Raw genomic sequence first — 56,475 nt, forward strand, 5'->3', positions numbered from 1 at the left:
CGCGGACGGCGGGACGGTGGGCGTCGGGCCGCCCCCGTGGGAGCGGGCCGTCGGTGAACTGCGGCGGATCCGGAGCCGGTTGCGGGCCGAGTGGTGGTCGCTGGGCGCCGGACTGGTGGTGGCGGTACTGGGAGCTTCGGTGGTTCCGGTCGTCGCGGGGGCGGTCGGCGTGCCGTTGCTGCGGCGGATGCGGCTGGCCGGGGAGGCCCGGCGGGCCCGGGAGTCGTGCGGGGACGCGGTGATCGCGCTGTGCTCGGCGCTCGCCGGGGAGGTGCGCGCGGGGCGGCAGCCGGGGGAGGCGTTGCTGCGGGCCGCGCTCGACTCCGGCGGGCTCGGGGAGGCGCAGGCCGCGGTGCTGGCGGCGGCGCGGTTCGGCGGGGACGTGCCGGGTGCGCTCACCTCGGCGGCCCGACAGCCGGGCGCGGACGGCCTGTTGGGGCTCGCCGCGTGCTGGCGGGTGGCCGTGGACCAGGGCGCCGGACTCGCCGCGGGACTCGACCGGCTCGAAGGGGCGTTGCGCGCGGACCGAAACCAACGGGCCGACCTGCGCGCCCAGTTGGCCGGAGCACGGGCCACCGCCGTGATGCTCGCCGGACTGCCGGTGCTCGGGCTGCTGCTCGGCGCGGCGATGGGCGCCGATCCGCTGCGGGTGCTGCTGCACAGCGGGGCGGGGCTGGGGTGCCTGGTGGTCGGGGGGTTGCTGGAGGGCCTGGGGGCGTGGTGGGCGCTGCGGATCGTGGGCGGGGTGGAGGCGGCGTGAGCGAGGCCGCTGGCTGTCGATGTCGATGCCGGTGTCGGAGAAGGGAGATCGGGTGAGTACGGAAGTTGTCCACAGGCTGGGGGTGGCCCCGGGGGCGGTGCTGGTCGTGGGGTGGTTGGTGCGGTGGCTGGACGCGCTGCGGCGGGAGCGGAGGGCTCGGCGACGGCTGGCCGGGCTGCTGCCCAGGGAAGCTCGCGAGATTCGGGCGGGTCGGGAGGTTAGTGAAGTGCCGCTCGCCGGGCGGCGGTTCGAGGCTCGGGACGTCGCGCGGCAGTGGTTGCCCGTGGTGGGTGTTGTGGGTGCCGGGTGGGCGTTGGTCGGTGGGGTCGCCGGAGTCGTGGTGGGCGGGGCCGTCGCATTCGGGCTGTGGTGGTGGCGCCGTAGGCAGATGGCCGGTGACACCGGCGCCGAGCGCGACGCGGCCGCCGCCGCACGCCAACTCCCGCTCGCCGCCGATCTGCTGGGCGCCTGCATCGCCGCCGGGGCCTCACCGGTGATCGCCGCCCAGGCCGTGGGAGAGGCCCTCGCGGGACCCCTCGGAGAACGGCTGGCGCGCGCGGCGGCGGAGGTACGGCTCGGCGGTGAACCGGCCGACGCCTGGCGGAGATTGGCCGCACTTCCGGGTGCCGGCCCATTGGCCAGGCTGCTCGAACGGGCCGACGAGTCGGGGCTCCCCGCCGCCGGACCGGTCGCACGGCTTGCGGCGGAGGCCCGCGCCGACTGGACCCGCACCGCGACGGCACGGGCCCGGCGGGCGGCCGTCCTGATCACCGCACCGGTGGGGCTGTGCTTCCTGCCCGCGTTCATCGCGGTCGGCGTGCTGCCCGTGGTGATCGGGCTCGCGGGCGGGGCGACGGGAGGAGGCGGCGGCTGATCCAAGAACCGAGCAATCAGGCAATCGAGTAACCGAACCAACAGGAACCTCACGGGGGTTGAGATGGACAAGGCAGTGCAGGGAGTACGGGCAGCGGCGGTACGGGTGGCCCGAGCGGTACGGGCACGGGCGCGACTCGGCGGCGCGCGCCGGGACGCCGGTATGGCCACGGCTGAATACGCGATGGGGCTGGTCGCGGCGGTGGCGTTCGCCGTGGTGCTCTACAAGGTGGTGACCAGCGGAGCGGTCAGCACGGAGCTCCAGGACATCGTGAAGCGGGCCCTCGATGCGAAGGTCTGAACGCCGGGGCGGTGACGGGGGGTTCGTGACGGCCGAGGCGGCCGTGGTCCTGCCCGTGCTGGTGATGTTCGCCATGGCACTGGTGTGGGGGCTGCTGGTGGTGGCCGCGCAGATCCGGTGTGTGGACGCGGCACGCTCCGGCGCCCGTGCGGCGGCTCGGCAGGATCCGGCCGACGCTGTGGTCCGGGTGGCCCGGGACACGGCACCGCGTGACGCGAGGATCACGGTCTCCCGGGAGGGCGACCATGTCCATGTAGTCGTGGTCGCGAAGCCACCGATGCTCGGCGGGCTGCCCTTCGAGGTACGTGAGGAGGCCGTGGCGGTGGCGGAGGCGACGGTGGGAGAGGGGAGGCCGGGGCCGTGAAGTGTCGTGTCCCCGTGCCGGGGCGCCTGAGACTCCGCTGTTCGGGCCGGGACTCGGACCGTGGGTCGGCCACCGTGTGGAGCCTCGGTGCGATGGCCGTGATGTGCGTCGTGTTCGGCATCGTGCTCGCTCTGGGGCAGGCCGTCGTGGCCCGGCACCGCGCGGCCGGCGGTGCGGATCTCGCCGCCCTCGCGGCGGCCGACCACTGGGCGGAGGGCGGCGCGGGGGCCTGCGCCCGGGCGGAGCGGGTGGCCCGGGCCCAGGGGACGCGGCTCGTGCGGTGCGCGGTCGCGGGGGAGACGTCGGACGTGACGGCGGCGGCGGGACTGGGACCGTTCGCGGCGGAGGTCAGGGCACGGGCGGGACCTGCGGGGCCGGTGCCGTCACCGGCGACCGCACCGTCTCCTGCGGTTCCGGCGCCTCCCGCAACAGCTCCGTGAGCAACCGCACCGCTCCCCGCTTGTGCAACGGCTCGTTGCCGTTGCCGCACTTGGGGGACTGGATGCAGGACGGGCAGCCGGCGTCGCACTCGCAGGAGGCGATGGCCTGGCGGGTGGCGGTGAGCCAGGCGCGGGCGGTGTGGAAGGCGCGCTCGGCGAAGCCCGCGCCGCCGGGATGGCCGTCGTAGACGAAGACCGTCGGCAGCAGTGTGTCGGGGTGCAGGGGGACCGAGACCCCGCCGATGTCCCAGCGGTCGCAGGTGGCGAAGAGGGGAAGCATGCCGATCGAGGCGTGTTCGGCGGCGTGCAGGGCGCCGCCGAGGATCTCGGGGTTGATGCGGGCGGCGTCGAGCTGGTCCTCGGTGACCGTCCACCACACCGCGCGGGTGCGGAGCGTACGAGGAGGGAGATCGAGTTTCGACTCGCCGAGGACTTCACCGGTGATGACACGTCTGCGGAGGAAGGAGACGACCTGGTTGGTGACTTCGACCGAGCCGTAGCACAACCGGCCCTGGCCCCAGGGGAGTTCGATGTCCGTCTCCAGGACGGAGATGGCTGTCGTGTCACGGGCGACCGTCGAGTACGGGGGGTTGGCCTCCTCGACGAGGGCCACCGAGTCCTCCAGGTCCAGGGAGCGCACCAGGTAGGTGCGGCCCTGGTGGAGGTGGACCGCGCCCTCGTGGACGGTCGTGTGGGCGGCGGCCTCGTCGACCGTGCCCAGGAGGCGGCCCGTGCCGTTCTCGACGACCTGGACCGGGCTTCCGCCCCCGCCGCGGATGTCGGTGAGGTCGGCGGCCCGTTCGCGGCGCGTCCAGTGCCAGGCCTTCGCCCGGCGGCGGAGCAGTTTCGCGGCCTCCAGCTGCGGCAGCAGGTCCGCCGTCGCCGGGCCGAAGAGGTCCAAGTCGTCCTCGGTGAGCGGTAGTTCGGCCGCCGCCGCGCACAGGTGCGGGGCCAGGACGTACGGGTTGTCCGGGTCCAGGACCGTGGACTCCACCGGCTGGTCGAACAGGGCCTCCGGGTGGTGGACGAGGAAGGTGTCCAGGGGGTCGTCGCGGGCCACCAGGACGGCCAGGGCGCCCTGGCCGGAGCGTCCGGCGCGGCCCGCCTGCTGCCACAGGGAGGCGCGGGTGCCGGGGTAGCCGGCGATGAGGACGGCGTCCAACCCGGAGACGTCGATGCCGAGTTCGAGGGCGGTGGTGGCGGCGAGTCCGAGCAACTCGCCGGAGTGGAGAGCGCGTTCGAGGGCGCGTCGCTCCTCGGGGAGGTAGCCGCCCCGGTAGGCGGCGACCCGCCGGGCCAGTGAGCGGTCGACCTCGGCGAGGCGCTCCTGGGCGATCAGGGCGATCAGCTCGGCGCCGCGCCGGGACCGTACGAAGGCCACCGAGCGCACGCCCTGGACGGTGAGGTCGGTCAGCAGGTCGGCCGTCTCGGCGGTGGCCGTGCGGCGGACCGGGGCGCCCTTCTCGCCGTGCAGTTCGGTGAGCGGGGGTTCCCAGAGGGCGAACACCAACTCGCCGCGGGGCGAGGCGTCGTCGGCGACCTCGACCACCGGGAGGCCGGTGAGGCGGCGGGCGGCGACCGAGGGTTCGGCGGCGGTCGCGGAGGCGAGGAGGAAGACGGGGGAGGAGCCGTAGCGGGCGCAGAGGCGGCGCAGTCGGCGCAGTACCTGGGCGACGTGGGAGCCGAAGACGCCCCGGTAGGTGTGGCACTCGTCGATGACGACGTACTTCAGGGACTTCAGGAAGGAGGACCAGCGCGGGTGCGAGGGCAATATGCCGCGGTGGAGCATGTCGGGGTTGGTCAGGACGTAGTTGGCGTACTGGCGGACCCACTCGCGCTCTTCGAACGGAGTGTCGCCGTCGTACACGGCCGGGCGAACGGCATTGCCCAGAGGTTGTGAAAGTTCCTTCACGGAACGGAGCTGGTCGGCGGCCAGGGCCTTGGTGGGGGCCAGGTAGAGGGCGGTGGTGCCGCGGCCGTTCGGCGCCTCGGAGCCGTCGAGGAGCGCCGAGAGGACTGGTACCAGATAAGCCAGCGACTTGCCCGAGGCGGTGCCTGTGGCAACGATCACTGACTCGCCGTCGAGTGCGTGCTCGGCGGCCTGTGCCTGGTGGGCCCAGGGGTGTTCGATACCGGCTTCCTGGACGGTGGCGATCACCTCCGCACGAATCCGGTCAGGCCAGACGGCATGGCGGCCCTCACGTGGGGGCAAGTGCTCCGTATGAGTGATGCGCGAAGCCCGGCTCGGTCCGGACGCGAGCCGGTCCAGAACCGTGCCCGGCGAGAGCCCGGACACGGGGTTCGCCGAGGGTCGATCGGATCGCTGATTCTTGGCCATCGGCACCGAGTGTGTCACTGGCGTGACGGACAATGGAGCCAAGGCGTCGTGCACGCCCTGCGGTAAGTGATTGAATGCCATCGCGGCTGGCGAACCGTCCTGGGGGCTCTGCCGAGGTGTCCCATGGGATGACCGCTCGATAGCAAGGTGCTGGAGGATCCGTGGACCTGTCCCTGTCGACCCGTACCGTCGGCGATCGTACGGTCGTCGAGGTCGGTGGAGAAATCGACGTATATACCGCGCCCAAGTTGCGCGAACAGCTGGTCGAGCTGGTGAACGACGGGAGTTTCCACCTCGTCGTCGACATGGAGGGCGTCGACTTTCTCGACTCCACCGGGCTCGGTGTGCTGGTCGGCGGCCTGAAGCGGGTGCGCGCCCACGAGGGCTCGCTGCGCCTGGTCTGCAACCAGGAGCGCATTCTGAAGATCTTCCGTATCACCGGCCTCACCAAGGTGTTCCCGATTCACACCTCGGTCGAGGAAGCGGTGGCGGCCACCGACTGACCGACCGTTCAGGGAGCGGCCAGCGACCGCTCCCCGATTCGGCCGTATAGACGACCGGTGGACCGGGCTTTCGGCAGCCCGGCCCTCCGACAGCACGCCCGTAGTCCCGAGGGGGATGCATGGCCACCGTTGAACTCCGCTTCAGCGCGCTGCCCGAGCACGTCAGGACCGCCCGACTGGTGGCGGCAGCGGTGGCGCGCAGGGCCGGAGTGGACGAGGCCGTACTCGACGAGGTGAGACTCGCCGTCGGTGAGGCCTGCACCCGTGCCGTCGGGCTGCACCAGAGCGGCGGCATCACCTCTCCGGTGAAGGTGCTGCTGATCGAGGAGGAGAAGCAGTTCTCCATCGAGGTCGGCGACGAGGCGCCACGCTCGGCTCCCGGCGACAAGGCGCCCGGGTCCCTGGGCGACGATACGGACGCGGAGACCGAGGAGGACGAGATGGGTCTCGCTGTCATCAGCGGGCTCGTCGACGACGTCGAGGTCACCGCGGGAGAGCACGGCGGTTCGATCCGTATGACCTGGCCGACCACACCGCCGGCCGCGCCGCTCTCCTGAGTTCTGAGCCGTTCCGCCTCAATATCATTACCCCGAAGGGCCCTACTGAGTAGGGCCCTTCGGCATGTCCGGCCCCGGGTGGCAGCCGTACAGTGATCACGACAGCGTTTTCGTGAATTCATTCACGATCAATCCACCGACAATTTGATCAAGCGTCAATGCTTTTAAGGCATTACTATGCGAAGGCCAATTCCGTTTGCCGCGCACTGTTTTGATCAGGTTCCGGTACCTACAATCCGTCCACATCTCTTGAGCTCAGCACAGGCGTCAAGGAGGACGAATGGCGGGGCTTTCTACCCCTCAGCAGTTGGACCACCCCACAACCTTCGCAGCCGCAGTCCTGACCCACGACAACCGCATCCTCGTGATGGTGATCGCCGTCGTGGCACTCGCAGCGCTCGTGGTCGCGGGCATCCTGGTCCGCCAGGTACTCGCGGCCGGTGAGGGCACCGACAGCATGAAGAAGATCGCGGCAGCGGTCCAGGAAGGCGCGAACGCCTATCTGGGACGGCAGTTGCGCACGGTCGGCGTATTCGCCGTGATCGTTTTCTTCCTGCTTCTGCTGCTGCCCGCGGACGACTGGAATCAGCGCGCCGGACGATCGATCTTCTTCCTGATCGGTGCGGCGTTCTCGGCGACCACCGGATATACCGGTATGTGGCTCGCCGTGCGCAGTAATGTCCGTGTCGCCGCGGCGGCCCGGGAAGCGACCCCGGCGGAGGGTGAGCCGGAAAAGGATCTCACCGCCGTCTCGCACAAAGCAATGAAGATCGCTTTCCGCACGGGCGGCGTCGTCGGCATGTTCACGGTGGGGCTCGGTCTGCTCGGCGCCTCCTGCGTGGTGCTGGTGTACGCGGCCGACGCGCCGAAGGTGCTGGAGGGATTCGGCCTCGGCGCCGCCCTCATCGCCATGTTCATGCGTGTCGGCGGCGGCATCTTCACCAAGGCGGCCGACGTCGGCGCCGACCTGGTCGGCAAGGTCGAGAAGGGCATTCCGGAGGACGACCCGCGCAACGCCGCAACCATCGCCGACAACGTGGGCGACAACGTCGGCGACTGCGCGGGCATGGCGGCCGACCTCTTCGAGTCGTACGCCGTGACGCTCGTCGCCGCGCTGATCCTCGGCAAGGCGGCCTTCGGCGACTCCGGGCTCGCCTTCCCACTGCTCGTGCCGGCGATCGGTGTGATCACCGCCATGATCGGCATCTTCGCGGTGGCGCCACGCCGGTCCGACCGCAGCGGCATGTCCGCGATCAACCGGGGTTTCTTCATCTCCGCGGTGATCTCGCTCGTGCTGGTGGCGGTCGCGGTCTTCGTCTACCTGCCGTCGAAGTACGCCGACCTCGACGGCGTCACCGACGCGGCGATCAAGGTCAAGGACGGCGATCCGCGGATCCTCGCGCTCGTCGCCGTGGCCATCGGCATCGTGCTCGCCGCGCTGATCCAGCAGCTGACCGGCTACTTCACGGAGACGAACCGCCGTCCCGTGATGGACATCGGCAAGACCTCGCTCACCGGTCCGGCCACCGTCATCCTCGCGGGCATCTCGCTGGGCCTCGAATCGGCCGTCTACACCGCCCTGTTGATCGGTCTCGCGGTCTACGGCGCGTTCCTGCTGGGTGGCGCCTCGATCATGCTGGCGCTGTTCGCGGTGGCGCTGGCCGGCACCGGTCTGCTCACCACGGTCGGTGTGATCGTCGCCATGGACACCTTCGGGCCGGTCTCCGACAACGCGCAGGGCATCGCGGAGATGTCCGGCGACGTCGAGGGCGCGGGCGCGCAGGTGCTCACCAACCTGGACGCGGTGGGCAACACCACCAAGGCCATCACGAAGGGCATCGCCATCGCCACCGCCGTCCTGGCGGCGTCGGCGCTCTTCGGGTCGTACCGGGACGCGATCGTCACCGGCGCCCACGACGTCGGCGAGAAGGTCTCCGGAGCGGGCGCGCCGCTCAACCTCATGATGGACATCTCCCAGCCCAACAACCTGGTGGGGCTCATCGTCGGCGCCGCGGTCGTCTTCCTCTTCTCGGGGCTCGCGATCAACGCGGTCTCGCGGTCCGCGGGGGCCGTGGTCTACGAGGTGCGGCGGCAGTTCCGCGAGCACCCCGGGATCATGGACTACAGCGAGACACCGGAGTACGGGCGCGTCGTCGACATCTGCACCAAGGACGCGCTGCGCGAACTGGCCACGCCAGGGCTGCTCGCCGTGCTGACCCCGATCGCGGTCGGGTTCACGCTCGGGGTCGGCGCGCTCGGCTCGTTCCTCGCGGGCGCGATCGGCACCGGCACGCTGATGGCGGTCTTCCTCGCGAACTCGGGCGGTGCCTGGGACAACGCGAAGAAACTCGTCGAGGACGGCAACCACGGCGGCAAGGGCAGCGAGGCCCATGCCGCCACGGTGATCGGCGACACGGTCGGCGACCCGTTCAAGGACACCGCCGGTCCGGCCATCAACCCGCTGCTGAAGGTGATGAACCTCGTCGCGCTGCTCATCGCGCCCGCGGTCATCAAGTTCAGCTACGGCGCCGACAAGAACATCGGGGTGCGCATCGCGATCGCGGTGCTCGCGTTCCTGGTGATCGTCGTCGCGGTGTACATCTCCAAGCGGCGCGGGATCGCCGTGGGGGACGAGGACGACGCCGGACGGGTGGCGAAGAAGGCGGACCCCGCGGTGGTTTCGTAGGCGGTCCTGCCGGGCCCGGTTCGGGGGGTCTTGCGAGGTCCCGATCAACAGGCGGGCGGGCGGCGCGAGTTGTGGGCGCCGCCCGCCCGTTCTGTGTGTGTTCAGTCCCTCGCCGTGAGCCTTCTCTCGCTTGGTGCAAATGGTCCCAAAAGGATTCCTATCGGTCCTTCGGCTCGTGGGTGCGGCCTGTGCGGCGTGTATGTTCCGGGGCCGAGAGCCATGGAAGGGACCAATCCGGTGAACAAGAAGCTCGCGGCCGCACTGTCCGGCGGTGCGGTACTGGTACTGGCGCTGTCGGGATGCGGCGGCAGCGGCGACGACACGGACGCCAAGCTGGGCTCCTGGGCCAAGCAGGTCTGCCTCGCCGTGCAGCCGCAGGCGAAGAAGATCGAGGCCGCCAACACGGCGATCCAGAAGGAGACCTCGGACAACAGCACCCCGGCGCAGGTCCGGCAGACCGACTCGCAGGCCTTCCAGGACATGTCCGACGCCTACAAGGCGATCGGGGCCGCCGTGAACAGCGCCGGGGCGCCGGACGTCGACAACGGCGCGACGAAGCAGCAGAACGCCGTCAAGGAGCTCAACGACATCTCCGCGTCGTACGCCGCCCTGAAGAAGCAGGTCGACGGGCTCGACGTCAAGGACCAGGCGAAGTTCGCGGACGGCCTCAAGGGCATCGCGACCTCGCTGGACAAGCTCAGCAGCAGCGGCAACGACGCCCTGAAGACCCTCGAAGAGGGCGATGTCGGCAAGGCCATGACCAAGCAGGAGGCCTGCAAGTCGGCGTCCGCCTCGGCCTCGTCCGGGACCGCATGACCTCGCCCGGCGAAAAGCGCCTCCTGTAGGCAGCGATCTTTCAGTGTCTGAAAGATGCCCCGGTACGCGTGCGTGCCGGGGTCTTCGCACGCGCGGGCACGTTGTCGGCCGGAGCGGCCACAATGGGGGGCGTGAGTAACTCCACCCTGCCCACGCTGCCCGCAACCGACCGCCCGGAGGTCGCCGCCCGGCTCCGGGACGCCCTGCTCGGCGCCTCCTTCACCGCCGACGGACTGCTCGACCTGCTCGGCGCCCCCGCGTACGCGGCGCTGGCCCGCAGCGAGACCGTGCCGGCCCTCCGCGCGACCCGGGGCGACACCCCGCTGGAGACCCTGGTCCGCCTGTTCCTGCTCCAGCAGCCCGTCCCGCACGCACGCGTGCGGGACGTCCTTCCCGTCGCCGCGTGCGTGGAGAGCGGCTGGCTGACGTCCGTGGGCGGCGACGAGGTCGCCGCGACCGTGGACGTACGGCCCTACGGCGGGCCCGGCGGCGAGGACTGGTTCATCGTCTCCGACCTGGGCTGCGCCGTCGGCGGGGCCGGCGGCATCGGCAGCCGGGAGGAAGGCGTCGTCCTCGGGGTGGGCGGCGCGTCCACGACCCTCGCCGGCATCACCGTACGGACGCCGGTGGCCGCCGCCCTCGACCTCGGCACCGGTTCCGGCATCCAGGCGCTGCACGCGGCACAGCACGCCACGCGCGTGACGGCCACCGACGTCAACCCGCGCGCCCTGCACATCACCGCGCTCACCCTGGCGCTCTCCGGAGCACCGGCGGCCGACCTCCGTGAGGGCTCCCTCTTCGACCCGGTCCGCGACGACGAGACGTACGACCTGATCGTCTCGAACCCGCCCTTCGTGATCTCGCCGGGCGCCCGACTGACCTACCGCGACGGCGGGATGGGCGGGGACGATCTGTGCCGGTCGCTCGTTCAGCAGGCGGGGGACCGGCTGCGCGAGGGCGGATTCGCGCAGTTCCTCGCCAACTGGCAGCACGTGGAGGGGGAGGACTGGCAGGACCGGCTCAGGTCATGGGTGCCGCGCGGCTGCGACGCGTGGATCGTGCAGCGCGAGGTCCAGGACGTCACGCAGTACGCCGAGTTGTGGCTCAGGGACGCCGGCGACCACCGGGGCGACCCGGCCGCGTACGAGGCGTTCTACGACGCGTGGCTCGACGAGTTCGAGGCGCGCAAGGTCAAGGGCGTCGGCTTCGGCTGGATCACGCTGCGCAGGACGGGTTCTGACGCACCCTCGATCACCGTCGAGGAGTGGCCGCATTCGGTCGAGCAGCCGCTCGGCGACACCGTGCGCGCGCACTTCGACCGCGTCGACCGGCTGCGCGCCCTCGACGACGCGGCCCTGCTCGCCGCCCACTTCAGGCTCGCCGCCGAGGTCATCCAGGAACAGGTCGGGCTGCCCGGCGCCGAGGACCCCGAGCACGTCGTGCTGCGCCAGCACCGCGGCATGCGCCGGGCGACCAAGGTCGACACGGTCGGCGCGGGCTTCGCCGGCGTCTGCGACGGCAGCCTGAGCGCGGGCCGCATCCTGGACGCGATCGCCCAACTCGTGGGCGAGGACCCGGTGCTGCTCCGCGACCGGACGCCGGCGCAGATCCGGCTGCTGGTGGAGCAGGGCTTCCTGGAGCCAGTCGACTGAGCCTGCCGACCGACCGCCCACGACGGCCCGTTCGCCGGTCGTCCCGCCTCGCGTTCCGCCGATTTTCCCGCCTCGCGCCGCGCCCGCGCCCGTCACGCCTGAGGCCTGTCCGCACCACTGGGCCGCCTGTGTCCCCGCCCGGCGGGATCGGTGGGATTGGTACGGAAAGGCCCTCTTGTCAGTGGCGGGTGCGAGGCTACCTTCGGAGACAGGTTCCACGCGTCCTCGGGGGAGGCGCGCCGTCTCGGGGGAGGCGTGATGGCCGGGGATACGCCGGAGCAGGGTGAGGGCAGGATCGTCAACGGGCGCTACCGCCTGCTGCGCACGCTCGGCGCGGGCGGCATGGGCCGCGTATGGCTCGCGTACGACGAGGAGTTGGCCTGCGAGGTCGCCATCAAGGAGATCTCGCTGCCGGACGTCCCAAGGGACGCGAGCGAGCCCGCGCACCGCATCGCGCGGGCACGCAGCGAGGCCCGGCACGCCGCCCGGCTGCGCGGCCACCCGCATGTGGCGACGGTGCACGACGTGGTGATCCACGAGGGCCTGCCCTGGATCGTCATGGAGTACGTCCCCGACGGCGTCGACCTCCAGGCGGTCGTCCGGCGCTCCGGCCCGCTGCCGCCCGCACAGGTCGCCCGCATCGGCCTCGCCGTCCTCGACGCGCTCACCGCCGGGCACCGCATCGGCATCCTGCACCGGGACGTGAAACCGGCCAACATCCTTCTGGCGCCGAACGCTTCGGGCGATCCGTACGCGCGCGTGCTGCTCACCGACTACGGCATCGCGCTCCAGCCCGAGTCCCGCGAACCCCGGCTCACCGCCACCGCCGGCATCCTCGGCACACCCGGCTATCTCGCTCCCGAGCGGGCCCGCGGTGAGCCGCCCACCCCGGCCGCCGACCTGTTCTCCCTGGGCGCCACGCTGTACGCCGCCGTCGAGGGCCGCGGCCCCTTCGACCGCCACGGCGACTACGCGACCCTCACGGCCCTGCTCGGCGAGGAGCCCACGCCCGCCGTCCGCGCGGGCGAACTGGCGCCCGTACTCCAGGGGTTGCTGGTCAAGGACCCGGTGCTGAGGTCGACACCGGAGACGGCGGCACACGGTCTGGAGCGGGTCGCGCTGTCGGCCGGTCCGGTACCGGGGCACACGCCGGTACCGGAGGGTTTCGGCCCGGCACCGGTCGGCTGGTCCACCCCCGAACGGCCGCCGGGCAACGCCGACTTCGGGCCCCCGGGACAGGTCCCCGCCGGACCTCCGGGCCAAGTCCGGGGCGGGCCGCCCGGATACGCCGTGGGCGGCGGTCCCTACGGCCCCGGAACGCCGGGTGGCTCGGGGGCCACCCACCAGAGCCCATCGCCGTACGGTGACCGGTCCGCGGCCGCCCTCGGGGGCTTCACGCCCGCGGGCCGGCCCACTCCGGGCACCCCCAACACCCCGGGCGCCCCGCAGGCTCCCGGCGCACCGCCCACCCCCAACACGCCGAACACCCCGGGCGGCGGCCCCGCGTCGCCGTACGGCCCGCAGGGGCAGGCCGGTTCGGGCGGGTCGTACGGCCAGTGGAACCCGTACGCGAACAGCCCCACGATGTCCTACCAGGGGGCCTATCCCGGTGCCCGGCAGGAGCCCTATCAGGGGGGCGCGGTCCCGCCGCCGTACGCGGGCGGTCAGGGGCCGACGTATCCCGGCGGTCCGGGAGTCGGCGGCGGGCCACCCGGTGGGGGCCGGCGTCGCAAGCCGGTCGCGGTGGTCGTCGCCCTCGTGGCGGCCGTCGCGCTGGTGGTCGCCGGTGGGGTGTGGGCGGTGACCAACCTGACCGGCGGCAAGGACACCGCGGCGACGAAGAAGGCGTCCCCGTCCCCGTCCGTGTCGGCGTCGGCGACCGGTTCCGAGTATCCGTACGGCCAGGAGGTCGGGCTCAAGAAGGCGCTGCAGACCGGCGATTGCGTGCACGCGGTGTGGACCGGGACGGCGTTCCGGTCGCGGCCCAACCTCGGGGTCGTGAGCTGCGCGCACGACGTGCCGGACGGCCAGGTGATGGCGGTCGACACGGCGAGCGACTTCGCCGACGCCCGCGACCACGGGGCCGAGCGGTGCGCGGGCAAGGCGAAGGCGGCGGCCGACTCCCTGGCCGACGCGGACGTCTACGCCCTGACGCCGACACAGGCGGGCTTCGGGGCGGCCGGCGGCGGTACGGCGTGTCTTGTACTCGGCCGTCATGTGCCGATAGGCGGCGAGATAGGGCGCTTCCGTGACACCGGGTCGAACGTGTGGACCACCGAGATGAGCGTCGGCGACTGCTGGCTGTACGTCGACCACAAGACGTACTTCACCGCGACCCTGGCCGACTGCGCCGACGAACACACCGACCAGGTGATCGGTTTTGTGACGGCTCCGAAGACCATGGCGTTCCAGGAGGCGCTGCAGCAGGGGAACAAGCTGTGCGGCAACAAGTTCGAGTCGACTTGGGCGCCCGGAAGCGACCGCTCCGTCTACGGGTATCTGTCCGACGAGAGCAACTGGAAGGCCGGATTCAACTCGGTCGTGTGCACGGTGGGCCAGACGGACCACTCCCGGACGACCGGGGCGATATCGTCCTCGGGCACGGCCGCCTGAGGGCCGTGCGCCGCGAATTCACCGGGGGTTGGCCCGCCCGTCGCCCACGGCTGCCAGCCTCCCGGACCGGGGTATCCGGGTCGGGAGGGGACGCGTATGGAGAGCGGGCCGGCGATCTTCGCGGGGGTGGTGTTCGCCCTGTTCGGAGGCGCGCTGCTGCTGTGGACCGCGGTCAGGGTGCGGCACCGCGAACCCGTCGCCGAGGGTGTGAGCCAGGTCGCATCGGCGACCCTCGCGAGCGTCGTCGCGATCGCCGCGCTCCTCCTCGGAACCTGGTGCTTCCTGCACGTCTGAGCACCGCGGCCGGGCCGGGGCGCGGGTAACCGGGGGATCACCCTCCGGATCGCTCCGAAAAGGCCGGTGGGGACTCCGGGCGGCAGGAATGGCGGTAGTCGGGTTACCGTTCGAGTGGCCGTTGCGGGCTTTTCCCGTTTGACACGGGGGCGGGATGTACCGTCACACTCCGCAGCGTCACCATGACCCGACCCCGGGACCAAGCGGCCCCGCTTGCCCCAGGGGAGGCCCCAGCGTCGACCGGAGAGAAGAGCGAAGTTGTCCCCGACCAGCGAGACCGCACACGGCGGCCGCCGACTCGTCATTGTCGAGTCCCCTGCCAAGGCGAAGACGATCAAGGGCTACCTCGGCCCCGGATATGTCGTCGAGGCGAGCGTCGGGCACATCCGTGACCTCCCCAACGGCGCCGCCGAGGTGCCCGAGAAGTACACCGGCGAGGTGCGCCGCCTCGGCGTGGACGTCGACCACGACTTCGCGCCGATCTATGTGGTCAACGCCGACAAGCGGGCCCAGGTCAAGAAGCTCAAGGACCTGCTCAAGGACTCCGACGAACTCTTCCTCGCCACCGATGAGGACCGCGAGGGCGAGGCCATCGCGTGGCACCTCATGGAGGTCCTGAAGCCCAAGGTCCCGGTCAAGCGCATGGTGTTCCACGAGATCACCAAGGACGCGATCCGCGCCGCCGTGGCCAACCCGCGCGACCTCAACCAGCCGCTGGTCGACGCCCAGGAGACCCGCCGCATCCTCGACCGCCTCTACGGCTACGAGGTCTCGCCGGTCCTGTGGAAGAAGGTCATGCCGCGCCTGTCGGCCGGCCGGGTCCAGTCCGTCGCGACCCGGCTCGTGGTCGAGCGGGAACGCGAGCGCATCGCCTTCCGTTCGGCCGAGTACTGGGACCTGACGGGCACCTTCGCGACCGGCCGGGCCGGTGACGCGAGCGACCCGTCGTCCCTTGTCGCCCGCCTCCAGGCCGTCGACGGCAGGCGGGTCGCGCAGGGCCGTGACTTCGACTCCCTGGGACAGCTCAAGAGCGAGAACACTCTCCACCTCGACGAGGCGAACGCCCGCGCCCTCGCCGCCGCCCTGGAGAACACCGACTTCGCCGTCCGCTCCGTCGAGTCGAAGCCGTACCGACGTTCGCCGTACGCCCCCTTCCGTACGACGACGCTCCAGCAGGAGGCCAGCCGCAAGCTCGGCTTCGGCGCGAAGGCCACCATGCAGGTCGCGCAGAAGTTGTACGAGAACGGCTACATCACCTACATGCGTACGGACTCCACGACCCTGAGCGAGACGGCGATCACCGCCGCCCGCGCCCAGGTGACGCAGCTGTACGGCGCCGACTACCTGCCGGCCCAGCCGCGCGTGTACGCCGGGAAGGTCAAGAACGCCCAGGAGGCGCACGAGGCGATCCGCCCCTCGGGTGATCGTTTCCGCACCCCGGCCGAGACCGGTCTGACCGGCGACCAGTTCAAGCTCTACGAGCTGATCTGGAAGCGGACCGTCGCCTCCCAGATGAAGGACGCGGTCGGCAACTCCGTCACCGTGAAGATCGCGGGCACCTCCTCCGACGGCCGGGACGCCGAGTTCAGCGCCTCCGGCAAGACGATCACCTTCCACGGCTTCCTGAAGGCCTACGTCGAGGGCGCCGACGACCCCAACGCCGAGCTGGACGACCGCGAGCGCCGGCTGCCCCAGGTCGCCGAGGGCGACGCGCTCAGCGCCGAGGAACTCACGGTCGACGGGCACGCCACCAAGCCCCCGGCCCGCTACACCGAGGCCAGCCTCGTCAAGGAGCTCGAAGAGCGAGAGATCGGCCGCCCGTCGACGTACGCGTCGATCATCGGCACCATCCTCGACCGCGGCTACGTCTTCAAGAAGGGCACGGCACTCGTCCCGTCCTTCCTGTCCTTCGCCGTGGTCAACCTTCTGGAGAAGCACTTCGGGCGGCTCGTCGACTACAGCTTCACCGCCAAGATGGAGGACGACCTCGACCGCATCGCCAGCGGCGAGGCACAGGCCGTGCCGTGGCTGCGGCGCTTCTACTTCGGCGAGGGCGAGGCGACGGGCGCCGCCGAGGCCGGCAACGGCGACGGCGACCACCTGGGCGGCCTCAAGGAACTCGTCACCGACCTGGGCGCGATCGACGCCCGTGAGGTGTCGTCCTTCCCGGTCGGCAACGACATCATGCTGCGCGTCGGCCGCTACGGCCCCTACGTGGAGCGCGGCGAGAAGGACTCCGAGAACCACCAGCGCGCCGACGTCCCCGAGGACCTGGCCCCGGACGAGCTGAGCGTTGAGTACGCCGAGGAACTGCTCGCCAAGCCGAGCGGCGACTTCGAGCTGGGCGCCGACCCCGAGTCGGGCCACCAGATCATCGCCCGCGACGGCCGCTACGGCCCGTACGTCACCGAGGTGCTCCCCGAGGGCACCCCGAAGACCGGCAAGAACGCCGTCAAGCCGCGTACGGCCTCGCTGTTCAAGTCGATGACCCCCGACACGGTGACGCTCGCCGAGGCCCTCAAGCTGATGTCGCTGCCGCGCGTCGTCGGCAAGGACGCCGAGGGCGTGGAGATCACCGCGCAGAACGGGCGCTACGGGCCGTACCTGAAGAAGGGCACGGACTCCCGCTCGCTGCAGACCGAGGACCAGCTCTTCACGATCACCCTCGAAGAGGCGCTGGAGATCTACTCCCAGCCCAAGCAGCGCGGCCGGGCCGCCGCCAAGCCGCCGCTGAAGGAACTGGGCGTGGACCCGGTCAGCGAGAAGCCCGTCGTCGTCAAGGACGGCCGCTTCGGGCCGTACGTCACCGACGGCGAGACCAACGCGACCCTCCGGTCCGGCGACAGCGTCGAGGAGATCACCCCGGAGCGCGGCTACGAGCTGCTCGCCGAGAAGCGGGCCAAGTCGCCCGCCAAGAAGACGGCGAAGAAGGCCCCGGCGAAGAAGACGGCGGCCAAGAAGGCGCCCGCGAAGAAGACGACCACCGCCAAGAAGGCCGTCGCCAAGACGACCACGGCCGCCAAGAAGACGACCACGGCGGCGAAGACGGCGACGGCTAAGAAGACGGCCACCTCCAAGGTGACGTCCGAGGACTGACGAGCCGTTGCCCGGGGCTTGGGGCGCGCACGCTTCCTGCACCGCAAGGTCTCGAAACGCACGCCCCGGCATCACTTTGGTGTCGGGGTGTGCGCAGGTCCGGGCGGGCGCGGCTTGTTGTCGGTGGCTGCCGATAGGCTGAAAGCATGACGCCAGCCGAGCAGCCAACGGCCCACCAGCCGGCCCCCGACGACGCCCTTGTCGCGGACTCCCGCGAGCGTGCCGTCCGCGCCCTGCTGCGCCAGCCGCAGCTCAAGCGGTTGTGGAGCGCGCAGTTCGTGACGGGGGTCGGCGACACCCTCGCCCTGCTGGTCCTGGTCGTGCTCGCCCTCCAATCGGCGATCGCCCAGGGCTCGTTCGGCGGCGGCTATCGGGGTGTGGCGTTCGCGGTGGCGGCCGTCTTCGGGGCGCGCATCCTGGCGACACTGCTCTTCGGGGCGGTGCTCCTCGGCCCGCTCACCTCGCTCACCTCCCAGGACGGCCCCCTCGACCGGCGCTGGACCATGGTCGGCGCGGACGGTCTGCGGGCCGCGCTGCTGATCGTCGCCCCGCTGTGGATCGACTGGACTCCGGACAACGCACTGGCCGTGCTCCTGGTGACCGCCTTCGTCGTCGGAGTCGCCGAGCGCTTCTGGACGGTGTGCCGCGAGAGCGCGGCGCCCGCCCTGCTGCCGGCCCCGCCCCTGGAGGGCGCCACCGTCCGGCCGCTGCCCGACCACATGGACGCCCTGCGACGGCTGTCGCTGCGCACGAGCTTCGTGGCGATCCCGATCGCCGCCGCGGTCCTCGTCGTGGCCGCGCTGCTCAACAACCTGCTGGGCACGGGCGTCGCCTGGTTCGCCCAGCACCAGGCGGCACTCGGTTCGTACGTCGCCGCCGGACTGTTCGCCGCGTCCCTCTCGGTGCTGACCGCCCTGGAAGTACCCGGTACCCGCACCCCGCGCGCGCGGTCGCCGCTCGAGGGACTGCGCCGCCCCAGGACGGGCAACGGCATCGACAAGGGCCGTACGGGCGCGATCGCGCTGCTCGTGGTCGCCTGCGCGGCCGTCGCCGGGGCGATCTCCGCCGCCGTCGCCGTGTCCGTGCTCCAGGCCAAGGACCTCCATGGCGGCCCGGTGACCTTCGGGCTGCTTGTGCTCGGGCTGACCGGCGGGGTCGTGGTCGGCATCCGTACGGCGCCCGCCCTGCTGCCCACGCTGTCCCGGCGCCGCCTGCTGACGCTCGCGATCGCCTTCACCGGCATCGCGCTCCTCGCCGCGGGCCTGGTCCCGGACCTCACCACCCTGCTGCTGATCGTCGCCCTGGCCGGCATCGGCGCCGGCGTGGCCGCCAACACCGGGCACACCCTCCTCGACCAGGAGGCGGAGGACTACCGCAGGGCTCGCACGACCGAGCACCTGCACGCGGTCGTACGGGTCTCCGTGGCGCTCGGCGCGCTGATCGCCCCCCTGGTGGCGGCGCTGATCGGCCCGCACCGCCTGGAGAACGGCAAGTTCGTGTTCGCGCACGGCGGTGCCGCGTTCACGCTGATGCTGGTCGGCGCACTGCTGCTGCCCGTCGCCGCCCTGGTGCTGGCCAAGGTCGACGACCGCTCCGGAGTACCGCTGCGGCACGACCTGCGGGACGCGCTGCTCGGCGGCGACGACCCCGACACCGTGCCCGCGAGCACCGGCTTCTTCATCGCCCTGGAAGGCGGCGACGGCGCCGGGAAGTCCACCCAGGCCGAGGCCCTCGCCGAGTGGATAAGGGGCAAGGGCCACGAGGTCGTGCTGACCCGCGAGCCCGGGGCGACCCCGGTCGGCAAGCGGCTGCGGTCGATCCTGCTCGACGTGTCGTCGGCGGGACTGTCCCACCGCGCGGAGGCCCTGCTGTACGCCGCCGACCGCGCGGAGCACGTCGACACCGTCGTACGGCCCGCCCTGGAGCGCGGCGCGGTCGTCATCTCCGACCGCTACATCGACTCGTCCGTCGCCTACCAGGGCGCCGGCCGGGACCTCTCCCCGACGGAGATCGCCCGCATCAACCGCTGGGCCACCGACGGACTCGTCCCGCACATGACCGTCCTGCTGGACGTGGACCCGGAGACCGCCCGCGAGCGGTTCACCGAGGCGCCGGACCGGCTGGAGTCGGAGCCCGCCGAGTTCCACGCGCGCGTACGGTCCGGTTTCCTCACGCTGGCAGCCGCCGACCCCGGCCGCTACCTGGTGGTCGACGCCGGCCAGGAGCCCGAGGCCGTCACCACCGTGATCAGGCACCGCCTCGACACGGTCCTGCCGCTCTCCGAGGCCGAGATCAAGGCCCAGGAGGAAGCGCGCAAGGCCGCCGAGGAGGAGGCCCGCCGCAAGGCCGAGGAAGAGGCCGCCCGCAAGGCCGAGGAGGAGCGCCTGGAGCGCGAGCGCCAGGAGCGGCTCGCCCAGCTGCGCGCCGAGGAGGAGGAGCGCAAGCGGCGCGAGCTGGAGGAGGCCCAGCGCCGCGAGGCCGAGCGCCAGGCCGAAGAGGCACGCCAGCGCGCGGAGGAAGCGCGCAGGCGCGCCGAGGAGGAGAAGGCCCGCCTCCTCGCCGAGGAAGAGGCCCGCGCCGCCGAGGAGGCCCGCCGCAGGGCCGAGGCCGACCGACTGCGCCAGCAGGCCGAGGAGGAGGCCCGGCTGCGCGCCGAGGCCGAGGAGAGGCGCCGCGAGAAGCAGCGCAAGGCCGAGGCCGCACTGCTCGCTGCCGAGGAGGCACGCCGTCTGGCGGCGGAGGCGGCGGCCGCCGCCGAGGTGGCCGTACGGCAGCCGACGGTTCCGGAGGTTCCCGCCGCTCCGGAGGCCAGGTCCGAGGCGTCGACCGTGCAGACGCCGTTGGTGAAGCCGCCGGGCGCCAGCGCGGGTACCGGTGGGCGATCGGCGGACGACACGGCCGTGCTGCGGCCGGTGGACTCCGGTTCCGGTTCCGGTTCCCGGGACGAGACGGCCGTACTGCGGTCGGTGTCCGCGGACACCGAGGCGCGCGACTCCGAGGCGACGGCCGAGCTGCCCCAGCCGCCCGCTCCCGAGGGGGCCGCGGACGAGACGGCGGTCCTGCCGCCGGTGTCCGCGGCGGAGGAGACGGCCGTACTGCCGCCCGTGCCGTCCGGTGCCGCCGACGAGACAGCCGTACTGCCGCCGGTCGGTGCCGCGGACGAGACCGCGGTGCTGCCGCCGGTCCGCGACGACGATCCGTCGGACCGGGTGCCCGAGGGCTTCTTCCGCGACGAGCGTCCGGCCGGTAGGTCCGACCGGACCGAGGACCGCACCCGCGAACTGCCCCAGGTCGACGAGCAGGGCGCACCCCGACGTCGGCCGCGCCCCGACTGGGCCGAGGAGACTCCGCTGGACGACCTCCCCTCACTGGCCGACGAACTGCTCGGCCCGCACGAGGCCGGCGACTTCGACCAGGACGACGACACGGGCCGTGGGCGGGGCCGCGGCCGGGGGCGCAGGGGCTGACGACGGCGGGGCGGCGGCGGCTCCGTGCTGCCGCCCCCGCGGCTCTCGTCGACTGCCCCGGCCTCCGCTGTCAGCGATAGCCCTCGCTGTCAGTCGCGGCCCGCGTTGTCAGTGGCGGCCCGCACAATGGATCGCGTACCCCGAAGCGCGACGAAAGGGCCGGTGACCCATGACCGTGTGGGATGACCTGGTGGGCCAGGAGAAGGTGAGCGAGCAGCTCGACGCCGCCGCCCGGGACGCCGACGCCTTCGTCACCGCGGCGACCAACGGCACGCCCCCGCCGGAGGCGTCGAAGATGACGCATGCCTGGCTGTTCACGGGCCCGCCCGGCGCGGGACGCAACCAGGCGGCGCGGGCCTTCGCCGCCGCACTCCAGTGCGTGAGCCCCGACCGCGCGCTCGGCGGCAGCCCCGGCTGCGGCTTCTGCGACGGCTGTCATACGGCGCTGATCGGCACCCACGCCGACGTCACCACGGTCGCCGCCGTGGGCACCCAGATCCTCGCCGACGACATGCGGGACACGGTCCGCAAGTCCTTCACCTCGCCGGCGACCGGCCGCTGGCAGATCATCCTCGTCGAGGACGCCGAGCGGCTGAACGAGAAGTCGGCCAACGCCGTCCTCAAGGCCGTGGAGGAACCCGCCCCCCGCACGGTCTGGCTCCTCTGCGCCCCCTCGATCGAGGACGTCCTGCCCACGATCCGCTCCCGCTGCCGCCACCTGAACCTGACGACGCCCTCGGTGGACGCCGTCGCCGACATGCTCGTCCGCCGGGAGGGCATCGAACCGGCCGTGGCCGCGGCCGCCGCGCGCGCCACCCAGGGCCATGTCGACCGGGCCCGCCGCCTGGCCACGGACCCGGCCGCTCGCGAGCGCCGGGCCACTGTGCTGAAGCTGCCGCTGCGTGTCGAAGACGTGGGCGGTTGCCTGAAGGCCGCCCAGGAGCTGGTAGACGCCGCCGCGGAGGACGCCAAGCAGCTGGCCGAGGAGGTGGACGGCAAGGAGACCGAGGAGATGAAGGCGGCGATGGGCGGCGGCCAGGGCAGCCGGATGCCCCGGGGCACGGCGGGTGTGATGAAGGACCTGGAGGACAAGCAGAAGCGCCGGCGAACGCGTACACAGCGCGACAGCCTCGACCTCGCGCTGACCGACCTCACCGCGTTCTACCGTGACGTCCTCGCCCTCCAGCTCGGCTCGCGGGTGGCGATCGCCAACATGGACGCCGAGGACGCCCTGGAGCGGCTGGCCCGCGCCGGTTCCCCGGAGTCCACGCTGCGCCGTATCGACGCGATCGGCGCGTGCAGAGAGGCGCTCGACCGGAATGTGGCGCCGCTGCTCGCGGTGGAGGCGATGACCCTGGCGCTCAGAGCGGGCTGATCTTGTGGGCGTGACGTTGACGACGTAACTCGTCCGAGGTGGATTGTGTACACAGGGCGTTCCATTGGTTGCGCAACGTTACGATCGCCTGATGCACATCAGGCGCTCCCTTCGCCAACCCAGCCGGCCCGGTCGGGCCCGCCGAAGCCGTCGGACCGGCGGCGCGCTGCTCGCCGTGGCCGCGCTCCTCGTGTCGGCGTCCGCGTGCTCCTCGGGGAGTTCGACGACGGCGGCGAGTCCGGCCGCGGCCGTGGTGCTGGCCGCGCTGCCGCAGTCGACGCCGTCCACGCTCGCGCGGTACTACGGGCAGAAGCTCAGCTGGCGCACCTGCGGTGTCCCCGGCTTCGAGTGCGCCACGATGAAGGCGCCGCTGGACTACGCCAAGCCCACTGGCGGGGACATCCGGCTCGCGGTCGCCCGCAAGAAGGCCACGGGCAAGGGCAAGCCGCTCGGTTCGCTGATGGTGAACCCCGGAGGGCCGGGCGGTTCGGCTGTCGGCTATCTGCAGCAGTACGCGGGGATCGGCTACCCGGCCACGGTCCGCGCCCGCTACGACATGGTCGCGATGGACCCCCGGGGCGTCGCCCGCAGCGAGCCCGTCGAGTGCCTCGGTGGGCGGGCCATGGACACGTTCACCCAGACCGACACCACCCCCGACGACAAGCGGGAGACCACCCGGCTCGTCGACGAGTACAAGAAGTTCGCGGAGGGCTGCGGCGCCCACTCGCCCGACGTACTGCGCCATGTCTCGACGGTCGAGGCGGCCCGGGACATGGACATCCTGCGGGCGGTACTGGGGGACCGGAAACTGACGTACGTGGGGGCGTCGTACGGGACGTTCCTCGGGGCGACGTACGCGGGACTGTTCCCCGACCGGGTCGGCCGCGTGGTCCTGGACGGTGCGATGGACCCCTCCCTCCCCGCGCGCCGTATGAACCTCGACCAGACTGCGGGCTTCGAGACGGCGTTCCAGTCCTTCGCGAAGGACTGCGTACGGCAGCCGGACTGCCCGCTCGGCGCCAAGGGCACGACACCAGCCAAGGTCGGCATGAACCTCAAGGCCTTTTTCAAGAAGCTCGACGCACACCCCATCCCCACCGGCGACGTGGACGGCCGCAAGCTCGGCGAGGCGCTCGCCACCACCGGCGTGATCGCGGCGATGTACGACGAGGCGGCCTGGCCGCAGCTGCGCGAGGCGCTGACGTCGGCGATGAAGGAGAACGACGGCGCGGGCCTGCTCGTCCTCTCCGACAGCTACTACGAGCGCGACGCCGACGGCCGCTACTCCAACCTGATGTTCGCCAACGCCGCCGTGAACTGCCTCGACCTCCCGGCCGCGTTCTCCACCACCGACCAGGTCGAGCAGGCGCTCCCCGCCTTCGAGAAGGCGTCCCCCGTCTTCGGCGACGGCCTCGCCTGGGCCTCCCTGAACTGCGCGTACTGGCCGGTCAGGGCCACGGGCGAACCCCACCGCATCGAGGCGAAGGGCGCCGCCCCGATCGTGGTCGTCGGCACGACCCGCGACCCGGCGACCCCGTACCGCTGGGCCCAGTCCCTGGCCCGCCAGCTCACCTCGGCCCGCCTCCTCACCTACGTCGGGGACGGCCACACCGCCTACGGCCGCGGCAGCACGTGCATCGACTCCGCGATCGACACGTATCTGCTCCGCGGGACCCCGCCGGCACAGGGAAAGCGCTGCTCGTAGGGGCGGCGCGGCTGCCGGCTGAGGTGCGGCCGGGGGTGCGGTCCGGGGGTGTACGGAGCACCCCAGGAAACTGTGTAGACTTTCCGACGTTGCTGATCGCACCATGGTGCGGACAGCGCGCCGCCTTAGCTCAGATGGCCAGAGCAACGCACTCGTAATGCGTAGGTCTCGGGTTCGAATCCCGAAGGCGGCTCTGTGGAAGCCTCAGGACTCACTCGCCGTGACCTGGGGCTTTTGCTTTTACCGGATGCGCCGGCGGCGCTGAGCGCGGGCTGCGCGGCGGTCCCCAGTCTCAGTTTTAGTCTCAGTTGCGGGTGCGGGGGCAACTTTCGGGGCGGGCAGGAACTTGTCTCCCCTGCGGTGCATGGCGTCCTTCGAGAGGTGCGAGCGGCCCTTGACGTAGCGGCAGGTGTGGCTGATCTGGGTGTGCCGGAGGATCTCCATGATCGTGAGCATGTCGACCCCGAGTTCGTTCAGGATCGTGCCGGCCGTGTGGCGGCTCCCGTCGTAGAGGCGACGGTCTGTGATGCCCGCCTCGTCGAGCAGTTCCTTGAACTCCTCCCAGTCGGCGCGGGGGTCGATGGGGCGGCCGTCGGGTCAGGTGAACATGGCGTGGTGTTCCTGCCAGAGTTCGCCGTTCGCCGTTCGCCGTTCGCCGTCCATAGTTCGTCCTGCTGCGCCTTGTGCGCGATCAGGTAGGGGACGACGGCGGGCGGGATCGGTACGGGGTGCGGCCTAGCGCTCTGGCCTGGTTATTTCCTGGCTGCCGGATCGGGTCCTGGCGATGATCGGTCGTGAGTGCACGCAGTATCCGGTCGGGGTAAGGGCATCGAAGGAGCAGATGCTGCGGTGCGGGAGCGGCGTCCCTCGCGGCCCGCGCACGCCGGGCGTTGGGCGTTGGGCGAACAGGCTGTCCACGCGGCGAAGTTCGAACGCTGTGCCTGTGAGCTTCTGCAATCGCTGTACCGGAGTCTGTTCGCAGTTGAAGATGGGCGCGATTTCGGCCGCGCCGCCGATGTCTGCTTTCCGCGGGGCCCCGAGGATGTGAACGCTCGCAACAACCTCTGGCTGTTCGCAGTTGCACCGCCGTTGTGGCGAGCCGACTGGCGTTCGCCCTCGAACTGCGCGGCCCTGTCATGGGGTGGTGGGCACGCACTGCTCATCGAGTCCGGTTGCCATCGACGCGGCATGTGGGACAGGGCGCTGATCCCCTGCGGGTGCGACATGGCGCCGGCGAACCCGGAAAGCGACCGAGACGAGAAGTCGCGGTTGTTCGTGTGTGTTGGGGGCGGCTTTGCCGACCGAGCCGTCCCAATAGAGCGAGTTGGACAACCGATCGGGTGCAACCACCGCAACGACCGTCCCCGGCCTGCGGATTCCGGTGCTCTGATCCCCTGCACCACCTGGCGGCACCTGGCACCACCTGGCGGGACGCCATCGGGCCCCTTTGCGTACATGGTGCTTGAGGCTCGCCTCGGTCGCGCAAAGCGGCGTCGCGCAACTGGCGTTCCGTATCTGGAGTTCCGTATTTGGCGTCCCGTAACTGGCCCTCGGCGCCTGTTTCCTGCTGTCGGCCGACTCGCCACGGTTGCCGCCGCCTGGACCGCTGCTCGTCCGGCGGTTCGGCACGAGGTCGGGGAGCGCGGACGGTGCTCGACGACGTGGCGTACGCACTCGCCCTGCGGCGGTGGCGTAAAGATCCGCTCATGGTTTCCGGGTGAACAGAGACAGCAACTGACCAGTCCTGATAAGAAATGCGCACACTTCGGTTAAGGGGGATAGCGCCTGCGCTCCTGGTGACACGGATGCACCCGTCGGCCCGAGTGACGCTTCGGCCATCGTCACGACCACAGGTGTGATGGTGCGTCAGTTTTCTAGGAGATTTCTGCATGGCCAAGAAGGCCCACGCCGCGCCGGGACGTCCCGGACCTGCGGCAGTCAGGACCGGCAGACGGGCCAGGGTGATCATGGCGGCGTCCACCGCTGCCGTCGCCCTCACCGTCGTCACCGCGACCGCCAACGGCGCGGTCGCCCAAACGGGAACGCCCGGATCGGGCGCACCCAAGCGAATAGGGACCGCTCCGCACGTCCCGGCGGGTGCGACGGTGACCGGCGCGACCGCGTCGGGAACCACGCTGCACCTCAGTGTGAACCTGGCCCCCCGTGACCCGCAGGCGCTGGCGGACTTCGTCACCGCGGTGTCCACACCGGGGAACGCCCAGTACCACCACTACCTGGCCAAGGGGCAGTTCGCCTCGGTCTTCGGTCCCACGCGGGCCACCATCGCCGGGGTCTCACGGGCGTTGAAGGCGGCCGGTCTCGCTCCCGGCAAGGTCAGCCCGGACGGTCTGTCCATACCGGTCACCGCCACCGCCGCACAGGCATCCCACGCCTTCGCCACCGGCTTCCGGAACGTCCGGCTCAAGGACGGCACCACCGACTACCTCAACACGTCGGCCCCCTCCCTGCCCGCAGATGTAGCGGCGTCGGTGACCGGGGTCGTCGGCCTGAGCAGCGTCAGCACCGTCACCAGTCATCACACTGCGGCGCGTCGCGCGGGCAGGACCAGCTCCGCCTCCGCCTCCGCCACCGTCTCCGGACGCAGCTCGCGCGCGGCGACCGCGTACAGCCCGGCGCTCTGCGCCGACTTCACCGGCTCGGGTCTCGCCGACGGCACCGACTACTACAGCCCGGGCAAGCTGGCCGGGACCTACGGGATGACCAGCTCCGCCACCGTGGGTGCGGGGCAGACCGTGGCCGTGTTCGAGCTGGAGAACGTCGACGCCGGCAGTATCGCCGCGTACCAGTCCTGCGTCGGCACCAGCACCTCGGTCTCCACCGTGTACGTCGATACGACGGCGGGGGCCGGCGCACCGGCCACCGACGGATCGGTCGGCGTGGAGTCCGCGCTCGACATCGACGACCTGATCGGTCTGGTGCCCGGCGCGAGCATCATCGACTACCAGGGCCCGGACGCCGCGTCCGCGACCGACCAGAACGTGCTCGACGTCTACCAGCGGATGGTCACCGACGACCAGGCGCAGGTCATCTCCACCAGTTGGGGTGAGTGCGAGGCGGTCGAGAGCAGCGCGACCGCGAACGCCGAGAACACCGTCTTCGCGGAGGCCGCAGCGCAGGGCCAGAGCGTGGTCGCCGCCTCGGGCGACGACGGCTCCAGCGACTGCTACCGCGCCACCGGCTCCACCGCCAAGGCCGTCGACGACCCCGCGAGCCAGCCCTACGTCACCGGCGTCGGCGGTACGACCATGACCGGTTCGGGCAGCAGCGCGACCCAGACGACGTGGAACAACGACACCGGCGGTACCGGTGGCGGCGTCTCCTCGCGCTGGGCTCCCGTCGTCTACCAGGGCGGTGTCGCCACCACCGCCAAGCGTGCCGTTCCGGACGTCTCCGCCCTGGCGGACCCGCACAACGGCTACCCGATCTACCTCCAGGACAACAGCCAGTCCTCCAGCCCCCTCCCCGCCATCATCGGCGGCACCAGCGGCGCGGCCCCGACCTGGGCCGCCGCGATCGTCCAGGCCAACGCCGGCACCGCCTGCCAGGCGAACGGCCAGGTCGGCTTCCTCAACAACGCCCTCTACAAGGCCGCGCGGAGCAGCTACCCGACGAACTTCTGGGACGTCACCACCGGCAACAACTCCACGTACGCCACCGGCTTCACGTCCGCGGCCGGCTACGACGAGGTCACCGGTCTGGGCTCGCCCAAGGAGGTCGGCCTGACCACCGCGCTGTGCGCGGCCAAGGGCACGGCGGCCACGGGCGCCTCCACCTTCCACCCGCTCAGCAGCCCCAAGCGCCTGCTGGACACCCGCAACGGCACGGGCTGGGGCCTCAGTTCCATCCCGAGCACCAAGCCCCTGGTCGCGGGCGGTACCGCTCCGGTCAAGGTCGAGGGCGTCGGCGGGATCCCGAGCAGCGGCGTCACCGGTGTCGTGCTCAACCTCACGGTCACCGGCACCACCGGCGCCGGTTCGGTGACGGCCTGGGCCGACGGCACCACCAAGCCGTCGATCAGCAACCTCAACTGGACCGGAGCGAGCCAGACCGTCGCGGCCTCGGCGACCGTCAAGGTCGCCGGTGACGGCGTGGTGGACCTCTCCACCAACAGCACCACCCACCTGATCGCCGATGTCCAGGGCTACTACACCAGCGGCACCACCGGCTCGAAGTACACGGCGCTGGCCCCGGCCCGACTGCTGGACACCCGCTCCAAGGTCGGCATCTCCACCACCACCAAGATCTCCAACGCGGTGGTCAGCCTCAAGGTCCGCGGCCACGGCGGCGTACCGACCGGCGCCACCTCCGTAGTGCTCAACCTGACGGCGACCCAGACCGTCGGCGGCGGCTACCTGGAGGCCTACCCCGAAGGCGCCACCCGTCCGACCGCCTCCAACGTCAACTGGTCGGCCACCGGGACCACCATCCCCAACCTCGTGGTCGTGCCGATCGCGAGCGACGGCAACGTCAGCATCTACGTCCACGGCACCAGCCACGTCATCGCCGATGTCTCCGGCTACTTCTCCACCAGCGGCTCGACCTTCGACACGGTCACCCCGCTGCGCCTGCTGGACACCCGTACGACCACCGCCCTGGGCTCGGGCAAGACCCTGGCCCTGCAGATCTCCGGCGCCGACGGCATCCCGGCCGGCGTCAAGGCGGTCGTACTCACCGTCACCGTCACCGGTACCACCGGCAGCGGCTACCTCACCGCCTTCGCCGACGGCGGCAGCCGCCCGACGGCCTCCAACCTGAACTGGGTGAAGGGCAAGACGATCTCCAACCAGGTGATCGCGCCGGTCGGCTCAGACGGCAAGGTGGACTTCTACACCAACAGCACGACCAACGTCATCGCGGACGTCGCCGGCTACATCGGCTGACGGGTTCCGACGCCACACCGGTGATGCCCCGTCGACCATGCCGGTCGGCGGGGCATCGTCGCGTCCTGCCTCACGGGGCGGTACGGGTCTCGGGTTCGAATCCCGAAGGCTCGGCGAGTTGTCGCAGTGCCGTAGAAGCCTGGTGCTCGGGAGGTGTTCCGTCGTCGGGGAGACGCCGGACGAACTGCAACCGGGGGCCGTCCTTGTCCTGCTGTCCGGCGGCAAGGCCCGGCCAGTACGTGAAGGGGCTCATGGCCGAGTCCTGGTCGGGGAAGTCGGTGCCGATCCAGCCGACCTGGCCGTCCCACCGGGTGACGAGATCGGGCTGTTCGCGCAGCCCCGCGGCTGTCGGGCGGGCGGTGTTCCGAGCCGGCCAGGACCAGGACAGGTCGTTCTCCGCGCGCTCGATCTCGGCGTCGTAGTCCCCCGCCCCCGACCCTTGTCCAGCGCCCCGCGGATCGCCGTCAACTCCCGCTCCAGTTAGGCCGCTTCGGGGCGTCGAAGCGGTACTCGGGGAGTTCCGCGCGGGGTTGTCGCGCCGGCGGGCGACGCCAGTCGCGCCACACCACCTGGTCGCCTTCCCTGCGGATGGTCACGTAGAGCGCACCGCAGCAGCCCTCGGTGCAGTACGCCTCGGCGAGTTGCACCTCTCGGGGCTCGGTCGCGGCCCGCAGGCGACCGCTGTCGAGACGGCTTCGGCCGCCCCAGGCGGTCACCGCTGACGACGGCACCGCGGCGGCGGGCCCCGAACTGGTCCGGGAGGACGCGGAGTTGGCTGCTACCGGCTGGGGCGCGGCCATGAACCAGACGTGCGTTCCCGAGGCGAACGCGGAAGTCGGAGTCCGCTGCGAGACCGAGGTGGCGGAAGATGCGGAAGATCTCGCCTCGCGGACCTGGGACGCCACCGCCGAGGGCCGGTCCGCCGTACCGGAGAAGCCCGAAGCCCGCTCCGAAGACGGCGGGGCGCAGGTGTTGTTGGCCACCGACGCGAGTCGGAGACGGTGAAGGCCCGCAGCGCGGGGCGGCCGGGCGGGAGTTCGTCGATTTCCGTGCGGGCATTCCGACGTGCGGCGGCGCCGGTGAAGGACGTGCGGCACGGTGCTCCGGCCGGGACCCGCCCGGTCCGGTGAGCGGAACAGGGGGCGACAACCCCTTTGCGGCGCACCAGGCTCTCCTCCGACGGTCGGACACCGTGCGACGCGCCCTTCGGAAGGGGTAACCACGTGCACCTGATGGAGTTCCTCAAGTACAGGTCCGTGCCCGGTGCTGCCGTGTCCATCGGGCTCACCCGGCGTTGTCCGCTGCACTGCCGGCACTGTTCCACGGAGTCGCTGATGGACAGTGAGGAGCACCCGGCGCGGATGTTCCTGCGGTTCGCCGAGACGTTCACCGCCGAGAGCCACCCCGAGTTCGTCCTGATGTCGGGCGGCGAGGCGCTGCTGCGTCCCGCGCTGGTCCGTGACATCGCCGAACGGGCCCGCGCGGCCGGCGCGTACACCCACGTACTGTCCGGGCTGTTCTTCGCCCGCAAGCCGCGCATACCGCGGTCGGTCAGGGCGGCGATCGACGCCGTCGACCACTTCTCCGCCAGCCTCGACTGCTTCCACGAGGAGGAGGTCCCGCGCGAGGCCGTCTTCCGGGTGCTGCACGAGCTGATCGACGACGGCAAGGACGTCAGTCTGCAGCTCACCGGCCTCGGACCGGACGACCCCTACCTGGCCGACATCACCGGTGCCGTCCGGCGCGAGTTCGACGACCAAGTGCCCATGCTCGTCGTGCCGTTGGCGTCCGTCGGCCGCGCCAGGGAGTGGTTCGCCCGGCACCCCGGCACGGCTCAGCCGGTGACGGCGGAACCGTGCGCGCTGGCGAGCTGGCCGGTGGTCGGCTTCAACGGGCAGGTGACCGGCTGCGGCAACCAGGACGTGATGGACGGCAAGGTGCCGCTGCCCGCCCACCTCTACCTCGGGCACATCGCACGCGACGACTGGGCCACCATCAAGCGACGGACCCTGGAGTCACCGATGATGCGGGCCGTACGGACTTTCGGCCCCCGCTATCTGGCGGACGGCCTCGGCGGCGGCTGCGGCAGCGCGGGCTACTGCGACACCTGCTACACGCTTTCCAAGGCCCCCGACATCAGGCCCGAGGTACGCGAGTTGGTCGGCAGGCCGTCCACCGTCGCCGTAGAGCAGATGGTGACCCGCACGCTGGTCGACGCCGGGCCGTTGTCGTTCGCCCGCAGCTTCGGCGTCCCGGGCTACACGGACCTCGTCGCCCTCGGCCACACGCCGAAGGAGGACCTGGCATGCGCCGGATGACCCACGAGGGCCGGATGACTGATGGCGGCGGCCCGATGACCGACGGCGGCGGCCGGATGACCGACGGCGGCGGCCCGGCCGTCGACGATGGTGGCTTGGCGGTTGACGGCGGCGGTCCGACGGTCGACGCCGTCAGTCATCCGGCCGCCGTCGGCGCCCCGGCGGTCGGCGCCGGACAACCCACCGACAGCCGCCGCCTGAGCCACGACGAGATCAGCCGTATCCGCGTGACCCCGGGCGCCAGTGCCCTGCTGTTCATCACGGACCGGTGCCCGGTCGGTTGCGCGCACTGTTCGGTGGACTCGCGGGCCGACAGCCCCCGGATCACGGACTTCGCCCTGTTCGAGGCGATCGTCGAACGGCTCTGCGCGGACCCCGACCGCACCATGATCGGCATCTCCGGCGGGGAGCCCTTCGTGGAACGCAGGGGACTCACCTTCGCGACCCGGCGGATCGCCGCCGCGGGCAAGGACGTCGTCGTCTACACGAGCGGCATCTGGGCGGCGGCACCCGACCCGCCCCGCTGGATCCACGAGGTCCTCGACCGCTGCGTCTGCGTCTACCTCAGCACCGACGCCTACCACGAGGCGGGCACCGGCCCGGAACGCTTCGTCAACGCGGCCCGCGCCATCGGCGACCACCAACTTCCCATCGTGGTACAGGTGGTGGACAAGGACGGCGGCCCCGACCGGGCCAGGCAGCTCCTCGCCCTGGCCTTCGGCGACTCCTGGCCGCACCACGCCGAGGTGGTCCCCACACCCGGGCTCTCGCACGGCCGCGGCGCACAGCTCTTCCAGCCGGGCACCCGCCACCCCGGCCGGGCCTTCGGCGCCTGCGACTCCGTCATCTCCCCGGTCGTCCGCTACGACGGACGCGTCAGCGTCTGCTGCAACGAGTCCGTCGTGATGGGTGCCGGACCCGCGCTGCTACGGAGGCAGTGCCACTCCGGGGACGAGGTCGGCACCGCCGTGGACGACTTCCAACAGCACCCGTTCTACCGGGCGTTGGCCGACGCTGGGGCCGGCCCGCTCACCCTCCATCCCAAGTTCCGGGATCTCGCCGACCGCGGCTTCTCCGACATCTGCGGACTGTGCTGGGCGATGGCCCGCCGGGTCCGCCCGGACGAGGACGACCCGCTGATCCGCGCGATCCCCCTGCTGGCAAAGGGGACACCGGCATGAGCAGCGGCCGTGAAACGGACCACGTAGCTACGACGACCACGGCGCCGACACTCGCGCCCGAGCCCGCGCCCACCCACAGCGCGCTGCTCCGGGCGAAGATCGAGTTGCTGATGCCCCGGCTGTTCAGGCTGTCCGCGCGGGTCTGGGACTCACCGGCGCTGGGGGAGCTGTACCCGCGCTACCTCTGCGCCCTGCACAGCGCGATCCGCGCCACCGTCCCGCTGATGGAGACCGCGCTGGAGCGGGCGCGCGCCCTTGCGGAGGCCGGTGACCCGGTCGCCGCGGGCACCGCCGAGTACCTCGCCCGGCACATCCGGGAGGAACGCGGACACGACGAGTGGCTGCGCCAGGACCTCGCCGCGATCGGCCGCGACCCGGACGAACCCCTGCGGACGATGCCCACCGCGGGCGCGGCCGACCTGGTGGGCGCCCAGTACTACTGGATCCGCCACTACCACCCGGTCTGTCTGCTCGGCCACATCGCCGTCCTGGAGGGCTATCCGCCCTCGCCCGACTTCGCCGATCTGCTCCAGCGGCGCACCGGCTATCCCGCCGACGGGTTCCGGACTCTCCGTCGGCACGCCGCGCTGGACATCCGGCACCGGGACGAACTGATGCGGGCCATCGACCGGTTGCCGCTCGGCCCCGAACACCAAACGGCCCTGGGCGTGAGCGCGCTGCACACGCTGCGCGCGACCTCGGTGCTCTTCGAGGAGATCCTCGCGACCGCCCCGGGCCCCGTGCCACAACCGGCCTGAGCCGCCGAGTAGTCGAGTAGTCGAGTAGTCGAGTAGTTGAGTCGAGAAGTCGGGGAGTGGGGAGGTGGGGGGATGGTCAGGCAGCGCACGGGTGTCTTCGCCGCGCTGACGCACCGGCAGTACCGGCTGCTCTTCTGCGGACAGGTGCTGTCCGGCTGCGGGGACTGGATCGACTACGTCGCCCTGGTCTCGCTCGTCGCCTACCAGTGGCGGGCGGGCGCCGGCGGCCTGGCCGCCGTGGCGGTCGCGGCCGCCGTGCCGTGGCTGGTGGTGGCCCCGGTTGCCGGGGTCTGGGCGGACCGGCTGCCGCCGAAGGCGGTGATGATCGGGAGCGACCTGACACGTGCCGCCCTGGTGCTGTGCTTCCTGACGGCACCCGGACTGCCGGTGCTGCTCGGGCTGTTGGCGGTCAAGACGGCCGTAGGCACCCTGTTCATGCCGGCCCAGCAGTCGGCGATCAGGGCCGCGGTCCCGGAGCGGTCGCTGCTCGCGGCCACCTCGCTCAACACGTTCGCCAACCAGGCGACCAAGATCGCCGGTCCGGCACTGGGCGGCCTGGTCCTGACCCTGGCCGGCGCGCACGGCGCCTTTGTCGTCGACGCGGCGACCTTCGTCCTCTCGGCGCTGATCCTCACGCGGCTGCGGGCACAACCCGCGGCACAAAAGGGGACGGCGGCCGGCGCAGGGGCCGTAGGCCGGCGGACGGGTGGCGCACGGGCCGTATGGAACACCGGATTCCGCCGGGAGTTGCGCGAGGGACTCTCCTACGTCCGCCGCAGCGGGCCGCTGCGGATGGCCATCGCCTGCCTCTCCGCCACGCTCTTCCTCGTCCTGCTGTTCGACACGCTCTCCCCGCTGCTGCTACCGGAGTTGGGGCTACCACGATCGCTCTACGGTGCCGCGGTCGCGTCGGTGGCGGTCGGCGCGGCGGTGGGCAGCGTGGCCGTCGCCCACCTCGGGCAGCAGCGCGGCCCCTTCACGATCCTGGGAGCCTCGCAGGCGGCGACCGGCGTCCTCGTGGCGCTGGTCGGGGTGGCCGCGACGGTGGGTGTCCGCGTCGCGGCGGTGTCCTGGCTGCCCGTCACCGTGGGGATCGGGCTCTGTTCGGCCGGGATCCTCGTGGTCTTCGGCTACCTCGTCCAGCGGGAGACCCCGCCGGAGCTGATCGGGCGGGTCAGCACGGTCGCCATGGTCGTCCCCACGGCCCTGCAACTCGCCGCACCGGTGGCCGGCGCCGCGCTGGCGACGTGGATCGGCATCGGCTGGGTGCTGACCGGGGCGGGCGGGGGGCTGGCGGTGCTGGGCGGGGTGTGTCTGTGGCGGGGGGTGGAGGGCGACGGCGGTACGGGGGAGGAGCGGACTTCCCCGGCGAGGGTCACCGCCCCATCCACGGCCGCGCCCGCACCCGCGCCCGCGCCCGAGAGCTCCCCCTCATGAGCGGGACCGTGCCACCCGGTACGGCCCTGGAACACGGATCCACGGATCCACAGGTCCACAGGTCCATCAATTCACCGATCCACCGATTCACCGATTCCATCGAGGAGGCAAGTGACATGTCGTTCAACGCCGTTCAGGCACTCAAGGCGAAGGGCCACGACCTCGGGCACGCGACCGAGGCGCAGCTCAGCGCGATCGCGACGCTGTCCGAGGCGGAGGTCGCCGTCCTGAACTCCCTCAAGGACCGGCTGGAGGGCGAGGTCACCGCCCACGTCGAGGAGCCCACCGGGGTCATCGTCTGGTAGCCCGGGCCGACCCGGGGGCTTCCGTTCCCGACCTGGCCGTGTCATCCGACGCGGCCCGGAAATTCAGTTCCGACCAGGAGGTACACAGCTATGTCGTTCAACGCAGTACAGGCGCTGTCGGAGAAGGGCCACGACCTCGGGCACGCGACCGAGGCGCAGCTCGGCGTGATCGCCACCCTGTCCGAGGCGGAGGTCGCCGTCCTGAACTCCGTCAAGGAGCGTCTGGAGGGTGAGGTCACCGCTCACACGGAGGACGTGGTCACGGGCGTTCTCGTCTGGTAGCCGACGCCCCGGCCGAGCCGGGGTGACCGTATTCACCGCCGGCCGTGCCGTCCACAGGACGGTGCGGCCGGTGTCACACGCCGTTGTGCCGCCCGGACGGTTCCCGGTGGACGGCGGCAGGAGGCGCGCACGCCATGACCACCTCGCAGTACCGACGCCCCCGGACCGGCGAACTGTCCTGGCGGGCCACCGACCTCACCGAGGCGGACGACACCCTTCGTACGGCCTGGCCCCGGTCGGTACCGGCCCCGTGGGACCTCGGCGCGGCCACCGGTGCGGGGGTGCGGGTCTGCGTCCTGGACAGCGGGGTCCAGCCGGACCATCCCCTGGTGGGCGAAGTGTCCGCCGCCCACGCGGTGGACGTCGGCCCGGATGGGCGTCCTGGCGTGACGGAGGACGACTCCGGCGACGCGCACGGCCACGGCACCGCCTGCGCCGGCGTCATCCGGTCACTGGCTCCCGAGTGCGAGCTGACGAGCCTGCGGGTGCTGGGCGCGGAGTCCTCCTGCACGGGAGAAACGCTGCTCACCGGGCTGGGCTGGGCGGTCGAGCAGGGCTTCGACATCGTGAACGTCAGCCTGTCCACGACGAAGACAGATCTGCGGGACGCACTCCACGACCTCGCGGACCGGGCGTACTTCGGCGGCACCGTGCTGGTGGCCGCCGCCAGCAACCGCCGGATCGAGAGCTTCCCGTGGCGTTTCTCCTCGGTGCTCTCGGTCGGCAGCCACGACCTGCCCGACCCGCGCCGCATCCTCTACAACCCCAGACCCCCGGTCGAGTTCTTCGCCCGCGGCACGAACGTCCTCGCCCCCTGGACGGGCGGCGGCACCCGGGTATGCGCCGGCAACAGCTTCGCGGCGGCCCACCTGGCCGGAGTCTGCGCGCTGCTCCTGTCCCGCCACCCGGGACTGACCCCGTTTCAGGTCAAGAGCCTGCTGCACCTGATGGCGGCGAACGTGGTTGTCGAGTGAGAGGGGCAGGAGTACGCCGGGCCGCCGGTCACATCTGCTCGGCCTTGGACTTCGCCTTTGCCGCTCTGGTGATCCAGGATTGGCAGCACCATTGGGCGAGTCCGCCCACGGCGAGGGACACGAGGATCGCCCCCCAGTCGATGACGTGCGGCAGACCGGGAAAGAAGGCGAAGAACGCGAGCGCGGCGACGAGGCCCGAGAAGAATGCGGTGATACCCGCTCGGCGGCGCCGTGTTCTCCATGCCTGGTCCGAACCCTGGTCCTTGTTCTGCTCGATCATGAACAACTCACTTCGTGATGTTGTGACACTGGCTCACGCGACGCGTTCCGCCGACGTAGAGGCGGGCGCACGCCTTTCCGTAACGAGGCAGCGTCTGGGCAGAGTTGTTCCGCATCGGGTCGATCCTGCACTCGGTATGTGTCGTGCCGCGGGATGTGTGGTACGTCCGGTTTTCGGTGTCGGCATAGGTGAAGTCGATGCGCCAGTTGCAGAAACCGCTGCTCAGCGCTCCGACGAAGGCGCAGTCGACGCCGGCGTTCTGGTAGCTGATCTTCCGGCCGCTGCCTCGGATGATGTGCGTGAACAAACAGCCCGTCGGAATTTTCATCGTCATGCCGCCCACGCTGTACTCGAAGGTACGCACGGGAGTCGAACCGATCGCGCCGGCTTGAGCACCGGTCGGCACGGCAAGGACGAGAGCTCCCGCGGCCGCCAGGGCCGTGGTGAGGCGTGTGACGTACTGCATGACCAAGGCAGTCCCTTTCTGGTGATCTCCTGATGAGTACCTGGGACAACCGCGACCTGTAGTGGTCAGTTACAGGATTACGGGCTGATTCACCGCCGTGTGTGATCAGCGAACGACCGGCTGACCGGAAGAAGCGTTCATCCTCGCGGAGGGTCCCGTGCGGGCCGTGCTGAGCATGGTTGTTCCGATGAGCGCTGTGGCCGGAAACGGGGTGCGGTATTGCAGTTGAGGGCCTCTGTCCGGAGTCGGTCCATGACGAGGAGCCCTGGCGGCCCGCTGGTGAGTGGAACGGCTACGCGCATGTGCGGGTGTGGCGGGTGGACGTGGGGTACGTGGTCGTGGTGCTCAGTGGGAAGGGTGCCGAGTACCACCCGGAGACATTGCTTCCGCTGCTGCGTGCCGCATACCCGGACGACGCCGTCGAGTTCTTCTTCCACCGGCCGATGGGACTGGATGGCCCTGGGGACTACGCGGAGCTGACCTCTAAGCGGTCAACGCGTCGCGTCCGGGCGGTTGCCCCGGGTGAGTGCACGGGCGCACCAGCCGATGATCGACGCGTTGACCAGTGCTCCGAGGACGACCGCGATGATCAGCACCGCGGCGCCGCCCGGCAGTGCGAGGAGGACGAGGCTGGCCGGGGCGGTGGCCAGGAGGGGGATGACGGCGGCCATGGACCCGTCCGAGTCGTCGGGGATGTTGACGGCGATCGCCCAGACGAGCAGCGCCGCGCAGAGCACGAGGTAGGCGAGGGCGAAGGGGTTGCGGAGGTTCCGGCCCAGTCGGTGCAGAGGGGAACGGGCGGCTTGAGCATCGGTATTGGTCATGGGTGGGGCTCCTGGGGAGAAGAAGGGACGTACGTCAGAGGTGGTCCGCGCCCGGCGGGTTCGGGCGGGTGATGCCGAGGTCGTAGGCGAGGATCGTGGCCTGGACGCGGTCGCGCAGGCCGAGTTTGCGCAGCAGGGCGTTCACATGGGACTTGACCGTGCCGACCGTGATGCCCAACTCCCCGGCGATCTCCGCGTTGTTGAGGCCGGAGGCGAGCAGCCCGAGGACGTTGCGCTGGCTGTCGGTGAGACTTTCGAGTTCACGCGGACCGGAACCAGAGGAACCAGAGGAACCAGAGCAACCGGAGGAGCCAGAAGCCGAGTTGGCGTGGAATCCTGTGGCCGCTCCCGACGCGTAGTGGCCGATCAGACGACGGGTCGCCGACGGCGCGAGCACGCTCTCGCCGCTCGCCACCACCCTGATGCCGTCCAGGAGTTCGGACGCGTGGACGTCCTTGAGGAGGAAGCCGGAGGCCCCCGCGCGCAGGGCGTCGAAGACGTACGCGTCCAGGTCGAAGGTGGTCAGGACGAGGACACGGGGCGCGTTCTCCTTTCCGGTGATGATCCGGGTCGCGGCGATACCGTCGAGTTCGGGCATCCGTACGTCCATCACGACCACGTCCGGGGCCAGTTCGGCGGCGAGCACCACCGCCGTCGCGCCGTCCGCGGCCTCTCCTACGACCGTCATGTCCTCCTCGGCGTCGATCACCGCGGCGAAGCCCGCCCGGACGATGCCCTGGTCGTCGACGACCAGCACCCTGAGGCTCATCGTTGTCTCTCCTCGTCGTCCGGCACCGCGGTGAACGGCAGCCGGAGGTGGACCGTGCCCCGCGGCCGGCCGGTCGTCAGGGTGCCGCCGAGCGGCGCGATCCGCGCCGCCAACCGGTCCCGTACGGCGGAGTCCGCGGCGCGTGGCACACCGGTGGCCGTGATCGTCAACGTACCGTCGACCGCGTCGAGTTCGAGTACGGCGGGTTCGGCGTCGCCGGTCGCGAGGAGGGTCTCGGCGACGTGGTAGGCGGCGAGGTCTACCTCGGTGGGGAGGCGTTCCGGGACGCGGTCGGTGAGGCGTATCTCCACGTCGCGGCCGGTGGCCCGGCACTGGTGGGCGAGCAGGTCGAGGGCCTGGAGGGTGGGCTGCGGGGTCAGTTCGGCGGCCGTGTCGCCGTCGCGGACCGCGTCCAGGAGGGCGCGCATCGCGGTGAGTGCCTCGCGGGCGCGGGTCGCCGTCGCGTCGAGCCGGCCCGCCTGTGCCTCCGCGATCATGTCGGCGGTGCGGGCCAGCACGGTGGATTCGAGGCCGGCGGCGATTCGGCGGCGCTCCGCCCAGGCGTCCCGTACGGCTTCCTCCGTCCAGGTGGCGAGGCGCTGGGTCTGCGTGTCCTGGGCTGCCTTGTTGCGTCTGCCGAGCAGGGATCCCATGTAGTAGGCCGCACCAACTACCAAGGCGGAACCGGCAGTTGCAGCCAGAACCAGCGCCCAGCCAGGAATGGTTGTGCCGCGGTGCAGCACTGCGATCGTCAACGCTGTTGCCTGTGCGGCTGTTGCTGCAACGGGAAAGAAAAAGAAGGGGACTTGAGGTATTCGGTATGTGCGCGTCGGTGGGGGCTGGTCGCGCCCCGCGGCGGAGCCGCTGATCGATACGGCCCCGCGCCCCTTAAGAGCCGCCAGCGCGGCGCACGTTGCCAGCATGCTCAGTGTTGGTGGCAGCAGTACCGGGCCCGTGTAGTTGCCCACGTCCATCGCCACCGGCCACAGCAACGCCAAGCCCAGCAAAGCACCTTGCGCGAGGACTCGCGCCCTGCGCAGCCACAGCAGGGCCACCGCCTGGGCCGCCGCCAGCAGGGCGAACAGCACACCCGCCGAGACATGATCACCGGTCGGCGCCGACTCCGCCCGGATGATCAGGATCGGCAGGAGAGGCTGAAGGCACAGGCCCAACGCGGCGACCACCTGGGCCACGCGGTAGCTCGGCGGGAGCGACTCCTCGACCGGCCCGGCCGTACGGCCGGGCAGGGTCGCCCGTACCTCCCAGCCGCCCTCCGCCGTGGGGCCGGTGGTCAGGGTGCCGCCCGCCTCGCGGGCCCGGGAGCGGAGGAAGCCCTGGCCGCGGCCGCCGCCGAGGCCCGCGCCGTGGGCCGGGGTGCCGGCCGGTGGGGCCGCGCTGGTGATCACGACGTCGGTGCGGGTGTCGCCGTAGCGGCAGAGCACCGTGGTGCGCGCGCCCGGCGCGTGGCGGGCCACGTTGGTCAGGGCCTCGCGCACGACGCCGTAGGCCGCGTCCGCGACGGCGCCGTCCGGAAGGGGGTCGATCTCGGCGTCCACCGGCTGGTCGAGGCGGCGGAAGCCGGCGATCAGGGCCCGCAACCGCTCCTCGGGGGAGGGGAGTTCCTCGCGCGAGGGGGCCGGGGCGCGTACCGCGCCGAGTGCGCGGGTGACCTCACGGCCGGTCTCGGTCGCGAACTCCAGTGCCTCGGCGGTGAGTTCGGGGCGGCGTTCGCGCAGGCCGAGCGCGGCGCCGGCGGTGACGACCACGGCGGTGAGGTGGTGGGCGCTGACGTCGTGCAACTCCCGTTCCATACGGCGGCGTTCGGCCGCCGGGAGCCGGTGGCGTTCGGTCTCGGCGCGGTTCAGGAGGAGTTCGGCCGTCTGGCGGGCGTGACGGGTGCGCCGTACGAACATGCCCGCGCCGCACGCGGTGGTGTAGAGGAGGGCGGTCAGGACCAGGTCGAGGCCGTTGTTGTCGCTGAGGCCGTTCAGGTTGATGTTCTGCAGCAGCTGCCAGAGGACGAGCGCGACCACGCACAGGACCGTGGTGAAGGTGTCGCGCTCGGCCGCCACCGAGAACAGGGCGAGTGCCACGCCCACGGTGCCGAAGAGCGCCATCGCCCCGGTGGGCAGCGGTCCCGCGCCCACCGCGCAGGCCGCCGCGACCACGATCAGGGTGGTCACCGGACGGCTGCGGCGCAGCGCGAGCGCGGCCGTCACCGGTCCGGCGACCAGGGCGGCCACGAGCAGGTCGGCCGCGGTCGGCACGGTGCCGCGCAGTAGCGGAGCCCCTGGCCACACCAGGGCCTGGGCGCAGATCAGCAGGACCGGGAGCAGCCGGTCGTCGGTTCGTTTCATGGCACTCAAAGGCTATGGGCGCAGGTGAGGGGACCGGCTCAGGCTGAAGGGGGATTACGGCCGCACGCTTCTCTATCTCTGGTTCAAGGCGGCGACCGTCCTCCAGCCGGAGGACCGCGCCCCGCCCCGCTCCTAGGCTCGATCACATCGAGGGAAGCGGTCGACCACCGCCTCCCACACCACCCGCACCACACCCAGGGGGATCTCCCATGTCCATGTCCAAGCGCGCTCTCATCTCCTCGCTCGTCGGTGTCGCGGCGGTCGGCGGAGTCGTCGCCGCCGGTCTCGCCGCGTCGGCCGCCTCCACGCCCACCGAGCCGGCCCTCACGAACGGCTCCGCCCACTACACGGCCCCGACCGCGACCGCCGCCGGCTCCTTCACCTACACCGTGGACGTCACCGACGACTCGGGCATCCGCGGCCTCAAGGTCATCGCGTGGCCCGCGAGTTCGAAGCTGAACCCGACCAAGGCGGACCTCCGGTACGTCGACTCCGCCACGTGCAAGAGCACTTCGGCCGACACCTCGCGCTGCACCTACACCATCAAGGTCACCAAGAAGGAGGTGGACGAGACGGCCAAGGGCACCTGGAACGTCTCGACGCTGGCCACGGCCAAGGACGGCGGCACGGCGTTCGTGTCCGAGGCCGCCACCTTCGAGGTCGCGGGCTGACACCCACCCGTACGGGCCGACGCTCACGTATACAGGTACGGCGCTCCGCCTCGGTCGAGGCGGGGCGCCCTTGGCGTAGCCGAAACAGCCGGTGTCATGGTGCGAACGGAGATCAAGGCATGAGCAACTCACCTACGGCGGCCGGAGGTTACTCCGCCACTCCGCTCGCCAAGAAGATCGGCGTCAAGGCGGGGCATCAGGTCCGGCTGCGGCACGCGCCCGCCGAGTGGGACATGCCCGGGCTGCCCGACGACTGCGAGGTCTCCGACGGCGGGACGCGCGGCGCGGACGTCACCGTCGCCTTCTACCGGGAGTGGAAGGAACTGGACGCGGAGGGGATGGAACTCGTCCTCGGTCTCGACGACACCGCCATGCTGTGGATCGCCTGGCCGCGCAGGGCCGCGGGGCACGTCAGCGACATCACCGAGAACGGCCTCCGTGACCTCTTCCTCCCGCTCGGGGTGGTGGATGTGAAGGTGGCCGCGCTGGGGGAGGACTGGTCGGGGCTGAAGTTCGTGCGGCGGAGGGAAAACCGGCAAAGCCACAACAAAGGTCCCGCAAAATGAACTTGAGTCGTAGCCACCCGCCGATGTAGGGCAACATCTTGGTGAACGGCGAGTGTTGCGCGGTCAGGGCGCGGGCATCGCCGGATGGCCGGATGGAGTGAGGGACGTGGTGGAGCCGAGGATCGCCGTCGCCGTGGTGACCATGGGGAACCGGCCCGCCGAGGTGGACGCGCTTCTCGAATCCGTGGCCAAGCAGGACCTTCCGCCGGCCCGCATCGTGATCGTCGGAAACGGCTGCCGGCTCCCGGAGTTCGCCGACCGGCTCTCCCTGCCCGGCGAGGTCACCACCATCGACGTCGACGAGAACCTCGGCTGCCCCGGCGGCCGCAACGTCGGCCTGGCCCGGCTGCGCGAGTTCGGGGACGTGGACGTCGTAGTGGAACTCGACGACGACGGACTGCTCGTCGACGCGGACGTGCTGCGCCGGGTGCGCGACCTGTACGCGGCCGAACCGCGCCTCGGCATCGTCGGGTTCCGGATCGCCGACGAGCACGGCGAGACCCAGCGGCGGCATGTGCCGCGGGTCGGCGCGGGGGACCCGATGCGGGGCGGATACGTCACCGGGTTCCTCGGCGGCGGCCACGCGCTCAGCATGGCGATGCTCGCCGAGACGGGGGACTGGCCGGCCGAGTTCTTCTTCGCGCACGAGGAGACCGACCTCGCCTGGCGGGCCGCCGACGCCGGCTGGCACATCCGCTACGTTCCCGAACTCCTCCTCCAGCACCCCAAGACCTCGCCCGCCCGGCACGCCATCTACCACCGCGTCACCGCTCGCAACCGGGTCTGGCTGGTCCGGCGCCGGCTGCCGCTCGCGCTGATCCCGGTGCACCTGGGCGTGTGGACGCTGCTCACCCTCGTGCGGACGCGGTCGGTCGGCGGACTGCGGGCGTGGTTCGGCGGGTTCGTGGAGGGGGTGCGCGAACCGGCGGGGGAGCGGCGGGCCATGCGCTGGCGGACGGTGTGGCGGCTGACGCGGCTGGGCCGCCCGCCGGTCATCTGACCGACCCGTAGTACCTCGGACGTAAGGGACGAGGGAGTACCTCGGACGTAAGGGACGAGGGAGTACCTCGGACGTAAGGGACGAGGGCCCCGGCCGTTCACCTCCGACGGCCGGGGTCCTCTCGCGTCCCCGGACCCGGCCACGACGGCGACACTCCCCCGAGTTGCGCGTCGTACGCGCGCACCGTCGGGCCAGATCCGATGAAGTGATCACATCAGGTCGCGCCAACGAATCGCTAACATGTGGCCAACGGTGCGCCCGATGCTCCGGGGACGGATGGCCTGAAGTCGCCGCGCGGCAACGGGAGAGGGCGGGTACGGTAGCGGATCCCGGCCCTCGACGGCCGGGACAGGCTGGCGGGAAACCGCCGGACACAGGGCGGAAATCCGCCAGGGACGGCGGAGAACTCCGCCGCGGAGCACGGCCGACGGGGCCGTGCGGAAGGGCGACGGGTCGGTGTGATGCGGTGCGGGCTGCGGTTCGGACTGCTGGGCACGACTGTCCTCTACGGCCCCGACGGCGAACTGGTGCGGCCCATCGGCGGCACCAAGGTGCGCGTCCTGCTCGCCGCGCTGCTCCTCGAACCGGGCCGGGTCGTCTCCGTCGACGCGCTCAAGGACGCCCTGTGGGGCGGCTCGCCGCCGGCCTCCGCGCACGCCTCCCTGCACAACCACGTGACCCGGCTGCGCCGCCTCCTCGACGACCCCGAACGGCTGCGCGCGATCCCGCCGGGCTACCAACTCCGCGTCGACGAAGGCGAGTTGGACGTCCACGTCTTCGAATCCCAGGTCACCGCGGCCCGCGCCGCACACGCCGGCCGGGACTGGCCCCGGACCGTCCGCGCCTGCACGGCGGCCCTCGCACTGTGGCGCGGCACCCCGCTCAGCGGCCTGCCCGCCGAACTCGGCGGCTACGCCTTCGCCCAACGCCTCACCGAGGCCCGCCTGCTCGCCCTCGAATGGCGCTACGACGCCGAGCTCGCCCTCGGCGGTCCCCGACTCGGCGCGCTGGTACCGGAGTTGGCCGCACTGGTCGCCGACCATCCGCTCCGCGAGGGCTATCACCGCCAGCTGATGCTCGCCCTCCACCGCACCGGCCGCCAGCCCGAGGCCCTCGCCGTCCACCGCGACCTGCGCAACCGCCTGATCGAGGAGCTCGGCATCGAGCCGGGGGCGGGGGTGCGGGAGGCGCACGTGGAGGTGCTGCGGGCAGCGGCGCTCCGGGAAGGGGACCAGGGTCCGGTCGAGGCCGGTGCGGGCGTCGGCGCGGACCGGCCGGCGGGCGTACCCGCCGCGGCCGGTTCGCCCGCCGCCCACTCGCCCCCGCCGCCCCACCCCGCCCAACTCCCGCCCCCGCTGGCCCACTTCACCGGCCGCGCCGACACCCTCGACGCCCTGCGCGACACCCTCGCGCGCCCCTCCGGGGAGCCCGGTTCGCACCCCCTGGTCGTGATCAGCGGCATGGCCGGCGTGGGCAAGAGCGCCCTCGCCCTGCACACCGCCCATGAGCTGCGGGAACACTTTCCCGACGGGCAGTTGTACGTGAACCTGCACGGCGCCACCCCGGGCATGGCCCCCCTCACCGCCGGCCAGGCCCTCCACGCACTGCTCCGCGACCTCGGCGCCGAACCCCGGCACATCCCCGAACACCCGGACGCGGCAGCCGCGTTGCTCCGTTCCCTGCTGGCCCCCACCCGCACGCTCATGGTGCTGGACGACGCAGGGAACGCCGCCCAGGTACGGCCGCTGCTGCCGGGCGGCACCGGCTGCGCGGTGCTCGTCACCAGCCGTTCGCCGCTCACCGCCCTCGACGGCGCCCGCCGCTTCCCGCTCGCGCCGCTGTCCGGCGAGGACAGTGCGGCACTGCTGCGCGCGGTGTCCGGCCGGGACGGTCTCGACGCGGCCCACCCGCTCGTCGAACTCACCGGCCGCCTCCCGCTCGCCCTGCGTGTGGTCGCGGCCCGTCTGGCCGCGCGCCGCGCGCTCACCCCGGGCGTCCTCGCCGGTCAACTGGCCGCCACGGAAAGCCGGTTGCACCACCTGGAGTACGACGACCTCAGCGTCCGCCGTTCCCTGGCGGTGGCCCACGACGCGCTCGCCGCCTCCGACCGCGAGACCGACCGCGACGCGGCCCTCGCCCTGAGCCACATCGGCGCCCTCGACCTCCCGGCCTACGGCGCCCCCCTGCTCGCCCGCCTCGCCGCCACCACCGAACGCCGCACCGAGGCCGCCCTCGACCGCCTGGTCGACGTGGCCCTCCTGGAGGAAACGGCATACGGCCGCTACACCCCCCACGACCTGGTCAGGGACTTCGCCCGCGAACTGGCTGCGGCGGGGCCGCGCGGCGACACCGCGACGGCCGGGCCCGACGGTGGCGTCCCGGGGGCCGGGTCGCGTGCTGACGTTGCGGCGGGTGAGCTGCGGGGTGACGTCGCGGCGGCCGATTCGCGCGGCGATGTCGCCGCGCTCGGGCCGCGCGGAGATATCGCGGCGGCCAGGCCGTCGGGTGGGGTGGCGGGGGCCGGATCGCGTGGCGATATTCCCGTAGCCGGGCAGGCCGGTGGCGTTGCGGGAGTCGAGCCGTACGGTGATGGCAGGCTGGCCGGGGCGCGTGCTGACGTTGCGGTGGGCGGGCCGGGCAGCGGTGTCGTAGCGGTTGGTTCGCGCGGCGACACCGTGGGGGCCGAGCGGCCCGGTGACCTCGTCGATGTCGCCCTCGCCTGGTACGCCGCCGTTGCCGAGCGCACGCTCACCGCGATCGTCGAACCGGGGCTCGATCAGGACGACCGGTGTCGGCCGACCGCCGCCCAGCTGCCCGGGCATGCGGCGGAGGTGGCGGCTGTCGCTGCCTTCCGTGACTCCCAGGAGGCGTTCGCCTGGGGGGACTTGGAGTTGGAGAACGTGGTGGCGCTCGTCAACCGGTACGGCGACAGCCCCGACCACCGCAGAACCGCCCAGGTCTCGACCCTCGTGCGGCTGCTCTTCCCGTATGTGCTGCGCGGCGGCCGGGTCGCCGAAATGGAGGTGCTCGGGCGGGCCGCCCTGGGCGCGGCGCGGCGGCTCGGGGACGCGGCGGCGGAGGCGTACGCGCTGGGCGATCTCGCCGGGCTGCACTTTCTGACCGGCCGGCAGAGCGAAGCGCTGGGCCTCAACGACCAGGCACTGGCGATCTGGTGGCGGCTCGACGCGACCTCCTGGATCCGCCGCTGCCTCAACAACCGCGGTCTCCTCCTCGAAGGGCTGGGCCGGCACGCCGAGTCCGGGGTCGCGCTGCGCCAGAGCCTCGCGTATTCACGGCAGTTGGACGACCCGTACGGCGAGGCCGTGACCTACAGCCATCTCGGCAACCTGTACGAGCACACCGACCCGCGCGCCGCCATCGAGCAGCACCGGCGTTCGCTGGCCATCGGCGTCGGGATCGGCGCGGTGATCGTGCAGCACTCCGCGCACTGCAACATCGGCTACGCCCACCTCGCCCTCGGCGAACCGGCCGCCGCCCTACCGCACTTCGAGGAGAGCCTGCGCATCCTCGGTGACCTCGGCGACTGGCACGGCGAGTCGCAGACCCGGCTGGGACTGGTCCGCGCGCTGCGCCTGCTCGGCCGGACGGAGCGTGCCGGCGCCGAGTGCGGAGAACTCCTGCGCCGCGCCGACGCCCGCGCCGACCGCTACATGGGCGGCCTCGCCCGCCACCAACTCGGCCTGCTGCTACGGGAACAGGGGCGGGCGGAGGAGGCGTACGCGCAGTGGCGCACCGCCCTCGCCGCGCTCGACGGGACGGACGAGAAGGCCGTCGTGGAGGAGCTGGGTGAGCTGTTGTCGCAGGGTGACGCGCGTTGACGGCCGGGGCCCCCGCCCCTATTTCGCGTCGGCGTAGCACTCGACGACCGCGACGGTGAACGGGAAGCGGACGGGTGTCTCGCCGAACGTCAGCCGGCCGGCGAGGTCGGCCGCCTCCTGTATCGCGGCGGCCACGGTCTCGGCCTCCTCCTTCGGACAGTGCACGATCACCTCGTCGTGCTGGAAGAAGACCAGCTCGGCCGCGAGCTCCGCGCAGGACCGGCGGAGCGCGGCGAGCATCAGCAGGGCCCAGTCGGCCGCGCTGCCCTGGACGACGAAGTTGCGGGCGAAGCGGCCCCGGGCACGGGAGTTGGTGGAGGCGTAGCCCGGCACCCAGCCCTGGTCGGTGGGCGCGGTGACGGGGTCGTCCTGCGGAATCCCCGCCTCCTCCGCCGCGTCCTCGCCACCGGCCACCGGCGGGCAGGTCCGCCCCAGCCAGGTCCGCACCAGCCGCCCCTCCTCACCGGCCCGCGCGGCGTCGTCGACGTACGCCACCGCCTTGGGGAACCGGCGGCGCAGCGCGGCGAGGTTCTTGAGGCCGTCGCCGGAGGTCTGGCCGTAGACCGCGCCGAGCACCGCGATCTTGGCCTGGTCGCGGTCTCCGGAGAAGGCGCGGTCGGACACGGACTGGTAGAGGTCGGTGGGGCGGCCGGCCACCTCCATCAGCCCGGGGTCGCGGGAGATCGCGGCGAGCACCCGGGGCTCCATCTGGTCGGCGTCGGCGACGACGAGCCGCCAGCCCGGGTCGGCGACCACCGCGCGCCGGATGACCTTGGGGATCTGCAGCCCGCCCCCGCCGTTGGTGACCCAGCGCCCGGTGACGGTCCCGCCGGCCAGGAACTCGGGCCTGAACCGCCCGTCCCGCACCCAGTCCTGCAACCAGGACCACCCGTGCGCGACCCAGATGCGGTACAGCTTCTTGTACTCCAGCAGCGGCTTCACCGCCGGATGGTCGAGGGACTGGATCTCCCAGCGCCGGGTCGACCTGACCCTGATCCCGGCCTGCGCGAAGGCCTTGACGACGTCCGCGGGCAGGTCCGGCCGCACCCGTCTCCCGAACGCGGCGGACACCTCGTCCGCCAGCTCGGCCAGCCGCCGCGGCTCACCCCCGCCCGCATACCGCTCGCCCAGCAACTCGTGCAGCAGCTCGCGGTGCACGTCGGCGCTCCACGGCAGCCCCGCCCGGTTCATCTCGGCGGCGACCAGCATCCCCGCCGACTCCGACGCGGTGAGCAGCCGCATCCGGTCGGGGTGCTCGGTGGTGTCGTGCCGTCGCTGCTGCTCGGCGTACACGGCGAGGAGGTCGGCGAGGGGGAGACGGACGCTCTGCGGCTCGAAGAGCGAGGACTGGGAGCCGGGTTCGGCGGCCCGCTGCGGCGGATCCGGCGGTACGGGTCCGCCGCGCAACCGCGCCAGCGCGGCGGCGGCCGACCGCGGCTCCCCGTGCCGTCCCTCGTACCCGAGCAGCAGGGTCTCGGCGTCCTCCACGTCGTAGCACCGCTCCACCCGCACCCCCGCGGCGAGCAGCGCCGGATACACCTCGGCGGTGGACCGCCACACCCACCGGCCGACCTCCGGCCGCCCGCGCACGGCCTCGACCAGATCCGGCTCCCACCGCACACCGCCCGACCCGGGCAGCCCGCCGGGACCGAGGGCGGCGACCTCGACACCACCACCCTCGGCCGGGGCGAGAGCCCAGCGATCGGTCATGTTCGCGAGTGTGGCACGCGAGTCTGACAACGGCCCCGACCTGCGCGAACCGGCTCGCGGGCCGGGTGTCTCCGAGACGTCTCCGAGCGGCTCCGAGCGAAGAAACGTCACGCGCACACTCGTGCGAGTGAGGCATCACGAGATCGCGGGCGGCCCTCTCGCCCACGCTGACAAGGTCGCTCCGTACGAAGGAGGTCCGCCGTGGCACTGACCGCCCCGGAACGCCGACCGAGTCCTCATCCGAGTCCGACGGAGGGGACGCGCGTGGACGCGTCCGTCGAGGCCGCCTTCGATGCGTTCGACGCCGCCGCCCCGGAGGGCTGGCGTGTGGAGTTGGTCGAAGGGAAGATCCACGTGGTGCCTCCGGCCGATGGGGAGCATGAAGAGATCGTGTCCGAGGTCACTGGCCAGGTCCGGGACCATCGAAGGGAATACGGTCGCTGCACCGGCCTCGGTCTGCACGTCCCGGGAGCTCCGACACCGGCAAGGTCATCCCCGACCTGGTGATCGCCCCGAAGGGGAGTTTCGCCGACGACCAGCGCTATCACGACCCCGCGCCGGTCGTTCTCGTAGGCGAGGTGACCTCCGAGTCCACAGTGGACAACGACCGCGGGCCCAAACTTCGCGGCTACGCCCGCGCGGGCATCCCCTGCTACCTGCTGATCGACCGCGAGGCCGGGACGGTCATCGTCTACAGCGAGCCCTCCGAGGACTGCTACACGCGTGCCGCCGAGATCGAGATCTCCAAGACCGTGGCGCTGCCGGAGCCGCTCGGGTTCGACCTCGACACCAGCCAGTTCTGAGGTCGGCTCGTCGGCCCGTCAGCCCTGGAGCCGGTGCAGCATCTCGGTGATGTGCCGTTCGCTCGTGGGCTTGTCGATGCCCAGGCCGTTGAGCACGCCCTCGCCGTTCTCCTGCTCCAGCAGGGCGAGCAGGATGTGTTCGGTGCCGATGTAGTTGTGGCCCAGGCGCAGGGCCTCGCGGAAGGTGAGTTCCAGGACCTTCTTGGCGTCGGGGCCGTAGGGGACGAGGTCCGGGACCTCCTCGGCGGCCGGCGGCAGCGCCGCGGTCGCCGCCTGGCGTACGGCGTCCAGGGCAACCCCCTGCGCGGTGATCGCCTTGCCCGCGAGGGCGTCCGGTTCGGCGAGCAGACCGAGGACGAGGTGTTCGGGACGGCCCTCGGGGTTGCGGGCGGCGATGGCCTCGTTGTGGGCGGCCATCACGACGTTGCGGGCCCGTACGGTGTACCGGCTGAACCCCTGGCTCAGGTCGAGGTCCGCGGACTCCTTGGCGACGAAGCGCTTCTGCGCGGCCTGCCGGGTGACCCCCATGCTCTTGCCGATCTCCGTCCAGGAGGCACCCGATCGCCGGGCCTGGTCCACGAAGTGGCCGATGAGATGGTCGGCCACGTCGCCCAGGTGGTCGGCGGCGATCACCGCGTCCTGGAGTTGGTCGAGCGGGGCGGGGTGGACCTTCTTGATGGCCGCGATGAGGTCGTCGAGACGTACGGATGAGGTGACGTTCGGATTGGTCGTCATGCTGTCAACCGTAGGTTGACAGCATGCGGCCGTCAACCCCAGGTTGACACTCGGTCGTGGTGGCGGCCGTCAGGCCGGCTTCAGGTCGGTACGGGGATCGACGGCCCAGTGGTTGCTCCGCAGGACCCGGTCCGCGAACGTGACGTTCCGCTCGCCGACGAAGCGGAAGCCGAGCGACCGGCAGATGCCGTTCGAGGCCGCGTTGCCCGTCGCCGGAAACGCGTGGACCACGCCCCAGCGGTCTTCGCCCCGAGCCTGTTCGAGGAGGGTTCGGGCCGCGAGTTTGCCCAGACCGCGCCCCTGGAACTGCGGCAGGACCATCCAGCCGATCTCCGATACGGGCCCTTCGTGGGCGTCGTGGGACCAGATGGTCACCGACCCGGCCACCACGGCGGGAGTGTCCGGGTCAGGGATGATCATCTTGATCCAGCAGATGTCGGCCGCCGCCTCGGCGGCGTCCCGACGCGCTTTGCCGGGCTGGAGTTCACGCGGCAGGGGGCCGCCGAGATCGGCCATCATGACCGGGTCGCACCGCATCTGGATGTAGGCGTCGACGTCGTCCGCCGTGACGTTGCGCAACTGCATGGGGCCTCCCTGGTGTAGTAGGCACTGTGTTGTCAGCACTCCAACGCCCTTGATTCCACCAGGAGTTGGTTGTCCACAGGGTGTGGATGAGCGGGCTTCTTCGTCCCGCCTGTCGAGCCGCCCGTCGAGATTGGCGCACACCCCTACCCACCCCGAAAAAGCGTGACACTTCAGCGAAAAGCGGCACACTTTTTTGGGATCCCCCCTCCCCTCCACCCCATGACACGATCGACGGGTGAGCAGCACGACCGGCACCGTCGAGCGCGCCTTCGAGGCCGCCCTCTACTCCGACACCCACGACGCCCTCGACACGGGCGCCTCGATGCTCGCCGCCGACCCCGCGGCCGACGCCGAACTCGACCGGCGGGGGCGGGAGTTCGTGGCGGCAGCCTGGCGGCGCGGGTGGCAGCCCGCGGATGTCGTACGGCTGGTTCGGCGGGAGTTGGAGGACGTACACGTACGGCTGCTGTCGGAGCTGATTCGCGCGCAGGCGCCCGACGACCGGGCGCGCGGGCCGCGTTGGTCCGCGCAGCTGGACGAACTGGCCGCCACCGCGAAGCCCGCCCGCACCGACCGCTTCACGCACGCCACCACCGTGCTGGAGCTGTACCGGCTGCTGCTGCGGCTGCCGGGTCTGGAACCGCTGGACGAGCCGAGGCGGCGGCGCGACGGCGGGCGGCCCGCCTCCCGCATGCTCACCCGGATCCGCGCGCTGCTCGCGAAGGCGGAGGCGACCGGGTTCCCGGAGGAGGCGGAGGCGCTGAGCGCCAAGGCGCAGGAGCTGATGGCGCGGCACAGCATCGACGAGGCGCTGCTGGACGCGCAGGCGCCGGCGAAGGACGAGCCCGGCGCCTGCCGGATCGGGGTCGAGGCGCCGTACGAGCAGGCCAAGGCGGTGCTGCTGGACGCGGTCGCCGGGGCGAACCACTGCCGGGCGGTGTGGAACGAGGCCTTCGGTTTCTCGACCGTCGTCGGGTTCGAGGGGGACCTGGAGGTGGTCGAGCTGCTGTACACCTCGCTGCTGGTGCAGGCCACGACCGCGATGACGAGGGCGGAGGCGGCCCAGCGCGCGGGCGGGCGGCGGCGCACCAAGACCTTCCGGCAGTCCTTTCTCGCGGCCTACGCCCACCGCATCGGGACCCGGCTGACCGAGGCCGCCGGGACGCAGGTGACCGACGATCTGCTGCCGGTGCTCGCCACCCGCGAGGTCGCCGTCACCGGTCGGCTCGACGAGATGTTCCCGGAGACGACCACGACCCGCCTGCGCGGGGTCAGCGACGAGGCGGGCTGGACGGAGGGCGCCGAGGCGGCCGACCGGGCGCAGGTCAGGGCCCGGCCGCCGCTCACGTGACGGACGTCAGTCGCCGGCCTGGGTGAAGGCGCCGACCGAGGCGTCCGAGTCGCTCACGGAGGACTTGCCCTGGACGGGGCCGTACGACCACTTGTAGCTCATGGTGTCGCTGCTGCCGGGCAGTGTGATGACCAGCTTCGTGGCGGCCAGGCTCAGCTTGTCGCCCGCCTTGCCGCGGACGTAGGTGATGGTGAAGGACGCCGCGTCACCCTTGGCGAGCTTCAACTTCTGTGCCTTGGCGCCCTGTTGGGTGGCGAGGGCGACCTTGGTGCCGCCGCCCTCCAGGGAGGCGCCGGCGAAGCCGTCCAGGGTGCACGGCTTGCTCTGGTTGGTGAGCGAGACGGGCACCTCGCCCGTGTCGCCGGCGGACGGTGCGGTGCTGGCGGGACCGACCTGGACGGCGACTCCGTCGAAGGAGCAGGCCGAGCCGTTCTTGCCGTCGGAGGAGGAAGAGGACGAGCCGCTGCCGCCGCAGGCGGTCAGGAGCAGGGCCGACGCGACGGCGGTGACGGCGAGGGGAATGGTGCGCATGAGGGGATCATCCCGCACCCGGCGCCGGTCCGCCGACACGATCGGGACCGCGCTACGACCCGAGGCCCGTTGTGGGCAGTCCGGACGGGAGCTTTCCGCCCTCGGCCTTGGTGTACGTCTCCTTGCCGAGACTGCCCGACCAGGTGACCGAGAGACCCGACTTGCTGACGGAGCCGACCATTCCGGTCGCCCGGGTCGTGCTCTTGTCCGTGCACGTGAGGTGGATCATCTGCATGCCCGCCTCCTCACCGGCGGTCCCGCTGCAGATGCTCCCGCCGGTCGTGAACAGGGCGGCCTGCTTGCCGGTGACCACCAGCGCCACGGCCTTGCCGTCGGTCGTGGCCAGCCAGCTGCCCTGCAGGTCGTCGGAGGCGGCCGACGGGCTGCTGCCGGTGGAGCCCCCGGAGTCCGAGGTCACGCTTGAGGTCGCGGTCGGGGCCGAGGTCGCGGACGCGCTCGGCGTGGACGAGGAGTCGTCCTTGGAGTCGCCGCCGCTGCACGCGGTCAGGACGAGTGCGCCCGCCAGACCGGCGGCGGCTGCCGCGATCCGTACCGTCGACACCGTCGAAATCGCCGTAGTCACTGGTAGCTCCCAAGCTGTAGCCGGACGGCCGTCCGGTCGGCCTTGGCCGGACGACCGCAGCAAGCTACCAGTGACTACCAGGAGGATTTGCGGACGCCGGGTAGGTATCCGCTGTGAGCCTGCCCGCGCAGGTTCACCCGGGACAGCCCGAACGCGCGGAAGTACCCGCGGGGCCGCCCGTCTACCTGGTCGCGGTTGCGGACCCGGGTGGCGCTGGCATCGCGCGGCTGGCTCCGCAACTCCCGCTGGGCGGCGGCCCGTTCGGCCTCGGTCGAGCCGGGCCGCCGGATGATCTCCTTCAGCTCGGCCCGCCGCGCCGCGTACCGCGCGACGACCCGCTGCCGCTGCTCGTTCTTCGCGATCTTGCTCTTCTTGGCCATCAGATCCGCACCCCGCGGGCACGGATCCGGGCCACGGCCGCCTCGACGCCGATCGCGTCGACGGTCCTGATCCCCTTGGTGCTCAGTCGCAGCCGTACGTAACGGCCCTCGCCGGGCAGCCAGTAGCGCTTGGACTGGATGTTCGGGTCGAAGCGGCGCGGGGTGCGCCGGTGGGAGTGGGAGATGCGGTTGCCGAAGCCGGGCTGTGCGCCGGTCAGCATGCAGTGGGCGGACACGGGTGACGTACCTCTCCTCGATCGGGGCCGTAGCCGGTGCTGTTAATGGAATTCATTTTCAGTAAGGTATCAGCATGGCTCGCAACGAACTCCGCCCGGTCATCAAGCTCCGGTCCACCGCCGGCACCGGCTACACCTACGTGACCCGCAAGAACCGCCGCAACGACCCCGACCGCCTGACCCTGCGCAAGTACGACCCGGTCGCCCGCCGCCACGTCGACTTCCGAGAGGAGCGCTGACCGAGATGCGCGAGAACATCCACCCGCCCTACGGCCCCGTCGTCTTCCGGGACCGCGCCGCGAACCACGCCTTCCTCACCCGCTCGACGATGACGAGCGAGAAGACGATCGAGTGGGAGGACGGCAACACGTACCCCGTAGTGGACGTCGAGATTTCCGACGTCAGCCACCCCTTCTACACCGGCACCGCCCGCGTCCTGGACACGGCCGGCCGCGTGGAGCGCTTCGAGCGCCGGTACGGGAAGCAGGACTGACCGTGCCCCACCTCTCCGACCCCTCCGACCTCTCCGACCTCTCCGTCGCGATCGTCGCCGGCCTGCACGCCGACGCCCGCAGAGCGACCGTCGCCCGACTCCTCCACGACGTCCCCGGCAGCGTCGTACTCCACCACGACCTCGCCACGGCCGCCGCGGGCACCGTCATCCGCACGATCAGGGACGCCACAGGCATCGTCTCCGCCGGTGAGACCCCCCTCGTCAACGACTGCGCGTGCTGCGCCCTGCGCGAGGACCTGGTCCCGGAGCTGCGCCGACTCGCGGCGACCGGTCAAGTCCCCCTGGCAATAGTCGAGTTGTGGGACTCGGTCGAGCCCAAGGCGATGGCCGAGGTGGTGGTCTCCGGCGGCCTCACGGTCACCGGCGTCATCACCGCCGTGGACCCGGCCCTGCTCCTGCCCTGCCTCGCCAACGGCGACGACCTCGCCGACGCCGGCCTCGCGGCGGCGGCCACGGACCAGCGCACCATCGCCGACACCTTCGCCCGCCAACTGGAGTACGCCCCCGTCCTCGCGATCCTCAACTCCGAGGAGCCCGACGACGAGGACCGCGAGCTGCTGGTGCAGTTGCATCCAACGGCCCTGCAAATACCCCTGGGGAAAGGTGACTTGGCGTCCCCCACCCGACCCGAACACGGCGACACGGACCCGGCCCGACCAGCGCCAGGCGACTCGGCGGGCTCTGCCTGCTCTACGCCCGGCGACCCGGCGGGCTACGCCCCGTCCGTGCGTGGTGACTTTGTGGATCCCGCCTGGCCCGTGGCGGACGACCCGACAGGCTCTGAGCTGCCCGCGCCCGGCGATCCAGCGGGCTCCGCCCCGTCCGTGCCCAGCGACTTGGCGGGCTCTGCCGGGTCTGGGTACGGCGATCCCGCGGGCTCTGCTCGGCCTGTGCGCGGCGGCTCGGCGTATCCCGCCTGGCCTGCGCCCGGCGACTTTGCGGACCCCGCCCGGCCCGCGCCTGGCGACGCGGCGGGCTCCGCCCCACCTGCGGCCGGCGACCCCAAGGGCTCCGCCCCGCCCGCGCCCGGCGACCCAGCCGGCTCCGCCCCGCCCCCGCGCAGCGAGTTGGCGCGCGTCGCCCTCGCCGGTTTCGATGTCGAGGCCGCTGCTGCCGCCCAGCATCCGGCCTGCGCTCTGCTCCCCGTCGAGGCCGATGCGTACGGGGTGAGTACCTTCGTCTGGCACCGGTGCCGGCCCTTCCACCCGGAGCGGCTGTACGCGGCGCTGGAGGAGTTGACCTGCGCGGCGGCCCGCAGCCGGGGGCGGTTCTGGCTCGCCGACAAACCCGACACGCTGCTCCACTGGGACGCGGCCGGCGGCGCCCTGTGCGTGGAGGGCGCGGGGCCGTGGCTCGCCTCATTGCCCGACGCCGCCTGGGAGTTGGTGCCGCCGGTGCGCCGCGCCGCCGCCGCGCTCGACTGGCACCCGGAGCACGGCGACCGCTGCCAGCACCTCGTCTTCACGTCCCCCGGCCTCGACCGCGACGGCCTCGAACGGCTGCTGGAGCACTGCCTGTTGACCGACGCCGAGTACGCCGCCGGCCGCGCCGCCTGGAAACGCCTGCCGCCCGCCTTCGACACCCTCCTGGAGATCTGACCGTGCCCCGCAAGCCCGAGCGCAAGACAGCCAAGTCCCGCCGCAACCCCCTGGACGCGGCCGGAGTGACGTACATCGACTACAAGGACACCGACCTGCTGCGGAAGTTCGTCTCCGACCGCGGCAAGATCCGCAGCCGCCGGGTCACGGGTGTGAACGCCCAGCAGCAAAGGCAGTTGGCCGCCGCGATCAAGAACGCCCGCGAGATGGCATTGTTGCCCTACGCCACGCGATAGCCGTTCCCTCCCGGAACACGAGGGCCCCGTCGCGCGTCTTCACTAGTGCATGTCCTGTGAGGAAGTACATGTCCCGCCAGGACTGGGGCAGATGCTGGAACGGCATCGGTAAAGCAGTCGTCAAAGCTGTAACCGGAGGAGCACCCCGCGTGCACGTGCATCTGCCCATGCATCTGCACATGAACAGGGCTATGATCCGGAACAGTTGACCACTGCATCAATGGCCACACCAGCCAGTGCACAACCGGGAGCGACCTGTGGACCACCGCGTTGACAGCGTGTACTTGGGGTTCGACGTGTACAACGGCATGGCTGCCACGCAGCTGGACGGAGTGGCCTGGCAGAAGAGCAGGCACAGCAACTCGCAGGGCTCCTGCGTGGAGTTCGCGCGACTGCCCGGCGGCGACGTCGCGGTGCGCAACTCCCGCTTCCCCGACGGTCCCGC

48 protein-coding genes, 1 tRNA gene and 3 pseudogenes (2 of these 52 cut by a window edge) are annotated in these 56,475 nt (G+C 71.7%); 37 read left to right on the top strand and 15 right to left on the bottom strand.

The window, feature by feature from the left end; genetic code table 11:
- The 5 genes from ACWDEW_RS14305 to ACWDEW_RS14325 form a co-directional block, all read left to right on the top strand.
- Window positions 1–760 carry the 3' portion of a type II secretion system F family protein gene (locus ACWDEW_RS14305; protein ID WP_450512727.1) on the top strand. 113 nt of this gene lie to the left of the window's left edge, so only the last 760 of its 873 coding nucleotides appear in the window; the start codon falls outside the window, past its left edge; its stop codon occupies window positions 758–760.
- 52 nt (window positions 761–812) lie between these two features.
- The gene (locus ACWDEW_RS14310) at window positions 813–1,634 is read left to right on the top strand and encodes a type II secretion system F family protein (RefSeq protein ID WP_450512729.1); all 822 of its coding nucleotides are present in this window, start codon (window positions 813–815) and stop codon (window positions 1,632–1,634) included.
- 63 nt (window positions 1,635–1,697) lie between these two features.
- Window positions 1,698–1,934: a DUF4244 domain-containing protein gene (locus ACWDEW_RS14315; RefSeq protein WP_450512731.1), complete on the top strand. Its 237-nt coding sequence runs from the start codon at window positions 1,698–1,700 to the stop codon at window positions 1,932–1,934.
- Window positions 1,921–2,298: a TadE family type IV pilus minor pilin gene (locus ACWDEW_RS14320; RefSeq protein ID WP_450512733.1), complete on the top strand. Its 378-nt coding sequence runs from the start codon at window positions 1,921–1,923 to the stop codon at window positions 2,296–2,298. Before ACWDEW_RS14315 ends, ACWDEW_RS14320 begins: the two co-directional genes overlap by 14 nt.
- 26 nt (window positions 2,299–2,324) lie before the next feature.
- The gene (locus ACWDEW_RS14325) at window positions 2,325–2,738 is read left to right on the top strand and encodes an Rv3654c family TadE-like protein (RefSeq protein WP_450512915.1); all 414 of its coding nucleotides are present in this window, start codon (window positions 2,325–2,327) and stop codon (window positions 2,736–2,738) included.
- On the opposite strand, the gene ACWDEW_RS14330 is transcribed toward ACWDEW_RS14325, so the two are convergent.
- Window positions 2,647–5,157: a DEAD/DEAH box helicase gene (locus tag ACWDEW_RS14330; RefSeq protein ID WP_450512735.1), complete on the bottom strand. Its 2,511-nt coding sequence runs from the start codon at window positions 5,155–5,157 to the stop codon at window positions 2,647–2,649. The two genes, ACWDEW_RS14325 and ACWDEW_RS14330, sit on opposite strands and share 92 nt — an antisense overlap.
- Window positions 5,158–5,237: 80 nt before the next feature.
- Here ACWDEW_RS14330 and bldG point away from each other — a divergent pair, with 80 nt between their 5' ends.
- From bldG to ACWDEW_RS14390, 12 genes are all read left to right on the top strand, one after another.
- Entirely contained in the window at window positions 5,238–5,579 is a 342-nt protein-coding gene (gene bldG, locus ACWDEW_RS14335) for an anti-sigma factor antagonist BldG (RefSeq protein WP_003975386.1), read from the top strand.
- Between the two features lie 119 nt (window positions 5,580–5,698).
- Window positions 5,699–6,136: an ATP-binding protein gene (locus tag ACWDEW_RS14340; protein WP_450512737.1), complete on the top strand. Its 438-nt coding sequence runs from the start codon at window positions 5,699–5,701 to the stop codon at window positions 6,134–6,136.
- 280 nt (window positions 6,137–6,416) lie between these two features.
- Window positions 6,417–8,822 carry a sodium-translocating pyrophosphatase gene (locus ACWDEW_RS14345; protein ID WP_450512739.1) on the top strand — a complete coding sequence of 802 codons (2,406 nt, stop codon included), beginning with the start codon at window positions 6,417–6,419 and terminating at the stop codon, window positions 8,820–8,822.
- A 219-nt stretch (window positions 8,823–9,041) separates the two neighbouring features.
- The gene (locus tag ACWDEW_RS14350; protein WP_362982872.1) at window positions 9,042–9,638 is read left to right on the top strand and encodes a small secreted protein; all 597 of its coding nucleotides are present in this window, start codon (window positions 9,042–9,044) and stop codon (window positions 9,636–9,638) included.
- Between the two features lie 122 nt (window positions 9,639–9,760).
- Entirely contained in the window at window positions 9,761–11,290 is a 1,530-nt protein-coding gene (locus ACWDEW_RS14355) for a DUF7059 domain-containing protein (RefSeq protein WP_450512740.1), read from the top strand.
- Between the two features lie 258 nt (window positions 11,291–11,548).
- On the top strand, window positions 11,549–13,903 hold the full coding sequence (locus ACWDEW_RS14360) for a protein kinase domain-containing protein (RefSeq protein ID WP_450512742.1): 2,355 nt from the start codon (window positions 11,549–11,551) through the stop codon (window positions 13,901–13,903).
- Between the two features lie 96 nt (window positions 13,904–13,999).
- The gene (locus ACWDEW_RS14365) at window positions 14,000–14,197 is read left to right on the top strand and encodes a hypothetical protein (protein ID WP_450512744.1); all 198 of its coding nucleotides are present in this window, start codon (window positions 14,000–14,002) and stop codon (window positions 14,195–14,197) included.
- A 258-nt stretch (window positions 14,198–14,455) separates the two neighbouring features.
- On the top strand, window positions 14,456–17,293 hold the full coding sequence (gene topA, locus ACWDEW_RS14370) for a type I DNA topoisomerase (RefSeq protein ID WP_450512746.1): 2,838 nt from the start codon (window positions 14,456–14,458) through the stop codon (window positions 17,291–17,293).
- 146 nt (window positions 17,294–17,439) lie between these two features.
- Complete coding sequence (gene tmk, locus ACWDEW_RS14375) at window positions 17,440–20,760, top strand: dTMP kinase (protein WP_450512748.1); 3,321 nt, start codon at window positions 17,440–17,442, stop codon at window positions 20,758–20,760.
- A gap of 169 nt (window positions 20,761–20,929) precedes the next feature.
- Complete coding sequence (locus tag ACWDEW_RS14380; RefSeq protein ID WP_450512750.1) at window positions 20,930–22,135, top strand: DNA polymerase III subunit delta'; 1,206 nt, start codon at window positions 20,930–20,932, stop codon at window positions 22,133–22,135.
- Between the two features lie 91 nt (window positions 22,136–22,226).
- Window positions 22,227–23,840, top strand: coding sequence for an alpha/beta hydrolase (locus tag ACWDEW_RS14385; RefSeq protein ID WP_450512752.1), 1,614 nt, complete (start codon window positions 22,227–22,229; stop codon window positions 23,838–23,840).
- A 119-nt stretch (window positions 23,841–23,959) separates the two neighbouring features.
- A tRNA-Thr gene (locus ACWDEW_RS14390) sits at window positions 23,960–24,033 on the top strand.
- Between the two features lie 47 nt (window positions 24,034–24,080).
- Here the strand turns inward: ACWDEW_RS14390 and ACWDEW_RS14395 are convergent.
- A pseudogene (locus tag ACWDEW_RS14395) lies at window positions 24,081–24,565 on the bottom strand (tyrosine-type recombinase/integrase); the annotation flags it as partial.
- 1,164 nt (window positions 24,566–25,729) lie between these two features.
- On the opposite strand from ACWDEW_RS14395, the gene ACWDEW_RS14400 reads away from it, so the two are divergent.
- Entirely contained in the window at window positions 25,730–28,741 is a 3,012-nt protein-coding gene (locus tag ACWDEW_RS14400; RefSeq protein WP_450512754.1) for a S53 family peptidase, read from the top strand.
- Between the two features lie 70 nt (window positions 28,742–28,811).
- Here ACWDEW_RS14400 and ACWDEW_RS14405 read toward each other — a convergent pair.
- Window positions 28,812–29,430 (bottom strand): annotated as a pseudogene (locus ACWDEW_RS14405) (hypothetical protein); the annotation flags it as partial.
- A 109-nt stretch (window positions 29,431–29,539) separates the two neighbouring features.
- On the opposite strand from ACWDEW_RS14405, the gene ACWDEW_RS14410 reads away from it, so the two are divergent.
- The 8 genes from ACWDEW_RS14410 (at window position 29,540) to ACWDEW_RS14445 (ending at window position 35,996) form a co-directional block, all read left to right on the top strand.
- Complete coding sequence (locus ACWDEW_RS14410) at window positions 29,540–29,746, top strand: hypothetical protein (protein WP_450512756.1); 207 nt, start codon at window positions 29,540–29,542, stop codon at window positions 29,744–29,746.
- Between the two features lie 227 nt (window positions 29,747–29,973).
- Window positions 29,974–31,059, top strand: a complete 1,086-nt coding sequence (locus ACWDEW_RS14415; RefSeq protein WP_450512917.1) for a radical SAM protein — start codon at window positions 29,974–29,976, stop codon at window positions 31,057–31,059.
- Window positions 31,047–32,240, top strand: a complete 1,194-nt coding sequence (locus ACWDEW_RS14420) for a radical SAM protein (RefSeq protein WP_450512758.1) — start codon at window positions 31,047–31,049, stop codon at window positions 32,238–32,240. The genes ACWDEW_RS14415 and ACWDEW_RS14420 overlap by 13 nt, the downstream gene beginning before the upstream one ends.
- The gene (locus tag ACWDEW_RS14425; protein WP_450512760.1) at window positions 32,237–32,998 is read left to right on the top strand and encodes an iron-containing redox enzyme family protein; all 762 of its coding nucleotides are present in this window, start codon (window positions 32,237–32,239) and stop codon (window positions 32,996–32,998) included. Before ACWDEW_RS14420 ends, ACWDEW_RS14425 begins: the two co-directional genes overlap by 4 nt.
- Window positions 32,999–33,070: 72 nt before the next feature.
- Entirely contained in the window at window positions 33,071–34,435 is a 1,365-nt protein-coding gene (locus tag ACWDEW_RS14430) for an MFS transporter (RefSeq protein WP_450512762.1), read from the top strand.
- Between the two features lie 116 nt (window positions 34,436–34,551).
- Window positions 34,552–34,740 carry an aroma-sacti cluster domain-containing protein gene (locus ACWDEW_RS14435; protein ID WP_450512764.1) on the top strand — a complete coding sequence of 63 codons (189 nt, stop codon included), beginning with the start codon at window positions 34,552–34,554 and terminating at the stop codon, window positions 34,738–34,740.
- A gap of 90 nt (window positions 34,741–34,830) precedes the next feature.
- Complete coding sequence (locus tag ACWDEW_RS14440; RefSeq protein ID WP_450512766.1) at window positions 34,831–35,022, top strand: aroma-sacti cluster domain-containing protein; 192 nt, start codon at window positions 34,831–34,833, stop codon at window positions 35,020–35,022.
- Between the two features lie 134 nt (window positions 35,023–35,156).
- Window positions 35,157–35,996 (top strand): S8 family peptidase, encoded by an 840-nt coding sequence (locus tag ACWDEW_RS14445; protein ID WP_450512767.1) that lies wholly within the window; start codon window positions 35,157–35,159, stop codon window positions 35,994–35,996.
- A 28-nt stretch (window positions 35,997–36,024) separates the two neighbouring features.
- On the opposite strand, the gene ACWDEW_RS14450 is transcribed toward ACWDEW_RS14445, so the two are convergent.
- The 5 genes from ACWDEW_RS14450 to ACWDEW_RS14470 all read right to left on the bottom strand — a co-directional run bounded on the left by ACWDEW_RS14450 (window position 36,025) and on the right by ACWDEW_RS14470 (window position 40,692).
- The gene (locus ACWDEW_RS14450) at window positions 36,025–36,276 is read right to left on the bottom strand and encodes a hypothetical protein (protein WP_450512769.1); all 252 of its coding nucleotides are present in this window, start codon (window positions 36,274–36,276) and stop codon (window positions 36,025–36,027) included.
- A 7-nt stretch (window positions 36,277–36,283) separates the two neighbouring features.
- The gene (locus ACWDEW_RS14455) at window positions 36,284–36,742 is read right to left on the bottom strand and encodes a hypothetical protein (protein WP_450512771.1); all 459 of its coding nucleotides are present in this window, start codon (window positions 36,740–36,742) and stop codon (window positions 36,284–36,286) included.
- A 491-nt stretch (window positions 36,743–37,233) separates the two neighbouring features.
- Window positions 37,234–37,566, bottom strand: coding sequence for an SCO4225 family membrane protein (locus ACWDEW_RS14460; protein ID WP_450512772.1), 333 nt, complete (start codon window positions 37,564–37,566; stop codon window positions 37,234–37,236).
- A gap of 34 nt (window positions 37,567–37,600) precedes the next feature.
- Complete coding sequence (locus tag ACWDEW_RS14465) at window positions 37,601–38,335, bottom strand: response regulator (protein WP_450512774.1); 735 nt, start codon at window positions 38,333–38,335, stop codon at window positions 37,601–37,603.
- A complete protein-coding gene (locus tag ACWDEW_RS14470; RefSeq protein WP_450512776.1) occupies window positions 38,332–40,692 on the bottom strand; it encodes a histidine kinase in 2,361 nt (786 codons plus the stop codon). The genes ACWDEW_RS14465 and ACWDEW_RS14470 overlap by 4 nt, the downstream gene beginning before the upstream one ends.
- Before the next feature lie 209 nt (window positions 40,693–40,901).
- On the opposite strand from ACWDEW_RS14470, the gene ACWDEW_RS14475 reads away from it, so the two are divergent.
- The 4 genes from ACWDEW_RS14475 to ACWDEW_RS14490 all read left to right on the top strand — a co-directional run bounded on the left by ACWDEW_RS14475 (window position 40,902) and on the right by ACWDEW_RS14490 (window position 46,768).
- Window positions 40,902–41,363, top strand: coding sequence for a DUF5707 domain-containing protein (locus ACWDEW_RS14475; RefSeq protein WP_450512777.1), 462 nt, complete (start codon window positions 40,902–40,904; stop codon window positions 41,361–41,363).
- Window positions 41,364–41,482: 119 nt separating this feature from the next.
- The gene (locus tag ACWDEW_RS14480; RefSeq protein ID WP_450512779.1) at window positions 41,483–41,929 is read left to right on the top strand and encodes a DUF3052 domain-containing protein; all 447 of its coding nucleotides are present in this window, start codon (window positions 41,483–41,485) and stop codon (window positions 41,927–41,929) included.
- A 106-nt stretch (window positions 41,930–42,035) separates the two neighbouring features.
- The gene (locus ACWDEW_RS14485; protein ID WP_450512781.1) at window positions 42,036–42,929 is read left to right on the top strand and encodes a glycosyltransferase family 2 protein; all 894 of its coding nucleotides are present in this window, start codon (window positions 42,036–42,038) and stop codon (window positions 42,927–42,929) included.
- A gap of 461 nt (window positions 42,930–43,390) precedes the next feature.
- A complete protein-coding gene (locus ACWDEW_RS14490) occupies window positions 43,391–46,768 on the top strand; it encodes a BTAD domain-containing putative transcriptional regulator (RefSeq protein WP_450512783.1) in 3,378 nt (1,125 codons plus the stop codon).
- Window positions 46,769–46,786: 18 nt separating this feature from the next.
- Here ACWDEW_RS14490 and ACWDEW_RS14495 read toward each other — a convergent pair whose 3' ends face one another.
- Window positions 46,787–48,478 carry a bifunctional 3'-5' exonuclease/DNA polymerase gene (locus ACWDEW_RS14495; RefSeq protein ID WP_450512785.1) on the bottom strand — a complete coding sequence of 564 codons (1,692 nt, stop codon included), beginning with the start codon at window positions 48,476–48,478 and terminating at the stop codon, window positions 46,787–46,789.
- Window positions 48,479–48,742: 264 nt separating this feature from the next.
- On the opposite strand from ACWDEW_RS14495, the pseudogene ACWDEW_RS14500 reads away from it, so the two are divergent.
- Window positions 48,743–49,281 (top strand): annotated as a pseudogene (locus tag ACWDEW_RS14500) (Uma2 family endonuclease).
- Between the two features lie 18 nt (window positions 49,282–49,299).
- Here ACWDEW_RS14500 and ACWDEW_RS14505 read toward each other — a convergent pair.
- Both ACWDEW_RS14505 and ACWDEW_RS14510 read right to left on the bottom strand, forming a co-directional pair.
- The gene (locus ACWDEW_RS14505) at window positions 49,300–50,016 is read right to left on the bottom strand and encodes a Clp protease N-terminal domain-containing protein (RefSeq protein WP_450512787.1); all 717 of its coding nucleotides are present in this window, start codon (window positions 50,014–50,016) and stop codon (window positions 49,300–49,302) included.
- 69 nt (window positions 50,017–50,085) lie between these two features.
- Entirely contained in the window at window positions 50,086–50,601 is a 516-nt protein-coding gene (locus ACWDEW_RS14510) for a GNAT family N-acetyltransferase (RefSeq protein WP_450512789.1), read from the bottom strand.
- Between the two features lie 235 nt (window positions 50,602–50,836).
- Between ACWDEW_RS14510 and ACWDEW_RS14515 the strand changes: the two genes are divergently transcribed.
- Window positions 50,837–51,952: a DUF2786 domain-containing protein gene (locus tag ACWDEW_RS14515; protein ID WP_450512791.1), complete on the top strand. Its 1,116-nt coding sequence runs from the start codon at window positions 50,837–50,839 to the stop codon at window positions 51,950–51,952.
- A 6-nt stretch (window positions 51,953–51,958) separates the two neighbouring features.
- Here the strand turns inward: ACWDEW_RS14515 and ACWDEW_RS14520 are convergent, their stop codons facing one another.
- The 4 genes from ACWDEW_RS14520 to rpmB all read right to left on the bottom strand — a co-directional run bounded on the left by ACWDEW_RS14520 (window position 51,959) and on the right by rpmB (window position 53,682).
- Complete coding sequence (locus ACWDEW_RS14520; protein WP_450512793.1) at window positions 51,959–52,483, bottom strand: DUF4232 domain-containing protein; 525 nt, start codon at window positions 52,481–52,483, stop codon at window positions 51,959–51,961.
- A gap of 52 nt (window positions 52,484–52,535) precedes the next feature.
- Entirely contained in the window at window positions 52,536–53,066 is a 531-nt protein-coding gene (locus ACWDEW_RS14525; RefSeq protein WP_450512795.1) for a hypothetical protein, read from the bottom strand.
- Window positions 53,067–53,140: 74 nt separating this feature from the next.
- Complete coding sequence (rpsN, locus tag ACWDEW_RS14530; RefSeq protein ID WP_401944888.1) at window positions 53,141–53,446, bottom strand: 30S ribosomal protein S14; 306 nt, start codon at window positions 53,444–53,446, stop codon at window positions 53,141–53,143.
- Window positions 53,446–53,682 (bottom strand): 50S ribosomal protein L28, encoded by a 237-nt coding sequence (gene rpmB / locus ACWDEW_RS14535; RefSeq protein ID WP_019070242.1) that lies wholly within the window; start codon window positions 53,680–53,682, stop codon window positions 53,446–53,448. Before rpmB ends, rpsN begins: the two co-directional genes overlap by 1 nt.
- A 74-nt stretch (window positions 53,683–53,756) precedes the next feature.
- On the opposite strand from rpmB, the gene rpmG reads away from it, so the two are divergent.
- The 5 genes from rpmG to ACWDEW_RS14560 form a co-directional block, all read left to right on the top strand.
- Complete coding sequence (gene rpmG / locus ACWDEW_RS14540; protein ID WP_019070241.1) at window positions 53,757–53,921, top strand: 50S ribosomal protein L33; 165 nt, start codon at window positions 53,757–53,759, stop codon at window positions 53,919–53,921.
- A 5-nt stretch (window positions 53,922–53,926) separates the two neighbouring features.
- Complete coding sequence (locus ACWDEW_RS14545) at window positions 53,927–54,175, top strand: type B 50S ribosomal protein L31 (protein WP_450512798.1); 249 nt, start codon at window positions 53,927–53,929, stop codon at window positions 54,173–54,175.
- A gap of 2 nt (window positions 54,176–54,177) precedes the next feature.
- Window positions 54,178–55,794, top strand: coding sequence for a GTP-binding protein (locus ACWDEW_RS14550; protein ID WP_450512800.1), 1,617 nt, complete (start codon window positions 54,178–54,180; stop codon window positions 55,792–55,794).
- A 2-nt stretch (window positions 55,795–55,796) separates the two neighbouring features.
- Window positions 55,797–56,030: a 30S ribosomal protein S18 gene (gene rpsR, locus ACWDEW_RS14555; protein ID WP_019070238.1), complete on the top strand. Its 234-nt coding sequence runs from the start codon at window positions 55,797–55,799 to the stop codon at window positions 56,028–56,030.
- 308 nt (window positions 56,031–56,338) lie between these two features.
- A protein-coding gene (locus ACWDEW_RS14560; RefSeq protein WP_051105974.1) for a DUF397 domain-containing protein crosses the window boundary here: on the top strand, window positions 56,339–56,475 show its 5' portion. The gene runs 82 nt beyond the window's last position; the window shows 137 of its 219 coding nt (coding positions 1–137); it begins with the start codon at window positions 56,339–56,341; its stop codon lies off the right edge, out of view.

The sequence above is a fragment of the Streptomyces sp. NPDC001100 genome (assembly GCF_053598575.1).

What these genes read in the sequence shown, in the direction of transcription:
- ACWDEW_RS14415 (WP_450512917.1), top strand. Translation starts at nt 29,974, where the DNA reads ATGGAGTTCCTCAAGTACAGGTCCGTGCCCGGTGCTGCCGTGTCCATC.
- ACWDEW_RS14490 (WP_450512783.1), top strand. Translation starts at nt 43,391, where the DNA reads ATGCGGTGCGGGCTGCGGTTCGGACTGCTGGGCACGACTGTCCTCTAC.
- ACWDEW_RS14440 (WP_450512766.1), top strand. Translation starts at nt 34,831, where the DNA reads ATGTCGTTCAACGCAGTACAGGCGCTGTCGGAGAAGGGCCACGACCTC.
- ACWDEW_RS14330 (WP_450512735.1), bottom strand. Translation starts at nt 5,157, where the DNA reads ATGGCATTCAATCACTTACCGCAGGGCGTGCACGACGCCTTGGCTCCA.
- ACWDEW_RS14470 (WP_450512776.1), bottom strand. Translation starts at nt 40,692, where the DNA reads ATGAAACGAACCGACGACCGGCTGCTCCCGGTCCTGCTGATCTGCGCC.
- ACWDEW_RS14315 (WP_450512731.1), top strand. Translation starts at nt 1,698, where the DNA reads ATGGACAAGGCAGTGCAGGGAGTACGGGCAGCGGCGGTACGGGTGGCC.
- ACWDEW_RS14435 (WP_450512764.1), top strand. Translation starts at nt 34,552, where the DNA reads ATGTCGTTCAACGCCGTTCAGGCACTCAAGGCGAAGGGCCACGACCTC.
- ACWDEW_RS14350 (WP_362982872.1), top strand. Translation starts at nt 9,042, where the DNA reads ATGGAAGGGACCAATCCGGTGAACAAGAAGCTCGCGGCCGCACTGTCC.
- ACWDEW_RS14420 (WP_450512758.1), top strand. Translation starts at nt 31,047, where the DNA reads ATGCGCCGGATGACCCACGAGGGCCGGATGACTGATGGCGGCGGCCCG.
- ACWDEW_RS14460 (WP_450512772.1), bottom strand. Translation starts at nt 37,566, where the DNA reads ATGACCAATACCGATGCTCAAGCCGCCCGTTCCCCTCTGCACCGACTG.
- ACWDEW_RS14365 (WP_450512744.1), top strand. Translation starts at nt 14,000, where the DNA reads ATGGAGAGCGGGCCGGCGATCTTCGCGGGGGTGGTGTTCGCCCTGTTC.
- ACWDEW_RS14340 (WP_450512737.1), top strand. Translation starts at nt 5,699, where the DNA reads ATGGCCACCGTTGAACTCCGCTTCAGCGCGCTGCCCGAGCACGTCAGG.
- ACWDEW_RS14475 (WP_450512777.1), top strand. Translation starts at nt 40,902, where the DNA reads ATGTCCATGTCCAAGCGCGCTCTCATCTCCTCGCTCGTCGGTGTCGCG.
- ACWDEW_RS14355 (WP_450512740.1), top strand. Translation starts at nt 9,761, where the DNA reads ATGGGGGGCGTGAGTAACTCCACCCTGCCCACGCTGCCCGCAACCGAC.
- ACWDEW_RS14520 (WP_450512793.1), bottom strand. Translation starts at nt 52,483, where the DNA reads ATGCGCACCATTCCCCTCGCCGTCACCGCCGTCGCGTCGGCCCTGCTC.
- ACWDEW_RS14505 (WP_450512787.1), bottom strand. Translation starts at nt 50,016, where the DNA reads ATGACGACCAATCCGAACGTCACCTCATCCGTACGTCTCGACGACCTC.
- ACWDEW_RS14410 (WP_450512756.1), top strand. Translation starts at nt 29,540, where the DNA reads ATGAACCAGACGTGCGTTCCCGAGGCGAACGCGGAAGTCGGAGTCCGC.
- ACWDEW_RS14480 (WP_450512779.1), top strand. Translation starts at nt 41,483, where the DNA reads ATGAGCAACTCACCTACGGCGGCCGGAGGTTACTCCGCCACTCCGCTC.
- ACWDEW_RS14385 (WP_450512752.1), top strand. Translation starts at nt 22,227, where the DNA reads ATGCACATCAGGCGCTCCCTTCGCCAACCCAGCCGGCCCGGTCGGGCC.
- ACWDEW_RS14445 (WP_450512767.1), top strand. Translation starts at nt 35,157, where the DNA reads ATGACCACCTCGCAGTACCGACGCCCCCGGACCGGCGAACTGTCCTGG.
- ACWDEW_RS14545 (WP_450512798.1), top strand. Translation starts at nt 53,927, where the DNA reads ATGCGCGAGAACATCCACCCGCCCTACGGCCCCGTCGTCTTCCGGGAC.
- ACWDEW_RS14450 (WP_450512769.1), bottom strand. Translation starts at nt 36,276, where the DNA reads ATGATCGAGCAGAACAAGGACCAGGGTTCGGACCAGGCATGGAGAACA.
- ACWDEW_RS14495 (WP_450512785.1), bottom strand. Translation starts at nt 48,478, where the DNA reads ATGACCGATCGCTGGGCTCTCGCCCCGGCCGAGGGTGGTGGTGTCGAG.
- ACWDEW_RS14465 (WP_450512774.1), bottom strand. Translation starts at nt 38,335, where the DNA reads ATGAGCCTCAGGGTGCTGGTCGTCGACGACCAGGGCATCGTCCGGGCG.
- ACWDEW_RS14345 (WP_450512739.1), top strand. Translation starts at nt 6,417, where the DNA reads ATGGCGGGGCTTTCTACCCCTCAGCAGTTGGACCACCCCACAACCTTC.
- ACWDEW_RS14400 (WP_450512754.1), top strand. Translation starts at nt 25,730, where the DNA reads ATGGCCAAGAAGGCCCACGCCGCGCCGGGACGTCCCGGACCTGCGGCA.
- tmk (WP_450512748.1), top strand. Translation starts at nt 17,440, where the DNA reads ATGACGCCAGCCGAGCAGCCAACGGCCCACCAGCCGGCCCCCGACGAC.
- rpmG (WP_019070241.1), top strand. Translation starts at nt 53,757, where the DNA reads ATGGCTCGCAACGAACTCCGCCCGGTCATCAAGCTCCGGTCCACCGCC.
- rpsN (WP_401944888.1), bottom strand. Translation starts at nt 53,446, where the DNA reads ATGGCCAAGAAGAGCAAGATCGCGAAGAACGAGCAGCGGCAGCGGGTC.
- ACWDEW_RS14425 (WP_450512760.1), top strand. Translation starts at nt 32,237, where the DNA reads ATGAGCAGCGGCCGTGAAACGGACCACGTAGCTACGACGACCACGGCG.
- ACWDEW_RS14320 (WP_450512733.1), top strand. Translation starts at nt 1,921, where the DNA reads ATGCGAAGGTCTGAACGCCGGGGCGGTGACGGGGGGTTCGTGACGGCC.
- ACWDEW_RS14380 (WP_450512750.1), top strand. Translation starts at nt 20,930, where the DNA reads ATGACCGTGTGGGATGACCTGGTGGGCCAGGAGAAGGTGAGCGAGCAG.
- ACWDEW_RS14510 (WP_450512789.1), bottom strand. Translation starts at nt 50,601, where the DNA reads ATGCAGTTGCGCAACGTCACGGCGGACGACGTCGACGCCTACATCCAG.
- ACWDEW_RS14455 (WP_450512771.1), bottom strand. Translation starts at nt 36,742, where the DNA reads ATGCAGTACGTCACACGCCTCACCACGGCCCTGGCGGCCGCGGGAGCT.
- ACWDEW_RS14360 (WP_450512742.1), top strand. Translation starts at nt 11,549, where the DNA reads ATGGCCGGGGATACGCCGGAGCAGGGTGAGGGCAGGATCGTCAACGGG.
- ACWDEW_RS14430 (WP_450512762.1), top strand. Translation starts at nt 33,071, where the DNA reads ATGGTCAGGCAGCGCACGGGTGTCTTCGCCGCGCTGACGCACCGGCAG.